Origin of the sequence: Streptomyces sp. CBMA291 (genome assembly GCF_014596525.1) — a bacterium.
GTDB lineage: Bacteria > Actinomycetota > Actinomycetes > Streptomycetales > Streptomycetaceae > Streptomyces.
In genome coordinates, this window is the sequence record NZ_MSJP01000072.1 from 1 (window position 1) to 40,859 (window position 40,859).

The 40,859-nt window shown below is 72.5% G+C and carries 37 protein-coding genes, 1 pseudogene and 1 riboswitch; of the genes and pseudogenes, 26 read left to right on the top strand and 12 right to left on the bottom strand.

Translation table 11 applies throughout. The features are described from left to right. Positions 1–107: 107 nt before the first annotated feature. Both BU197_RS17880 and BU197_RS17885 read right to left on the bottom strand, forming a co-directional pair. A complete protein-coding gene (locus BU197_RS17880; protein ID WP_223184098.1) occupies positions 108–2,423 on the bottom strand; it encodes a Tex family protein in 2,316 nt (771 codons plus the stop codon). A gap of 228 nt (positions 2,424–2,651) precedes the next feature. Then, positions 2,652–3,395 (bottom strand): enoyl-CoA hydratase/isomerase family protein, encoded by a 744-nt coding sequence (locus BU197_RS17885; RefSeq protein WP_188269288.1) that lies wholly within the window; start codon positions 3,393–3,395, stop codon positions 2,652–2,654. A 66-nt stretch (positions 3,396–3,461) separates the two neighbouring features. On the opposite strand from BU197_RS17885, the gene BU197_RS17890 reads away from it, so the two are divergent. Further along, positions 3,462–4,193, top strand: a complete 732-nt coding sequence (locus tag BU197_RS17890; protein WP_188269289.1) for an HdeD family acid-resistance protein — start codon at positions 3,462–3,464, stop codon at positions 4,191–4,193. Positions 4,194–4,355: 162 nt separating this feature from the next. Beyond that, complete coding sequence (locus BU197_RS17895; protein ID WP_317452198.1) at positions 4,356–4,874, top strand: ATP-binding protein; 519 nt, start codon at positions 4,356–4,358, stop codon at positions 4,872–4,874. On the opposite strand, the gene idi is transcribed toward BU197_RS17895, so the two are convergent. The 3 genes from idi to BU197_RS17910 all read right to left on the bottom strand — a co-directional run bounded on the left by idi (position 4,840) and on the right by BU197_RS17910 (position 7,299). After that, a complete protein-coding gene (gene idi / locus BU197_RS17900; protein ID WP_411158499.1) occupies positions 4,840–5,460 on the bottom strand; it encodes an isopentenyl-diphosphate Delta-isomerase in 621 nt (206 codons plus the stop codon). The two genes, BU197_RS17895 and idi, sit on opposite strands and share 35 nt — an antisense overlap. Before the next feature lie 149 nt (positions 5,461–5,609). After that, on the bottom strand, positions 5,610–6,164 hold the full coding sequence (locus BU197_RS17905) for a GNAT family N-acetyltransferase (RefSeq protein ID WP_188269291.1): 555 nt from the start codon (positions 6,162–6,164) through the stop codon (positions 5,610–5,612). A 193-nt stretch (positions 6,165–6,357) separates the two neighbouring features. Continuing rightward, positions 6,358–7,299 carry a cation diffusion facilitator family transporter gene (locus tag BU197_RS17910; RefSeq protein ID WP_188269292.1) on the bottom strand — a complete coding sequence of 314 codons (942 nt, stop codon included), beginning with the start codon at positions 7,297–7,299 and terminating at the stop codon, positions 6,358–6,360. Positions 7,300–7,714: 415 nt separating this feature from the next. Between BU197_RS17910 and BU197_RS17915 the strand changes: the two genes are divergently transcribed. From BU197_RS17915 to BU197_RS17995, 17 genes are all read left to right on the top strand, one after another. Beyond that, positions 7,715–9,499 (top strand): DUF5941 domain-containing protein, encoded by a 1,785-nt coding sequence (locus tag BU197_RS17915; RefSeq protein WP_188269320.1) that lies wholly within the window; start codon positions 7,715–7,717, stop codon positions 9,497–9,499. Beyond that, the gene (locus BU197_RS17920; protein ID WP_188269293.1) at positions 9,496–10,233 is read left to right on the top strand and encodes a sugar phosphate nucleotidyltransferase; all 738 of its coding nucleotides are present in this window, start codon (positions 9,496–9,498) and stop codon (positions 10,231–10,233) included. Before BU197_RS17915 ends, BU197_RS17920 begins: the two co-directional genes overlap by 4 nt. Beyond that, positions 10,221–11,282 (top strand): iron-containing alcohol dehydrogenase family protein, encoded by a 1,062-nt coding sequence (locus BU197_RS17925; RefSeq protein ID WP_188269294.1) that lies wholly within the window; start codon positions 10,221–10,223, stop codon positions 11,280–11,282. The genes BU197_RS17920 and BU197_RS17925 overlap by 13 nt, the downstream gene beginning before the upstream one ends. Continuing rightward, positions 11,260–12,039 (top strand): CDP-alcohol phosphatidyltransferase family protein, encoded by a 780-nt coding sequence (locus tag BU197_RS17930; protein WP_188269295.1) that lies wholly within the window; start codon positions 11,260–11,262, stop codon positions 12,037–12,039. Before BU197_RS17925 ends, BU197_RS17930 begins: the two co-directional genes overlap by 23 nt. Positions 12,040–12,086: 47 nt before the next feature. Further along, positions 12,087–12,932, top strand: a complete 846-nt coding sequence (locus BU197_RS17935; RefSeq protein ID WP_188269321.1) for a glycosyltransferase family 2 protein — start codon at positions 12,087–12,089, stop codon at positions 12,930–12,932. Between the two features lie 49 nt (positions 12,933–12,981). Further along, positions 12,982–13,911, top strand: coding sequence for an ABC transporter permease (locus BU197_RS17940; RefSeq protein WP_188269296.1), 930 nt, complete (start codon positions 12,982–12,984; stop codon positions 13,909–13,911). Next, positions 13,904–14,689 (top strand): ABC transporter ATP-binding protein, encoded by a 786-nt coding sequence (locus BU197_RS17945; RefSeq protein ID WP_188269297.1) that lies wholly within the window; start codon positions 13,904–13,906, stop codon positions 14,687–14,689. The genes BU197_RS17940 and BU197_RS17945 overlap by 8 nt, the downstream gene beginning before the upstream one ends. A gap of 637 nt (positions 14,690–15,326) precedes the next feature. Further along, positions 15,327–16,238 carry a squalene synthase HpnC gene (gene hpnC / locus BU197_RS17950; protein ID WP_188269298.1) on the top strand — a complete coding sequence of 304 codons (912 nt, stop codon included), beginning with the start codon at positions 15,327–15,329 and terminating at the stop codon, positions 16,236–16,238. Then, complete coding sequence (hpnD, locus tag BU197_RS17955) at positions 16,235–17,185, top strand: presqualene diphosphate synthase HpnD (protein WP_188269299.1); 951 nt, start codon at positions 16,235–16,237, stop codon at positions 17,183–17,185. Before hpnC ends, hpnD begins: the two co-directional genes overlap by 4 nt. A gap of 112 nt (positions 17,186–17,297) precedes the next feature. Then, positions 17,298–18,698 carry a hydroxysqualene dehydroxylase HpnE gene (gene hpnE, locus BU197_RS17960; RefSeq protein ID WP_188269300.1) on the top strand — a complete coding sequence of 467 codons (1,401 nt, stop codon included), beginning with the start codon at positions 17,298–17,300 and terminating at the stop codon, positions 18,696–18,698. Beyond that, on the top strand, positions 18,695–19,795 hold the full coding sequence (locus BU197_RS17965) for a polyprenyl synthetase family protein (protein WP_188269301.1): 1,101 nt from the start codon (positions 18,695–18,697) through the stop codon (positions 19,793–19,795). The genes hpnE and BU197_RS17965 overlap by 4 nt, the downstream gene beginning before the upstream one ends. Before the next feature lie 108 nt (positions 19,796–19,903). After that, the gene (shc, locus tag BU197_RS17970; protein WP_188269302.1) at positions 19,904–21,892 is read left to right on the top strand and encodes a squalene--hopene cyclase; all 1,989 of its coding nucleotides are present in this window, start codon (positions 19,904–19,906) and stop codon (positions 21,890–21,892) included. A gap of 203 nt (positions 21,893–22,095) precedes the next feature. After that, positions 22,096–22,731: a 1-hydroxy-2-methyl-2-butenyl 4-diphosphate reductase gene (locus BU197_RS17975; RefSeq protein ID WP_188269322.1), complete on the top strand. Its 636-nt coding sequence runs from the start codon at positions 22,096–22,098 to the stop codon at positions 22,729–22,731. A gap of 7 nt (positions 22,732–22,738) precedes the next feature. After that, positions 22,739–23,761, top strand: coding sequence for an adenosyl-hopene transferase HpnH (hpnH, locus tag BU197_RS17980; protein WP_188269303.1), 1,023 nt, complete (start codon positions 22,739–22,741; stop codon positions 23,759–23,761). Between the two features lie 7 nt (positions 23,762–23,768). After that, entirely contained in the window at positions 23,769–25,154 is a 1,386-nt protein-coding gene (locus tag BU197_RS17985; protein WP_188269304.1) for an aspartate aminotransferase family protein, read from the top strand. 74 nt (positions 25,155–25,228) lie between these two features. Then, complete coding sequence (locus BU197_RS17990; protein ID WP_188269305.1) at positions 25,229–25,858, top strand: helix-turn-helix domain-containing protein; 630 nt, start codon at positions 25,229–25,231, stop codon at positions 25,856–25,858. 33 nt (positions 25,859–25,891) lie between these two features. Next, the gene (locus tag BU197_RS17995; protein WP_188269306.1) at positions 25,892–26,044 is read left to right on the top strand and encodes a DUF6126 family protein; all 153 of its coding nucleotides are present in this window, start codon (positions 25,892–25,894) and stop codon (positions 26,042–26,044) included. 133 nt (positions 26,045–26,177) lie between these two features. Here BU197_RS17995 and BU197_RS18000 read toward each other — a convergent pair whose 3' ends face one another. After that, positions 26,178–26,999: a tyrosine-protein phosphatase gene (locus tag BU197_RS18000; protein WP_188269307.1), complete on the bottom strand. Its 822-nt coding sequence runs from the start codon at positions 26,997–26,999 to the stop codon at positions 26,178–26,180. 392 nt (positions 27,000–27,391) lie between these two features. Continuing rightward, a riboswitch (cyclic di-AMP (ydaO/yuaA leader) is annotated at positions 27,392–27,547 on the top strand. Between the two features lie 4 nt (positions 27,548–27,551). Here BU197_RS18000 and BU197_RS18005 point away from each other — a divergent pair. After that, positions 27,552–28,604 (top strand): M23 family metallopeptidase, encoded by a 1,053-nt coding sequence (locus tag BU197_RS18005; RefSeq protein WP_188269308.1) that lies wholly within the window; start codon positions 27,552–27,554, stop codon positions 28,602–28,604. Between the two features lie 153 nt (positions 28,605–28,757). After that, positions 28,758–29,552, top strand: coding sequence for an SGNH/GDSL hydrolase family protein (locus BU197_RS18010; protein ID WP_188269309.1), 795 nt, complete (start codon positions 28,758–28,760; stop codon positions 29,550–29,552). On the opposite strand, the gene BU197_RS18015 is transcribed toward BU197_RS18010, so the two are convergent. From BU197_RS18015 to BU197_RS18035, 5 genes and pseudogenes are all read right to left on the bottom strand, one after another. Further along, the gene (locus tag BU197_RS18015; RefSeq protein WP_188269310.1) at positions 29,539–30,399 is read right to left on the bottom strand and encodes an STM4011 family radical SAM protein; all 861 of its coding nucleotides are present in this window, start codon (positions 30,397–30,399) and stop codon (positions 29,539–29,541) included. The two genes, BU197_RS18010 and BU197_RS18015, sit on opposite strands and share 14 nt — an antisense overlap. Before the next feature lie 9 nt (positions 30,400–30,408). Continuing rightward, positions 30,409–31,755, bottom strand: coding sequence for an STM4012 family radical SAM protein (locus BU197_RS18020; protein ID WP_188269311.1), 1,347 nt, complete (start codon positions 31,753–31,755; stop codon positions 30,409–30,411). Beyond that, the gene (locus BU197_RS18025) at positions 31,752–32,573 is read right to left on the bottom strand and encodes an STM4013/SEN3800 family hydrolase (RefSeq protein ID WP_188269323.1); all 822 of its coding nucleotides are present in this window, start codon (positions 32,571–32,573) and stop codon (positions 31,752–31,754) included. The genes BU197_RS18020 and BU197_RS18025 overlap by 4 nt, the downstream gene beginning before the upstream one ends. A gap of 364 nt (positions 32,574–32,937) precedes the next feature. After that, positions 32,938–34,024, bottom strand: a pseudogene (locus BU197_RS18030) (STM4014 family protein); the annotation flags it as partial. Further along, entirely contained in the window at positions 34,021–34,977 is a 957-nt protein-coding gene (locus tag BU197_RS18035) for an STM4015 family protein (RefSeq protein WP_188269312.1), read from the bottom strand. The gene BU197_RS18035 and the pseudogene BU197_RS18030, both read right to left, overlap by 4 nt. A gap of 169 nt (positions 34,978–35,146) precedes the next feature. Between BU197_RS18035 and BU197_RS18040 the strand changes: the two genes are divergently transcribed. The 3 genes from BU197_RS18040 (at position 35,147) to BU197_RS18050 (ending at position 37,568) form a co-directional block, all read left to right on the top strand. Further along, on the top strand, positions 35,147–35,473 hold the full coding sequence (locus BU197_RS18040; protein WP_188269313.1) for a hypothetical protein: 327 nt from the start codon (positions 35,147–35,149) through the stop codon (positions 35,471–35,473). Between the two features lie 27 nt (positions 35,474–35,500). After that, the gene (locus tag BU197_RS18045) at positions 35,501–36,508 is read left to right on the top strand and encodes a DUF6745 domain-containing protein (protein ID WP_188269314.1); all 1,008 of its coding nucleotides are present in this window, start codon (positions 35,501–35,503) and stop codon (positions 36,506–36,508) included. A 289-nt stretch (positions 36,509–36,797) separates the two neighbouring features. Continuing rightward, positions 36,798–37,568, top strand: coding sequence for an SIMPL domain-containing protein (locus BU197_RS18050; protein ID WP_188269315.1), 771 nt, complete (start codon positions 36,798–36,800; stop codon positions 37,566–37,568). 71 nt (positions 37,569–37,639) lie between these two features. Here the strand turns inward: BU197_RS18050 and BU197_RS18055 are convergent, their stop codons facing one another. Next, complete coding sequence (locus tag BU197_RS18055; RefSeq protein ID WP_188269316.1) at positions 37,640–38,251, bottom strand: TetR/AcrR family transcriptional regulator; 612 nt, start codon at positions 38,249–38,251, stop codon at positions 37,640–37,642. A 379-nt stretch (positions 38,252–38,630) separates the two neighbouring features. Between BU197_RS18055 and BU197_RS18060 the strand changes: the two genes are divergently transcribed. Together BU197_RS18060 and BU197_RS18065 are read left to right on the top strand one after the other, a co-directional pair. Continuing rightward, the gene (locus tag BU197_RS18060; protein WP_317452197.1) at positions 38,631–39,836 is read left to right on the top strand and encodes an MBL fold metallo-hydrolase; all 1,206 of its coding nucleotides are present in this window, start codon (positions 38,631–38,633) and stop codon (positions 39,834–39,836) included. Positions 39,837–40,417: 581 nt separating this feature from the next. Beyond that, a complete protein-coding gene (locus tag BU197_RS18065) occupies positions 40,418–40,774 on the top strand; it encodes a hypothetical protein (protein WP_188269318.1) in 357 nt (118 codons plus the stop codon). Positions 40,775–40,859: the final 85 nt, after the last annotated feature.

Here is a 40,859-nt window from a genome sequence, read left to right on the forward strand (position 1 = left end):
GCCACCGTCCCCGCCGCCCTGCCGCTGCTGCGGCGGTCGGCCGCCCCGCTCGCGCCGGGCCCCGCCCTCGGCCGCCTCGGCGCCGGCCTGGTCGTCGAGGCGCAAGGTCAGCGAGATCCGCTTCCGTCCCCGCCGCCCTGCCGCTGCTGCGGCGGTCGGCCGCCCCGCTCGCGCCGGGCCCCGCCCTCGGCCGCCTCGGCGCCGGCCTGGTCGTCGAGGCGCAAGGTCAGCGAGATCCGCTTGCGCGGGATGTCCACGTCGAGCACCTTCACCTTGACGACGTCACCGGGCTTCACCACGTCCCGGGGGTCCTTGACGAAGGTCTTCGACATCGCCGACACGTGCACCAGACCGTCCTGGTGCACACCGACGTCCACGAACGCGCCGAAGGCCGCCACATTGGTGACGACGCCCTCCAGGACCATGCCGGACGCCAGGTCGCCGATCTTCTCGACCCCGTCCTTGAAGGTCGCCGTCCGGAACGCCGGTCGCGGGTCGCGCCCCGGCTTCTCCAGCTCGCGCAGGATGTCGCTCACCGTCGGCAGACCGAACGTCTCGTCGACGAAGTCGTCGGCCCGCAGCGAGCGCAGCCGCCCGGTGTCGCCGATGAGCGCCGCGACCTCGCCGCCCGTCGCCTTCACCATCCGGCGCACCACCGGGTAGGCCTCCGGGTGCACCGACGAGGCGTCGAGCGGGTCGTCGCCGCCCCGGATGCGCAGGAAGCCCGCGCACTGCTCGTACGCCTTCGGGCCCAGCCGGGACACGTCCTTGAGCGACCGGCGCGAGCGGAAGGGGCCGTTGGCGTCCCGGTGCGCGACGATGTTCTCCGCGAGCCCGGAGCTGATGCCCGAGACCCGCGAAAGCAGCGGCGCCGAGGCGGTGTTGACGTCCACGCCGACACCGTTCACACAGTCCTCGACGACCGCGTCGAGCGAGCGCGAGAGCTTCACCTCGGCCAGGTCGTGCTGGTACTGGCCGACGCCGATGGACTTCGGGTCGATCTTCACCAGCTCGGCCAGCGGGTCCTGGAGCCGCCGGGCGATGGAGACCGCGCCGCGCAACGACACGTCCAGGTCCGGGAGTTCCTGCGAGGCGAACGCGGAGGCGGAGTAGACCGACGCGCCCGCCTCCGACACCATCACCTTGGTCAGCTTCAACTCGGGGTGCTTCGCGAGGAGTTCACCCGCGAGCTTGTCGGTCTCGCGGGACGCGGTGCCGTTGCCGATCGCGACCAGCTCGACCGCGTGCTCCTTCGCGAGGCGTGCCAGCCGCTCCAGGGCCTGGTCCCACTTGTTGGCCGGGACGTGCGGGTAAATCGTGTCGGTGGCCACGACCTTGCCGGTCGCGTCGACCACCGCGACCTTCACACCGGTACGGAAACCGGGGTCGAGGCCCAGCGTCGCCCGGGTGCCCGCGGGCGCGGCGAGCAGGAGATCGCGCAGGTTCGCCGCGAAGACCCGGACCGCCTCGTCCTCGGCCGCCGTCCGCAGCCGCAGCCGCAGATCGATCCCCAGATGCACCTGGATACGGGTCCGCCAGGCCCAGCGGACGGTGTCCTGGAGCCACTTGTCACCGGGGCGCCCCCGGTCGGCGACGCCGAAGCGGTGCGCGACGATCCCCTCGTACGAGGAGGGGCCGGGGGTCTGCGAGGGCTCCTCCGGCTCCAGGTCGAGGCTGAGCACGTCCTCCTTCTCGCCGCGCAGCATGGCGAGCACCCGGTGCGAGGGCAGCGCGGTGAAGGGCTCGGTGAAGTCGAAGTAGTCGGCGAACTTCGCCCCCGCCTCCTCCTGGCCCTCGCGCACCTTCGCCACCAGCCGGCCCCGGCCCCACATGCGCTCGCGCAGCTCGCCGATGAGGTCGGCGTCCTCGGAGAACGTCTCGGCGAGGATCGCCCGCGCGCCCTCCAGAGCCGCCGGGGCATCCGCGACACCCTTGTCCGCGTCCACGAAGGCGGCGGCGGCCGCCGCCGGGTCCACCGAAGGGTCGGAGAGCAGCCCCTCGGCCAGCGGCGCGAGCCCGGCCTCCCGTGCGATCTGGGCCTTCGTCCGGCGCTTGGGCTTGAAGGGCAGATAGATGTCCTCCAGGCGCGCCTTGGTGTCGGCGCCCCGGATCGCGGCTTCGAGCGGCTCGGTCAGCTTGCCCTGCTCGCGTACCGAGTCGAGGATCGCCGACCGGCGGTCCTCCAGCTCGCGCAGGTACCGCAGCCGCTCCTCCAGGGTGCGCAGCTGCGCGTCGTCGAGCGTCTCGGTCGCCTCCTTGCGGTAGCGCGCGATGAACGGCACGGTCGAACCGCCGTCGAGCAGCTCGACGGCCGCCTTCACCTGTCGCTCGCGTACGCCGAGCTCCTCGGCGATCCTTGCTTCGATGGACGTGGTCACGGTGTCCCGACTCGCCTTCTCGTGCCTCAAGCTTGCGAAGTGCATTCTGCCGGGTCGCTCACCCGGACGCGGCAACCGGCCCGTCCCGCGCGCGTCCCCGGCCGCCCCCGCCCGCCGGTCGCGGTGGGTGAGACCGGGGCGGCGACGGTCCCGGGGCCCCTCGCCCCGAGTGTCGAGGCGCACGTGGAGAGCCGTGTCGCCGCCTTCCGGGAACTGCCGGGAACCTCCCGGAACTGCCGGGAACCTTGGGGAACCGTCCGTCAGGGCCGGTTCTCAGCTCCCGTACGTGAAGCGGGGCGCGCGCCGTTCGAGGAAGGCGGCTATTCCCTCGGCGGTGTCGCCGCTGCCGTGTGCCTGCTCCTCCCAGTGGGCGTCCCGGTCCAGGCGTCCATCGGCGAACTCCTTGGCCGCCGACTGGGTCAGCAGCGAACGGGAGGCCAGGATCCGGGTGAACTCGGCGACCCGCCCGTCCAGTTCGCCCGCCGGGTGGAGCTCGTCCACGAGACCGGTCCGCAGCGCCCGTTCCCCGTCGATCAGTTCGCCGGAGAACAGCAGGTACTTGGCGGTGGAGGGGCCCACGAGGGCGGTCAGCCTGCGGGTGGCGGAGGAGGGGTAGACGATGCCGAGCTTCGACGGGGTGACCCCGAAGCGGGCGTCCTCCTCGGCGAACCGCAGGTCGCAGGCGGCCGCGAGCTGACTGCCGCCGCCCACGCAGAAGCCCCGGACGGCCGCCAGGGTCGGCCGGGGGAAGGCGGCCAGCGCCTCCTCGGCGCGTACGGCGAGCGTCCGCTGTTCGTCGCCGGGCTCCCGGAGCGCCGAGATGTCGGCCCCGGCGCAGAAGGTGTCGCCCTCGCCGGTCAGGACGAGGACCCGGACGGCGGGGTCGGCGGCGAGCCGGTCGAGGACGCCGGGGAGCGCGCGCCACATGCCGGCGCTCATCGCGTTGCGCTTGGCGGGGTTGGCGATGACGACGGTGGCGATCCCGTCCTTGACGCTGTCCTTCAGCTGCGGCTCCATGGGCCGGATGCTATCCGCCGGGTCCGAACGTACGATCAGGAAGGGGCCGTCCCGAGGAGGCACCGCATGGCCGAGGACGCCCGTGGGAGATCCGGGGGCCGGGACCGTGCTGGGGGGACGGCCGGTGAGGGCAGGCGGCTCAGCCGTGCCTTCGGGCGGCTCGCGGTACTGGGTGCCGTACTGGTGCTCTGCGGGCTCGTCGGTCTGGTCTACACGGGCCTGGCCACCCTCACCTCGATGCTGCTCTTCGGCTGGCTGCTGCTGATCGGCGGCGTGGTGGGCCTGCTCCAGGCCGTCCAGTGGCGGGGGACCGGGTCCTTCTGGCCCGCGGCGGTGGTCGCCGCCCTGAACCTCGCCGCCGGAGTGGTGGTGATCCGGCATCCGGAGGGCTCGGCGGAGGCCCTGACGATGTTCGCGGCCCTGCTCTTCCTGGCCGGTGGCGTCTTCCGCCTCGTGGGCGGTGTGGTGGCGCGGGGGCCGCAGTTCGGCTGGACCCTGCTCCAAGGCGTGTTCGGCCTGCTGCTCGGGCTGCTGGTGCTGTTCGACTGGCCGCACAGCAGCCGGTACGTCCTCGGGCTCTTCTTCTCGCTGGCGCTGCTCTTCGACGGCCTCGGCCTGATCGCGATGGGGGTGGGCGGCCGGAGGATCGTGGGGATGGTGACGCCACCGCCACCGACCCTGGAGCCGGAGCCGTCTCGGGAGCCCGGCGACCCGCCCCGGGGCTCCGCACCGGGCCGGGGGCCCGACCAGGACCGGGAGCCGCTCGCGGACCCGTCCCGGCACCCCCGCCAGGAATGACAGAAAGCGCAGCCGAACAGTCGTACAACTGACACGGGCATACTCCACTGATCAGAAGGCAGCCGATAAGTATCGACTTCTGGTCAGTAGCTGGGCCTGCCGCCGCCCATTGCCAAGACTCGATCCGTGGCGAGAATCGAGTACGAGGACGGGTACCGGACCGTGGGCGACCACGCGGGCACCCCCGCCCGGCAACCGTTCCGCGAAGGAGTCTGGCGCTTCACCGCTGCGGCGGTCGACGTCTCCGTCCCCCAGGCCCGGCACGCCGTACGCGACCTTCTGGTCCGCCAGGGCGTACCGCTGTACGAGGAGACCATGGACGGCCTGCTGCTGATCGTCTCCGAGCTGGTCACCAACGCCGTACGGCACGCGGCGCTGCTCTCCCCGCAGATAGCGGTGGAGGTGGCTGTCGGCCCCGGGTGGATCAGGGTCTCCGTGGAGGACGACCATCCGTACCGGCCCAAGGCGGTGGAGGCGGGCCACGGGCAGACCGGCGGCCGGGGGCTGCTGCTCGTCCGGGAGATCGCCCGGGAGGCCGGCGGCATGTGCGACGTCGAGCACACCGCGAGTGGCGGGAAGATCATCTGGGCGGCGCTGCCCCTGGCTCCGATGGCACCGGGGCCGGGGGCGGCGTCACCGTCCGAGGTCACCAGCCCCCGGACGGACCCGTCAGTTCCCTGATGGCAGGGCGCGCCGCGTCGAGCACGGTCATGAACCAGGCGGAGAACGGCACGGCGGCGTGCCGCTCGGCCAGCTCCGCGGGGGTCACGAAGACGGTGTCCTCGATCTCCTCCGGGTCCGGGTCCGGCTCGGCCTGCACGAGGCCGACGAAGAGGTGGTTGAACTCCTGCTCCACCAGGCCCGAGGCCGGGTCCGGGTGGTTGTAGCGGACCGTGCCGGCCTCCGCGAGCAGCGTCGGCGAGACGCCCAGCTCCTCGAAGGTGCGCCGGGCCGCCGCCGCGAACGGCGCCTCGCCCGGGTAGGGGTGACCACAGCAGGTGTTCGACCAGACACCGGGGGAGTGGTACTTGCCGAGCGCGCGGCGCTGGAGCAGCAGGCGGCCCGACTCGTCGAAGAGGAAGACGGAGAAGGCGCGGTGCAGCTGTCCGGGCGCCTGGTGGGCGGCGAGCTTCTCCGCCGTACCGATGGTCGTCCCGTCCTCGTCGACCAGTTCGAGCATGATCGGCGCAGGGGCTCCGGGCGTCTGGACACCGTTCGACGCGATCTCGGGGGAGATCTGTACCGCGGTGGCTGGTGTGGTCGGCATACCCATCCTTCGCTTCGGTCCTCCACCCCGGCGGGGCGGCCTCAGTCTGCCGTACAAAACCGGCTTGTCCGTACTTCGTCGGCCGGACGTGGCCGCTCCCGCCGCACTGGAGTACATCCGGCGCGGCGGGCCCGGGGCGGCTGGGGGAGTCACTCCACCCCGAAAGGTCCCGGATAGGCGATCCTGCCGGGCGGAACGGGCGCCGAATCGTCGAGGACCAGCGCCATCATCGCCTCGTCCGGCACCTCGAAACCTGGCTTGATTCCGTATGCGGACGCACGTACGAACCCGAACCGGGGGTAGTACTCCGGATGGCCCAGTACGAGCACGAGCCGTTCGCCGCGCAGCCGGGCCGCGTCGAGCACCGCCCGGACGACGGCCTGCCCGGCCCCCGTGCGCTGGTGTCCAGGGGTCACCGAGACCGGGGCCAGGGCCGCCGCGGGGGCTCCGTCGACCCGGCAGCGGGTGAGCAGGGCGTGCGCGGCGATCGAACCGTCGGGGGCCTCGGCCACGTACGAGAGGCCCGGCAGCCAGGCCTCGGGATCCTGGCGGAGGGCGTCGACGAGATCGGCCTCGGCGGTCGACCCGAAGGCGGCGGCCACCACCCGGCGCACCTCCGCGGCCTCGCCGTCCCGCTCGGGGCGGGCGGTCCAGCGCGGGGTGGCGGGGTCGGGGGACGTGTGGTGCCGGGCGTTGTCGGACAACAGGGGGAACCTTTGATGAGGAGGTCCCGGCCGACGACGTGACGTACCGGTGGGAACCGGGATCAGGTCAGCCGGAGACCCGGAGGTCGAGGAAGGGCCGGGTGGCGCCGCTCGGGGCGGCCTCCATGGCGACGGTCATCGGACTCGACCCCTCTCCCGCACGTCCAGGTGAGGCAAGCCTAACAGCCCGTGCTCACAGACAGAGCTTGGCCTCGTGTTCCGCGTGCCCCACCGGCTCCAGCTGGAAGGTGCAGTGCTCCACGTCGAAGTGGGAGCCCAGGCAGCCCTGGAGCGCGTGCAGCATCTTCTCGTGTCCCACCGCGTCCAGCGCGTCCTGGTCCACCACCACGTGCGCCGAGAGCACCGGCATCCCCGAGGTGATCGTCCAGGCGTGCAGATCGTGGACGTCCTCGACGCCGGGCAGGGCCAGGATGTGGGCCCGTACCTCCGCCATGTCCACGCCCTTGGGGGCCGACTCCAGGAGGACGTCCAGCGTCTCCCGCAGCAGCTTGACCGTACGCGGGACGATCATCAGACCGATCACGATCGAGGCGATCGGGTCCGCGTACTGCCACCCCGTGGCCAGGATGACCGCCGCCGCGACGATCACGGTGACCGAGCCCAGGGCGTCCGCCAGTACCTCCAGATACGCCCCGCGCACATTGAGGCTCTCCTTCTGGCCCCGCATGAGCAGCGAAAGGGAGATCACGTTCGCGACCAGACCGACCGCCGCGAAGGCGATCGCGAGCCCGCCCTTGGTCTCCGCCGGTTCCACGAACCGCTGGATCGCCTCGAACAGCACATAGCCGCCGACCACCAGAAGCATCAGACAGTTGGCGAGCGCCGCCAGGATCTCGGCCCGCGCGAAGCCGAACGTACGGTTGCCCGAAGGCGGCCGGTTCGCGAAGTGGATGGCGAGCAGCGCCATCCCGAGCCCGAGCGCGTCGGTCGCCATATGGGCCGCGTCCGCGATCAGCGCGAGCGAGTCGGCGACCAGACCGCCGACGATCTCGATCACCATCACGGAGAGTGTGATGCCGAGCGCGATCCGCAGCCGGCTCCGGTAGGCGGCTCCCGCCGTCCCGGTCGGCGGCGGTCCGCCGTGGCCGTGCCCGTGGTCGTGTCCAGCCCCCATCGCGTGCCTCCCGGTCCGTACGGTCGCAACTGCCCCGATGGGCAAGTGAACTACGGGAGGGGGGTATGTGCAACACGGTACTGAACACCGTTGTCATATGCTCTGACCTGCGGTGATGTCTTCGGAGCCCAGAGTGGGGGAGAGGTCGGGCCACGGGTGTGCGCGAGCGGGCGCGACCGGTGTTCGCGGGCCGGACGGCCGATCGCCGATGATGATCTCCGCAGGGCGCGGAGCATCGTTGCGGACACGGGTGGGCCGAGGGGAGTCCTGCCCGCGAAGCCTCGGTGAACTCGCGCTTCTGTTCATCCGATAGCCTCAGCCGACGTGTAGCCGCCCGGTGCCGGGCCGCACCGCCGTGCCCGGGGCCGCCATGGGTTCCGTCGGCCCCTCCATCAGCTCCAAGGAGTGAGTTCGTCTGTCGACCGCCATCCTCACCGGCCCCCCGGCACCCGGCTCCTCGCTCGACGGAGACCTGCGGTCGCTCGGCTTCGACGTCAAGACGGCCGCCGGTGCCGCCGAGGCGGCCACCCTGCTGGCCGCCGTCCCCGCCGGTGAACGCGTCGCCCTCGTCGACGCCCGGTTCGTCGGCCACCAGCACGCCCTGAGGCTCGCCCTCACCGACCCCCGGTTCCCCGCCGCCGCCGCACCCGGCGCGCTCACCGCGCAGCCCGGGGCCCGCCCCGCGCTCACCCGCGCCCTGAGCGCCGCCGACGGCACCGACGACCTCACCGGCACCCTCGCCGACGCCCTCGACGCCGACGGCGTCGCCGTGCACCGGCCCCCGCTCGGCACCCTCGTCGCCACCGTCCCCACCGACGCCGAGGCCCGACACCAGGCCCGCGCCGCCGTCGCCGCCGTCGACGACGAGGCCGTACGCCTCCGCTCCGCCGTCAAGGCGCACGACGGCTTCTTCACCACCTTCTTCATCAGCCCGTACTCGCGCTACATCGCCCGCTGGTGCGCCCGCCGGGGGCTGACCCCCAACCAGGTCACCACCGCCTCCCTGCTCACCGCCCTGGTCGCGGCGGGCTGCGCGGCGACCGGCGAGCGCACCGGCTACATCGCCGCGGGCGTCCTGCTCCTCGTCTCCTTCGTCCTCGACTGCACCGACGGGCAGCTCGCCCGCTACGCGCTCAAGTACTCGACGATGGGCGCCTGGCTCGACGCCACCTTCGACCGCGCCAAGGAGTACGCCTTCTACGCGGGACTCGCCCTCGGCGCCGCCCGTGACGGCGACGACGTCTGGGCCCTGGCGCTCGGCGCGATGATCCTGATGACCTGCCGGCACGTGGTGGACTTCGCGTTCAACGAGGCCAACCACGACGCCACCGCGAACACCAGCCCCACCGCCGCCCTCTCCGGCAGGCTCGACAGCCTCGGCTGGACCGTCTGGGCGCGCCGCATGATCATCCTGCCGATCGGCGAGCGCTGGGCGATGATCGCCGTCCTCACCGCCGTCACCAGCCCCCGGATCGTCTTCTGGGCGCTGATCGTCGGCTGCGCCTTCGGCGCCTGCTACACCACGGCGGGCCGCGTCCTGCGCTCCCTGACCCGCAAGGCGAAGCGCACCGACCGCGCCGCCCAGGCCCTGGCCGACCTCGCGGACTCCGGCCCGCTGGCCGCGTTCACGGGCCGGTTCTTCGGCCGCGCCGGGCTGTCCATGATCCCCGGGGTCGTCGGCGCGCTCGTCGCCGCCGGCGTCCTGCTCCCCGCGGTCCTCGGCCGCCCCTTCGGGGACACGACGACCATCGTCGCCGCGTGCCTGTACGTGCTGTTCGCCGGCTCCGCCGTCGTCCGCCCCCTCAAGGGCGCCCTCGACTGGCTCGTCCCGCCGATCTTCCGCGCCGCCGAGTACACCACCGTCCTCGTGCTCGCCGCCCGCTCCGACGCCCCGGGCGCGCTCCCGGCGGCGTTCGGGCTGGTCGCGGCGGTCGCCTACCATCACTACGACACGGTGTACCGCATTCGCGGAGGCACCGGCGCGCCGCCCGCCTGGCTGGTGCGCGTCACCGGCGGACACGAGGGGCGCACGCTCCTGGTGACCGTCCTCGCCGCCCTGCTGGCGGACCGCGGTGACGACTTCACCCTGGCCCTGACCGCCCTGGCGGTGGCCGTGGCGCTCGTGGTGCTCGTGGAGTCCATCCGTTTCTGGGTCTCCTCCGGAGCACCCGCCGTTCACGACGAAGGAGAAACAGCATGATCGGCCTCGTACTGGCAGCCGGTGCCGGACGGCGACTGCGCCCCTACACCGACACGCTCCCGAAGGCCCTCGTGCCTGTCGACGGGGACACCACGATCCTCGACCTCACGCTGAAGAACTTCGCCGAGATCGGCCTCACCGAGGTCGCGATCGTCGTCGGCTACCGCAAGGAGGCCGTCTACGACCGCAAGGACGCCCTGGAGGCCGAGTACGGCCTCAAGATCACCCTGGTCGACAACGACAAGGCCGAGGAGTGGAACAACGCCTACTCCCTGTGGTGCGCCCGTGACGTCCTCAAGCGCGGTGTCATCCTCGCCAACGGCGACACCGTCCACCCGGTCTCCGTCGAGAAGACCCTGCTCGCCGCCCGCGGCGAGGGCAAGAAGATCATCCTCGCCCTCGACACGGTGAAGCACCTCGCCGACGAGGAGATGAAGGTCATCACCGCCGAGGGCAAGGGCGTCCAGCGCATCACCAAGCTGATGGACCCGGCCACCGCCACCGGCGAGTACATCGGCGTCACCCTGATCGAGGCCGAGGCCGCCGAGGAGCTGGCCGACGCCCTCAAGGCCACCTTCGAGCGCGACCCCGACCTGTACTACGAGGACGGCTACCAGGAGCTGGTCAACCGCGGCTTCACCGTCGACGTCGAGCCCATCGGCGACATCAAGTGGGTCGAGATCGACAACCACGACGACCTCGCGAAGGGCCGTGAGATCGCGTGCCAGTACTGACCCGGCTGATCCCCTCGCCGGTCGTCGTCGACATCCGCAGGGGAGCGCTGGACGACCTGTCCGCGCTCCTCGCCGACCAGCGGATCTCCAGCAACGGCAAGATCGCCGTCGCCATCAGCGGCGGCTCCGGCCTCAAGCTGCGCGACCACTTCGCCCCCGAGCTGCCCGGCGCCGACTGGTACCCGGTCTCCGGCGGGACCATCGACGAGGCCGTGAAGCTCGCCGACGCCATGCGCGGCAAGCGGTACGACGCCGTGGTCGCCCTCGGCGGCGGCAAGATCATCGACGTGTCCAAGTACGCGGCGGCCCGGGTCGGGCTGCCGCTGGTGGCCATCGCCACCAACCTGTCGCACGACGGGATCTGCTCCCCGATCTCGACCCTGGACAACGACAACGGCCGCGGCTCCTACGGGGTGCCCACCCCGATCGCCCTCGTCATCGACCTGGACGTCATCCGGGAGGCCCCGGTCCGCTTCGTGCGCTCCGGCATCGGCGACGCGATCTCCAACCTCTCCGCCATCGCGGACTGGGAGCTGTCGCACCGCGAGACCGGCGAGCCCATCGACGGCCTCGCTGCCGCCATGGCCCGCAGCGCGGGCGAGGCCGTGCTCCGCCACCCCGGCGGCGTCGGTGACGACGACTTCCTCGTCACCCTCTCCGAAGGCCTGGTGATGTCCGGCATCGCCATGACGATCAGCGGCGACAGCCGCCCCTCCTCGGGCGCCTGCCACGAGATCAGCCACGCCTTCGACCTGCTCTACCCGACCCGCGCCGCCAGCCACGGCGAGCAGTGCGGCCTCGGAGCGGCCTTCGCCATGCACCTGCGCGGCGCCCGCGACGGCTCCGCGCTGATGGTCGAGACCCTGCGCCGGCACGGACTTCCCGTCCTGCCGGAGGAGATGGGCTTCACCGTGGACGAGTTCGTCCGGGCGGTCTCCTTCGCCCCGCAGACCCGGCCGGGCCGCTTCACCATCCTCGAACACCTCGACCTGTCCGACGACGAGATCAGGGACGCGTACGCCGACTATGCCAAAGCCATCCGTAGCTGAGCTGCGCCCGGTCGTCCACCCGCCGGGTGTGAAGGACCGGCGCAGTGGAGAGCACTGGGGCGGTCGCCTCTACATGCGGGAGATCTCGATCCGGATCACCCGCCGGCTCGTCGGCACCAGGATCACGCCGAACCAGCTGACGTACGTGATGACCCTCGCGGGCGTCCTCGCGGCCCCGGCGCTCCTCGTCCCCGGCATCCCCGGGGCCGTGCTCGGCGCGCTCATGGTCCAGCTCTACCTGCTGCTCGACTGCGTCGACGGCGAGGTCGCCCGCTGGAAGAAGCAGTTCTCCCTCGCCGGCGTGTACCTGGACCGGGTCGGCGCCTACCTGTGCGACGCCGCCGTGCTCGTCGGCTTCGGCCTGCGCGCCGCCGACCTGTGGGGCTCCGGCCGGATCGACTGGCTGTGGGCCTTCCTCGGCACGCTCGCCGCGCTCGGCGCCATCCTGATCAAGGCGGAGACCGACCTCGTCGGCGTCGCCCGGCACCAGGGCGGACTGCCGCCGGTCAAGGAGTCGGCCTCCGAGCCGCGCTCCTCCGGCATGGCGCTGGCCCGCCGGGCCGCCGGGGCGCTCAAGTTCCACCGGCTGGTCCTCGGCATCGAGGCCTCGCTGCTCATCGTGGTCCTGGCGATCGTGGACCAGATCCGCGGCGACCTGTTCCTCTCCCGGCTCGGCGTCGCCGTCCTCGCCGGGATCGCCCTCCTCCAGACCGTGCTCCACCTGGTGTCGATCATGGTCTCCAGCAGGCTGAAGTGAGGACGGCCGTGAGTAATCCGCTCAAGGTGGGCGCCGTCGTCATCACGATGGGCAACCGCCCCGACGACCTGCGCGCGCTGATCGACTCGGTCGCCAAGCAGGAGGGCGACCCGGTCGAGGTCGTCGTCGTCGGGCAGGGCACCCCGGTCACCGGGGTGCCCGGCTGGGTCCGCACGGTCGACCTCCCCGAGAACGTCGGCATCCCCGCCGGCCGCAACGTCGGCATCGAGGCCTTCGGCCCCGGCGGCACCGACGTCGACGTCCTGCTCTTCCTCGACGACGACGGACTGCTCGCGCACTCCGACACCGCCGAGCTGGTCCGGCAGGCCTTCACCGCCGATCCGCGCCTGGGCATCGTCACCTTCCGGATCGCCGACCCGGAGACCGGGGAGACCCAGCGGCGGCACGTGCCGAGGCTGCGCGCCTCCGACCCGATGCGCTCCTCCCGGGTGACCACCTTCCTCGGCGGCGCCAACGCCGTCCGCACCAAAGTCTTCGCCGAAGTCGGCGGTCTGCCGGACGAGTTCTTCTACGCGCACGAGGAAACCGACCTCGCCTGGCGCGCGCTCGACGCCGACTGGATGATCGACTACCGTTCCGACATGGTGCTGTTGCACCCCACCACAGCACCCTCCCGGCACGCCTCGTACCACTTCAACGTGGCCCGCAACCGAGTCTGGCTGGCCCGCCGCAATCTGCCCGCGCCCCTGGTGCCGGTGTATCTCGGCGTCTGGCTTCTGCTCACCCTGGCCCGTCGGCCCTCGCTTCCCGCGCTCAAGGCGTGGTTCGGCGGATTCCGCGCCGGCTGGACGACCCCCTGCGGACCGCGCCGCCCCATGAGGTGGCGTACGGTGTGGCGGCTGACCCGGCTGGGTCGCCCCCCGGTCGTCTGACATCGTGGTACCGACGTGCCGCGCATCTTGAACACGAAAGTTTCGACTTGTGAGTGACACACACCAGGGCGGGGCGGTCGCGACGAGCGCGCCCCCGTCCGTCGACGAGGGCCTGACCCCCGCCGCGCTGGCCGCGAAGTACGGCCTCTCGGTCAGCGGCGCCCGGCCCGGACTGTTCGAGTACGTCCGTGAGCTGTGGAGCCGACGCCACTTCATCCTGGCCTTCTCCTCGGCGAAGCTGACGGCCCAGTACAGCCAGGCGAAGCTGGGCCAGGTGTGGCAGGTGGCGACGCCGCTGCTCAACGCCCTGGTCTACTACCTGATCTTCGGGCTCATCCTGGGTGCCGGACGCGGTATGGCGAAGGACGTCTACATCCCGTTCCTCGTCACCGGCATCTTCGTGTTCACCTTCACCCAGAGTTCGGTCATGGCCGGCGTCCGGGCGATCTCGGGCAACCTCGGTCTGGTCCGGGCCCTGCACTTCCCCCGGGCCACGCTGCCGATCTCGTTCTCCCTCCAGCAGCTCCAGCAGCTGCTGTTCTCGATGATCGTGCTGGTGGCGGTCGCGATCTCGTTCGGCAGCTACCCCTCGCTCCGCTGGCTGCTGCTGATCCCCGCGCTGTTCTTCCAGTTCGTGTTCAACGTGGGTCTCGCGATGATCGTGGCCAGGATGGGCGCCAAGACGCCCGACCTCGCCCAGCTCATGCCGTTCATCATGCGGACGTGGATGTACGCGTCCGGCGTGATGTTCTCGATCCCCGCCATGCTCGCCGACAAGCCCGCGTGGATCGCCGACGTCCTGATGTACAACCCGGCGGCGGTCTACATGGACCTCATCCGCTACTCCCTCATCGAGGGATACGGCGCGTCGAACCTGCCGTCGCACGTCTGGCTGACCGCCCTCGGCTGGGCCGTGGTTTTCGGCATCGGCGGCTTCGTCTACTTCTGGAAGGCCGAGGAGAGGTACGGCCGTGGCTGACACGAACCGGTCCAGCGTCCCCACCGTCATCTGCGACGACGTCCACATCGTCTACCGCGTCAACGCCGGTGGCGGCGGCAAGGGCAGCGCCACCGCGGCCCTCAGCCGCATCCTCGGCCGGGGCAAGGCGGAGGTCACCCGGGGCGTCCGCAAGGTGCACGCGGTGCGCGGTGTCACCTTCACCGCCTACCGGGGCGAGGCCATCGGCCTCATCGGCTCCAACGGCTCGGGCAAGTCCACCCTGCTCCGCGCCATCGCCGGGCTGCTGCCCACCGAGAGCGGCAAGGTCTACACCGACGGCCAGCCCTCGCTCCTCGGCGTCAACGCGGCCCTGATGAACGACCTCACCGGCGAGCGCAACGTGATCCTCGGCGGCCTCGCCATGGGCATGAGCCGCGAGGAGGTGCGCTCGCGGTACGAGGGGATCGTCGACTTCTCCGGCATCAACGAGAAGGGCGACTTCATCAGCCTGCCCATGCGGACGTACTCCTCCGGCATGGGCGCCCGGCTCCGCTTCGCCATCGCCGCCGCCAAGAACCACGACGTCCTCCTCATCGACGAGGCGCTCGCGACCGGTGACCGCAAGTTCCAGATCCGCTCCGAGGAGCGGATCCGCGAGCTGCGCAAGGAGGCCGGCACGGTCTTCCTGGTGAGCCACAGCAACAAGTCCATCCGGGACACCTGCGACCGGGTGCTCTGGCTGGAGAAGGGCCAGCTCCTCATGGACGGGCCCACGGACGAGGTGCTCAAGGCGTACGAGCGGGAGACCGCCCGCTGACGGCCGCCCGCACTCCGCACCGCCTCCGCCCCCGCCGCTCCGGTGGGGGCGGTCCGCGTTTCCGGTGGGACGGGGGCGGTCCGCGTCGCCGACGACGGGGGCCGGGCGGCGGGGACGGTCGGGGATGGGCGGGGCGGCGGGGACGACCCGGTCGGGTGGCAGGGAGGGGACGGCCACCCGACTCCGGTCGGGGCGAAGTGACCGGGCCGCTGGAAGGGCCGGATTCGGACAGCACCCCGCCGTCTCCGGAGCCGTAACGTGACTGACCGTGCACGGACGGTCACCCCATCCGTACCGGCCTCCCTCCGCACCCGATCCCCATCCGCGATGCCTCCAGTGAACTCCCTTGCGTAAAAGGCGAGTTGAGGCCGCCCCCGATCCCTCCGCCGTTCGCCCGCCACCCGGGAACACCGACGGTCGTCGTACAACGTAAGCTGGACCGGTCTGTTTCGCGGCAAGTAGGGCGATACCCCACGGCCATCGAGCGCCGGGTGTGGCGGCGCTCTGTGCAGGGGTCGGCGGCGTGTCCGAAATAGGATGGATTGGATCGGCAGTGTAGAACGGGAGACGTGACGGTCATGACGCAGAATCTCCAGCTCCACGAGGGTGTCGCCGTCCCTCCGTCGGGCTGTGACCTGTGACGGACACCCGGCAGGCGCGCCCCGACGCCTCCGCGCGCGCCACACTCGGCAAGGCCGCGGACGAGAACTTCCCCGTGGCCCCCTTCTTCCTGCCCCGCGCCTGGCGCGACGACCTCATGGCCGTCTACGGCTTCGCCCGGCTCGTCGACGACATCGGCGACGGCGACCTCGCCCCCGGCGGCGCCGACGCCCGCCACCTCGGTCTCGCCCCCGAGACCGCCGGTGACCGGCTCGCCTTCCTCGACGCCTTCGAGGAGGACCTCCACCGCGTCTTCGACGGCACCCCCCGCCACCCCCTGCTGCGCGGCCTCCAGCCGACCGTACGGCGCCACGGGCTCACCCCCGCCCCCTTCCTCGGCCTCGTCGCCGCCAACCGCCAGGACCAGCGGGTCCGCCGCTACGAGACGTACGACGACCTCCTCGCGTACTGCGAACTGTCCGCCAACCCGGTCGGCCGACTCGTCCTCGCCATCACCGGCACCGACACCCCCGAGCGGATCCGCCGCTCCGACGAGATCTGCACCGCGCTCCAGATCGTCGAACACCTCCAGGACGTCGCCGAAGACCTCGGCAACGACCGGATCTACCTCCCCGCCGAGGACCTCGACCGCTTCCGCGTCACCGAACGCGACCTCGCCGAGCCCACCGCCGGAGCCTCCGTGCGCGCCCTGATCGCCTTCGAGGCCCAGCGCGCCCGCGATCTGCTCCACGCCGGAAGCCCGCTCGTCGCCAGCGTCCACGGCCGACTCCGGCTGCTCCTCGCCGGATTCACCGCCGGCGGCCTCGCGGCGCTCGACGCGATCACCGACGCCGGATACGACGTCCTCGCCGGGGCGCCGAAGTCCACCAAGCCGAGCCTGATGCGCCAGGCCGGAGCGGTCCTGCTCCGCGCGCGGAAAGAGGGGTGAGCGCGACCGTGGAGGCACAGCCCCAGCAGTCCGCACCGGTACAGGCCGCCTACAGCTACTGCGAGGCGGTCACCGGCCAGCAGGCGCGCAACTTCGCCTACGGCATCCGGCTGCTGCCGACCGAGAAGCGCCAGGCGATGTCCGCCCTCTATGCCTTCTCCCGGCGCGTCGACGACATCGGTGACGGCCCCCTGCCGCCCGAGGTCAAGCGGGAACGCCTGGAGGCCACCCGCGCCCTCCTCGACCGCGTCCGCGCCGACAAGGTCGACGAGGACGACACCGACCCCGTGGCCGTCGCCCTCGCCGACTCGGCCCGCCGCTTCCCGATCCCGCTCGGCGGTCTCGACGAACTCATCGACGGCGTCCTCATGGACGTGCGCGGCGCGACCTACGAGACCTGGGACGACCTCAAGGTCTACTGCCGCTGCGTCGCCGGAGCCATCGGCCGGCTCTCCCTCGGCGTCTTCGGCACCGCGCCCGGCGCCCAGGGAGCCGACCGCGCACCCGAGTACGCCGACACCCTCGGCCTCGCGCTCCAACTCACCAACATCCTCAGGGACGTACGCGAGGACGCGGGCAACGGGCGCACCTACCTGCCCGCCGACGACCTCGCCAAGTTCGGCTGCGGCGACGGCTTCGCCGACGACACCCCGCCCATCGGCGCCGACTTCGCCGGACTCGTCCACTTCGAAGTGCGGCGCGCCCGTGCCCTGTTCGCCGAGGGCTACCGGCTGCTGCCCATGCTCGACCGGCGCAGCGGCGCCTGCGTCGCCGCCATGGCGGGCATCTACCGCAGGCTCCTCGACCGGATCGAGCGCGACCCCGAGGCGGTGCTGCGCGGCCGCGTCTCGCTGCCGGGCCGCGAGAAGGCGTACGTCGCGGTGCGCGGCCTCTCCGGCCTCGACACCCGGCACATCGCCCGGCGCACCGTCAGGAGGCGGGCCTGATGAGCCCGTACGCTTCGCTCCACCGGGCAACCCCGCCCGCCTCCCCGGCGTCCCCGTACCCGGCGGACCGGACCGCGCCCCGCCCGCCCGAGACCACCCGAACGGAGACCGCGTGACCCACGACGCGACCGAGCGGAACGACCGGCAGCCCCGGGCCGTCGTCATCGGCGGCGGCATCGCCGGTGTCACCACCGCGCTCCGGCTCGCCGAGGCGGGACTCGGCGTCACCCTCGTCGAAGGGCGGCCCCGGCTCGGCGGCCTCGTCTTCTCCTTCCGGCGCGGCGACCTCACCGTCGACAACGGCCAGCACGTCTACCTGCGTTGCTGCACCGCCTACCGGTGGTTCCTCGACCGGCTCGACAGCGCCCGGCTCGCCCCGCTCCAGGACCGGCTCGACGTGCCCGTCCTCGACGTCGCACACCCCCGGGGCCCCCGCCTCGGCCGGATCAGCCGCGACAACCTGCCGGTGCCGCTGCACCTCGCGCGCAGCCTCGCCGGCTACCCGCACCTCTCCCTCGCCGAGCGCGCCTCGGTGGGCCGGGCCGCACTCGCCCTGAAGAAGCTCGACCCCGCCGATCCGGCCCTCGACGGCATCGACTTCGGCACCTGGCTCGGGCGGTACGGGCAGTCCTCGCGGGCCATCGAGGCGCTGTGGGACCTGGTCGGCATCCCCACCCTCAACGCCCCCGCGCCACAGGCCTCGATGGGGCTCGCCGCGATGGTCTTCAAGACCGGTCTGCTCTCCGAGCCCGGCGCCGCCGACATCGGCTGGGCCCACGTCCCCCTCGGCGACGTCCACGACACCCGGGCCGCCAAGGAGCTGGACGCGCTCGGCGTCCGCACCGCGCTGCGCACCAAGGCCGAGCGGATCTCCCGTACCGACGACGGGCGTTGGGCCGTCGAGGTGCCCGGCGAGACCATCGAGGCGGACACCGTCGTCCTCGCCGTACCCCAGCGGGAGACCCACGGGCTGCTGCCCGAAGGCGCCCTCGACGACCCCGACCGGCTTCTCGACATCGACACCGCCCCCATCCTCAACCTGCACGTGGTCTACGACCGCAAGGTGCTGAAGCGGCCCTTCTTCACCGCCCTCGGCTCTCCCGTGCAATGGGTCTTCGACCGCACCGAGTCCTCCGGTCTCACCGGCGGCGGCCAGTACCTCGCCGTCTCCCAGTCGGCCGCCGGGGACGAGATCGACGAGCCCGTCGCCGCCCTGCGCGCGAAGTACCTCCCCGAGATGGAGCGGCTGCTGCCCGCCGCCCGGGGCGCGGGTGTCCGCGACTTCTTCGTCACCAGGGAGCGGACGGCCACGTTCGCCCCGACCCCGGGCGTCGGCCGGCTCCGCCCCGGCGCCCGTACCCGGGCCCCGGGGCTGTACCTGGCCGGGGCCTGGACCGCCACCGGCTGGCCCGCGACCATGGAGGGTGCGGTGCGCAGCGGTCTCAGCGCCGCGGGCGCCGCTCTCTCCGCCCTCGGCCGCCGCCATGACCATCCGCTACAGGAGGCGGCATGAGTGTGAGTACCGGAACAAGAGGAGAGACCGTGCCGACTGTGCCGCCGGAGAATCCGGCCGTCGACACCGCGGACGTGACCGCACTGCTGGAGCGGGGACGGACCCTGTCCACCCCCGTACTGCGGGCGGCCGTCGACCGCCTCGCGCCGCCCATGGACACCGTGGCCGCCTACCACTTCGGCTGGATCGACGCCCAGGGCAACCCCGCCGACGGCGACGGCGGCAAGGCCGTCCGCCCCGCGCTCGCCCTGCTGTCGGCCGAGGCCGCGGGCGCCGCGCCCGAGGTCGGCGTCCCCGGCGCCGTCGCCGTGGAACTCGTCCACAACTTCTCGCTGCTCCACGACGACCTGATGGACGGCGACGAGCAGCGGCGCCACCGCGACACCGTATGGAAGGTGCACGGGCCCGCGCAGGCCATCCTCGTCGGCGACGCGCTCTTCGCGCTCGCCAACGAACTGCTCCTGGAGATCGGCACCGTCGAGGCGGGCCGGGCCACCCGGCGCCTCACCACCGCCACCCGCAAGCTCATCGACGGGCAGGCCCAGGACATCTCGTACGAGCACCGCGAGCGGGTCACCGTCGAGGAGTGCCTGGAGATGGAGGGCAACAAGACGGGCGCCCTGCTCGCCTGCGCCGTCTCCATCGGCGCCGTCCTCGGCGGCGCCGACGACCGCACCGCCGACAAGCTGGAGGAGTACGGCTACCACCTCGGCCTCGCCTTCCAGGCCGTCGACGACCTCCTCGGCATCTGGGGCGACCCCGAGGCCACCGGCAAGCAGACCTGGAGCGACCTGCGCCAGCGCAAGAAGTCCCTGCCGGTCGTCGCCGCCCTCGCGGCCGGCGGCCCGGCCTCCGAGCGGCTCGGGGAACTCCTCGCCGCGGACGCCAAGTCCAGCGACTTCGACAGCTTCTCCGAGGAGGAGTTCGCCGCCCGCGCCGCCCTCATCGAGGAGGCCGGAGGACGCGAGTGGACCTCCCAGGAGGCCCGCCGCCAGCACGCCGTCGCGATCGAGGCCCTGAACGAGGTGGACATGCCCGCCCGGGTGCGGGCACAGCTCGTCGCGCTCGCCGACTTCGTCGTCGTACGGAAGAGATGATCACCATCACCCTGATATGAGTGCGCGGTCGCCGGCCGGCGCCCCCTGGCGCCGGCCGACGGCAGACCCGTGAAAGCAGAAGAATTCGACTGCCGCAAAGGGGAAGCCATGACAGCGACGACCGACGGAAGCGCCGGGGCCGTGAGCCCCCGGGCGGCCTCGGCCAGCACCGCCACGCACCGCACCGACGCCTCCGCGTCCGGGCCCGAGGCCACCGCCGTCCGGGCCCTGGAACGGGGCGTCACGCATCTGCTCGACCGTCAGGACCCGGCGGGCTGGTGGAAGGGCGACCTGGAGACCAACGTCACCATGGACGCCGAAGACCTGCTCCTCCGCCGGTTCCTGGGCATCCTCGACCCGGACACCACCCGCGCCGCCGCCCTCCACGTCCGCCGCCTCCAGCGCGAGGACGGAGCCTGGGCCACCTTCCACGGCGGGCCAGGCGAACTCTCCGCCACCGTCGAGGCCTACGTGGCCCTGCGACTCGCCGGAGACCCGCCCGAGGCCCCCCACATGGCCCGCGCGTCCGGCTGGGTCCGCGCCCGCGGCGGCATCGCGGCCACCAGGGTCTTCACCCGGATCTGGCTCGCCCTCTTCGGCTGGTGGCGCTGGGAGGACCTGCCCGAACTCCCCCCGGAACTGCTCTTCCTGCCCAAGTGGTTCCCGCTCAACATCTACGACTTCGGCTGCTGGGCCCGGCAGACCATCGTGCCGCTCACCATCGTCTCCGCCAAGCGCCCGGTCCGCCCCGCGCCCTTCCCGCTCGACGAGCTGCACACCGACCCCGCCCGCCCGAACCCGCCCCGCCCGCCCGCCCCCGCCACCGGCTGGGACGGGCTCTTCCAACAGCTCGACAAGGCGCTGCACGCCTACCGCCGGGTGGCCCCCCGCCTCCTGCGCCGCACGGCCATGAACCGCGCCGCCCGCTGGATCGTCGAGCGCCAGGAGAACGACGGCTGCTGGGGCGGGATCCAGCCCCCCGCCGTCTACTCGATCATCGCCCTCCACCTCCTCGGCTACGACCTGGGGCATCCCGTCATGCGGGCCGGACTCGCCTCCCTCGACCGGTTCGCCGTCCCGGGCGAGGACGGCTCACGGATGATCGAGGCCTGTCAGTCGCCCGTCTGGGACACCTGCCTGGCCGTCATCGCCCTCGCCGACGCGGGGCTCGCCCCCGACCACCCGGCCCTGGTGAAGGCCGTCGACTGGATGCTGGAGGAGGAGATCACCCGCACCGGCGACTGGGCCGTCCGCAGGCCCGGACTCGCCCCGGGCGGCTGGGCGTTCGAGTTCCACAACGACACCTATCCCGACATCGACGACACCGCGGAGGTGCTGCTCGCGCTGCGCCGGGTCGACCACCCCGACCCCGACCGCGTCTCGGCGTCCATCGCCCGAGGCGTCCGCTGGACCCTCGGCATGCAGTCCCGCAACGGCGCCTGGGCGGCCTTCGACGCCGACAACACCAGCGCCTTCCCGAACAAGCTGCCGTTCTGCGACTTCGGCGAGGTCATCGACCCGCCCTCCGCCGACGTCACCGCCCATGTGGTGGAGATGCTCGCCCACGAGGGCAAGGCCGACGACCCGCGCGCCCGCCGGGGCGTCGAATGGCTGCTCGCCGAACAGGAGCCCAACGGTTCCTGGTTCGGCCGCTGGGGCGTCAACTACGTCTACGGCACCGGCTCGGTCCTCCCCGCGCTCACCGCCGCCGGACTGCCCGTCACCCACCCGGCGATCCGCCGGGCCGTCGGCTGGCTCGGCACCGTCCAGAACGAGGACGGCGGCTGGGGCGAGGACCTGCGCTCGTACCGCGAGACGGCATGGGCGGGGCGCGGCGCCTCCACCGCCTCCCAGACCGCCTGGGCGCTGATCGCCCTCCTCGCCGCCGGGGAGCGGGAGTCCGAGGCCGTCCGGCGGGGCGTCGCCTGGCTCGCCGCCACCCAGCGGGAGGACGGCTCCTGGGACGAGCCGTACTTCACCGGCACCGGCTTCCCCTGGGACTTCTCCATCAACTACCACCTCTACCGGCAGGTCTTCCCGGTCACGGCACTCGGCCGGTACGTGCACGGGGAGCCCTCGCCCGGCGGGAAGCACTGATGCGGCGCGAGCCGGGGCCGGACTCCGGGCCCGACCCTGGTGCTGGTGCTGGTGCTGGTGCTGGTGCTGGTGCTGGTGCCGGTGCCGGTGCCGGTGCCGGTCCGGATCCGGGTCTCGGTCCCGATCCGGGTCTCGGTCCCGGACCCGGGCAGGAACCCGGAGCCGTTCTCGGATCCGGGGCCCGTCCCGGTGCCCCGTCCCCGCTGCTGATCGCCTGCGCCCTCGGCATCGAGCAGCTCGCCCTGCGCAGCGGCGACCGGGGCGGCGCCCCCGGCCCGGTCACCGTGCTCCGCACCGGCATGGGCCCCGACCGCGCCCGTACGGCCGTGTCCCGGGCTCTGCGTACGGAAGGCGGCGGGGAGGCCGCCGTCATCGCCGCGGGCTTCTGCGCCGGGCTCGCCCCCGGGATGCACCCGGGGGACCTGGTGGTCGCCGACGAGACCCGGGGCCCGGACGGAACCACCCTCTGCACCGATCCGGACCTCCTGGTGAAAGCCCTGGTCAGGGCGGTTCCGGGGCGGGCCGTCCACCTCGGGCCGCTGACCGGCTCCGACCATGTGGTGCGCGGACCCGAGCGGGCCGCGCTGCGGGCCGGAGGCGCGATCGCCGTCGACATGGAGTCCGCCGCGACCCTCGGGACCGCCCGCGCGATCGAGGGGCCCCGGGGCGGGGCCGGAGTCCGCCCGGTTGCGGCCGTCCGGGTGGTCGTGGACGCTCCGGAACATGAACTGGTCAGGATCGGCACCGTGCGCGGGGGAATATCGGCCTTCCGCGTCCTGCGTGCCGTCCTTCCCGCATTCTTCGAATGGCACCGTTCTTCACTGCTCCCCAGGAGGTGAACGAGTTATGGCCATGCCGCTCCGCCAGTCCGTCCGCGTCGGGACCTACCTCTTCGAACAGAAGCTCCGCAAGCGGGACAAGTTCCCCCTCATCGTCGAGCTGGAGCCGCTGTTCGCCTGCAACCTCAAATGCGAGGGCTGCGGCAAGATCCAGCACCCGGCGGGTGTCCTCAAGCAGCGCATGCCGGTCGCCCAGGCCGTCGGTGCGGTCCTGGAGTCCGGCGCCCCCATGGTCTCCATCGCGGGCGGCGAACCCCTGATGCACCCTCAGATCGACGAGATCGTGCGCCAGTTGGTGGCCCGCAGGAAGTACGTCTTCCTCTGCACCAACGCGATGCTGCTCCGCAAGAAGCTGGAGAAGTTCACCCCCTCGCCGTACTTCGCCTTCGCCGTGCACATCGACGGTCTGCGCGAGCGGCACGACGAGTCCGTCGCCAAGGAAGGCGTGTTCGACGAGGCGGTGGCGGCCATCAAGGAGGCCAAGCGGCGCGGCTTCCGGGTCACCACCAATTCCACCTTCTTCAACACCGACACCCCGCAGACGATCATCGAGGTCCTCAATTACCTCAATGACGACCTCCAGGTCGACGAAATGATGATCTCGCCCGCCTATGCGTACGAGAAGGCACCCGACCAGGAGCACTTCCTCGGCGTCGAGCAGACCAGGGAACTCTTCAGGAAGGCCTTCGCCGGAGGGAACAGGCGCCGCTGGCGGCTCAACCACTCGCCGCTCTTCCTGGACTTCCTCGAAGGAAAAGCGGACTTCCCGTGCACCGCCTGGGCCATTCCCAACTATTCGCTCTTCGGCTGGCAGCGCCCCTGCTACCTCATGAGCGACGGCTACGTCCCCACGTACCGCGAACTCGTCGAGGAGACCGACTGGGACGCCTACGGCCGGGGCAAGGACCCGCGCTGCGCCAACTGCATGGCGCACTGCGGCTACGAGCCCACCGCCGTCCTCGCCACCATGGGCTCCCTCAAGGAATCCCTGCGCGCGGTCCGGGAGACCGTCTCGGGGAACAACGGGTGAGTGCCTCGTGAAAGACGAGTTCGACCTGCGGACCCTGCTCGCCGAGCGCGGCGGCGAGCGCTACGAACTCCACGCCCGCCACCTCAACCACCAGCTGCCGCGCATGCTCCACACCATCGGCTTCGACAAGGTCTACGAACGGGCCGAGGGCGCCCACTTCTGGGACGCCGACGGGGTCGACCACCTCGACATGCTCGCCGGGTTCGGCGTGATGGGCCTGGGACGGCACCACCCCGTCGTCCGCAAGGCCCTCCACGACGTCCTCGACGCCGGACTCGCCGACCTCACCCGCTTCGACTGCCCGCCGCTGCCGGGACTGCTCGCCGAACGGCTCCTCGCCCACAGCCCCCACCTCGACCGGGTCTTCTTCGGCAACAGCGGCACGGAGGCGGTCGAGACCGCCCTCAAATTCGCCCGGTACGCCACCGGGCGCCCCAGGATCGTCTACTGCTCCCACGCCTTCCACGGGCTCACCACCGGCTCGCTCTCCGTCAACGGCGAGCAGGGCTTCCGGGACGGCTTCGCCCCGCTCCTGCCCGACACGGCGATCGGGCTCGGCGACCTCGACGCCCTGGAACGGGAACTGCGCGAGGGCGACGTGGCCGCCTTCGTCGTCGAGCCCATCCAGGGCAAGGGCGTCCACGCCACCCCGCCGGGCTTCCTGCGGGCGGCCCAGGAGCTGCTGCACCGGCACGGCGCCCTGCTCGTCGCCGACGAGGTGCAGACCGGCCTCGGCAGGACCGGCGACTTCTACGCCTATCAGCACGAGGAGGGCGTGGAACCGGATCTGGTCTGTGTCGCCAAGGCGCTCTCCGGCGGCTACGTGCCGATCGGCGCCACCCTCGGCAAGGACTGGATCTTCAAGAAGGTCTACTCCTCGATGGACCGCGTCCTGGTCCACTCCGCGAGCTTCGGATCGAACGCCCAGGCCATGGCCGCCGGGCTCGCCGTCCTCTCGGTCATGGAGAACGAGGGCACGGTCGCCCACGCGCGCCGGATCGGCGGCCTGCTCGCCGGACGGCTCAGGGAGCTGGTGCCCCGCTACGAGCTGCTGCACGAGATCCGCGGGCGCGGTCTGATGATCGGGATCGAGTTCGGGCGGCCGTCCTCGCTGGGACTGCGCGGTCGCTGGACGATGCTCCAGGCGGCCCGCAAGGGCCTCTTCGCCCAGATGGTCGTCGTCCCGCTGCTCCAGCGGCACCACATCCTCACCCAGGTCTCCGGGGACCAGCTCGAAGTGATCAAGCTGATCCCGCCGCTGGTCGTCGACGAGGCGGACGTCGACCGGTTCGTCACCGCCTTCACCGCGGTCATGGACGACGCCCACGGTGGCGGCGGACTGCTGTGGGACTTCGGAAAGACGCTGGTCAAGCAGGCGGTCGCACAGCGCTGAGCGGCCCGAGCCGTGCGTTTTGCCTCTGGGGCAAGAAACTTGCCTCAGAGGCATAATCCTGGCGGAATGGAGGCATGGACCACGTCCACGGGGACCAAGCCCCGGACCCTGCCGTTCCCGACGCCCTGCCGGACGTCGCCCCCCAGCTGCGCGCCCTGCGCCGCCGCCGGGGACTCACCCTGGAGGCCGCAGCCCAACGGGCCGGTCTCTCGCCCGCCCATCTCTCACGCCTGGAGACGGGGAACCGGCAGCCCTCGCTGCCCATGCTGCTCGCCCTCTCCCGTATCTACGGTACGACGGTGTCCGAGCTGCTGGGGGAGGCGCCCCCCGAGCGGGACCCCGTGGTCCGCGCCGGGCGCTCCGAGCCCGTCGAGGCGGACGGCTGGATCTACCGGCAGGCGGGCGGCGCCGGACGCGCCCTCCAGTGCCTGCGGGTGCACGTGCCCTATGCCACCCGCGCCGACATCGTGCGGGTCCACCCCGGCGAGGAATGGATCCATGTCCTGGAAGGACGGGTCCGGCTGGCCCTCGGCGAGACCGTGCACGTCCTCGATCCCGGGGACAGCGCGCACTTCGACTCGCTGACCCCGCACCGCATCGGCGCCGCCACCTCCGGCGGCGCGGAGGTGCTCTTCGTCCACACTCTGATGCAGAGTCCCGTCGCCGAGCTGTGTCTCGGCGACGGAGCCCTGCACCGGCGCTGATCCCGCGTGATCCTTCCCAAGGAAAGGCTCGACATGTCTGAGAAGTCCGCATCGGTCACCGGCGAGGAGCGCGGTGAAGGCAAGTTCCCCAAGGGCCTCGTGCTTCGCCTCTTCGCCTATCTGATCGCAGGCCACGTCTTCGCCGGCTTCCTCTACCTGCTCTTCGAGATGGGCGGACAGAAGTAGGCCCGCTCGGGGCCCGGGCACGGGCCGGAGCGAACCCGCCCGGAGCTGATACGGGGGCAGGGGCGGGCCCGCTCGGGCCTCATACGGGGACAGCGGCGGGCCCGCTCGGGCCTCAGTGGCGGGGCTGGTCCGCTCAGACCTCCGTGAGCAGCTGTTCCCGCAGGCGCTCCCGGGTCTCCGGGGCCAGCTCCAGGCCCTCGGCGAGATAGGACTCCACCGAGCCCCAGGTCTCCTCGATCGTCTCGAAGGCGCCCCTGAGGTACTCCACCCGCGCGTCGAACAGCGGGCTCAGCAGCTCCATCACCTCGGGCGACATCGCGTCGGGGGCGGTGGAGCTGCGGCTCACCTTGTAGCGGCGGTGCGGGGCGTTCGACTTCACGTAGTCGGCCTCGATCGCCTCCCGCTCGACGCCGAGGGCGAGCAGCGTGACGGCTATCGAGAGCCCGGCGCGGTCCTTGCCCGCCGCGCAGTGCATCAGGGCGGGGACGCTGTCCTTCGCGAGCGCGTGCAGGACTCGGCTGTGCTCGGCCGTCCGCTGGACCACCATCGCGCGGTACGAGGACGTCATCCGGGCGGCGCCCTTGCCCTCGCCCAGGATCTCGCGCAACTGGCCGATGTCCCCCTCGCGGACCAGCTTCCAGAACTCCTTGCCGTCGGCCGGGTCGTTGAGCGGTATGTTCACGTTCCGCACGCCCGGCAGCTCGACGTCGGCCCCCTCCAGCTTCAGATCGGCCCGGTTGCGGAAGTCGAAGACCGTGTGCAGCCCCAGCGAGGAGAGGAAGGCGGCGTCCGCCTCGGTCGCGTGGGCGAGATGGCCGCTGCGGAAGAGACGCCCGGCGCGCACCGCGCGTCCGCCCGTCGTCGGCAGACCGCCCACGTCCCGGAAGTTGCGGACCTGGGCCAGCGCGGGCTCGTTCGCTTCGACGGGCGGGACCTGCGGCAGCTGCTGCGTCACGGATGCTCCTGTGGGTCGACGTTCGGGGAATCGGCGCGGGGCCGGTGTAGGAGGCAATCTTCCAGGCGGTGCGCCCGGGGCACAGCCCCTGGAGAGGAATGGGGGATCTGTCCGTATTGCGGCTTTGTTTGTAACGCGCCCTGATTACGGGCGAGATGCTTTTCGGCGCGTGAGCAGCGTCATAGAAGTGACGGATCGTGGCCGGGAGCGCGGCTCGACTTCCGTACGGAAAAAGGAAATCGAAGAAACGTCAGCCACGGAGGGTGACCGGAAATTCGGCATGTACGGACGGGCGGGCGAAGAACTGAAAAGCCATCGGTTTTGCCGGGGCGAATCGCTCGTCTAGCGTCACCGTCAATCCGGTCGGACCGCCGAATCCTGCCACCGTCCGGAATTCCCACTCATCCCATGCGTGGCAGGAGCGGGGGACCCAGGAAGTACGCCGGTCCCGCGATACAGGACGGCTCGGGGTGAAGCCGCGCGCGAGCGCGGCCGGACAGCTCCCGTCCGAACCCGACAGCTCACCTCGCAGGCGCCGGAGAGGAATTCGCCATGCCCGCGAAGGGTAAGCACCGCCGTCCCAGGATCAACCCCCTCACCCGGGGCATCGCCGCCGCCGGCACGGGAGGCGCCGTCGTCGCGCTCCCGCTTCTCGGCGCCACCGGGGCCCACGCCGCCGAGCAGTCCGCCCCGGCCACCGTCCCCGCGCAGGTCGTCACCGTCGCCGCCCAGGCGAAGACCCACGCCACCGCCGGGACCGCGCCGACGACGTACTCCGTCGTCCCGGGCGACTACCTCTCGAAGATCGCCGCCGAGCACCACCTCACCGGTGGCTGGCAGAAGCTCTACGCCGACAACCGCCGGATCGTCGGCGAGAACCCCTCGCTCATCCTGCCCGGTATGAAGCTCACCCTCGGCGCGAAGAGCACGGCCCCCGCCACCCCGAAGAGCGCGACTGCGAAGAGCGGGCACCCGAAGAGCGCCGCGCAGCCGAGCGCGCCTTCGAAGAGCAAGCCCTCGAAGAGCGCCGCCGAGACCACCGCTCCCCAGGGCTCCGGCGACAGCGCCCGCGCCTCCCGGGGCTCCGAGCGCCCCGCGACCACGGTCACCACCCCGGAATCCGGCTCCTCCGTCCAGTCCTCCGGCTCCTCGGCCTCTTCCTCGGCCGGATCTTCCTCGGCCGGTTCCGCGGTCTCCTCCGGCTGGGTCACCCCCGTCAGCGGCGGCGGCTTCTCCACCCCGTACCGCGCCTCCGGCTCCATGTGGTCCTCCGGCTACCACACCGGTGTCGACTTCATCGCCTCCTCCGGCACCACCGTCCGCGCCGTCGGCGCCGGTACGGTCGTCTCGGCGGGCTGGAGCGGCGCCTACGGCAACGAGATCGTCATCCAGCACGCCGACGGCGCCTACTCCCAGTACGCCCACCTCTCCTCGCTGTCCGTCTCCGCAGGGCAGAGCGTCGCGGGCGGCCGGCAGATCGGGCTCTCCGGCTCCACCGGCAATTCCACCGGACCCCACCTGCACTTCGAGATCCGCACCTCGCCGAACTACGGCTCCGACGTCGACCCGCTGGCCTACCTGCGCGGCCACGGCGTCTCCGTCTGACCCGCACCACTCCCCGGAGGCCCGGCACCCTCACGTGCCGGGCCTCCGGCGTATTCCGGCTTGGCAGAGTCTTTATCGGTGGCATATGTCACCCGGCGTCAACCCCTCCTTACGGTCGCGTAGGTCACATCCGAGAGGGAAGGATGTGCTCCCGTGGCAGACGATTCGAGATCAACAGACAACACCGCATTCGGGTCGTACGCGGCGATCGGTGACAGCTTCACCGAGGGCGTCGGCGACCCCGGGCCCGACGGGACCTACGTCGGCTGGGCGGACCGCTTCGCGGTGCTGCTCGCCGACCAGCTGCCGGAGCACGACTCGTTCCGCTACGCCAACCTGGCCGTACGCGGACGGCTCCTCGACCAGATCGTCGCGGAACAGGTCCCCCGGGCGAAGGAACTCGCCCCCGACCTGGTGACCTTCTGCGCGGGCGGCAACGACATCATCCGCCCCGGCACGGACCCCGACGACGTCGCCGAGCGCTTCGAGCGCGCCGTCGCCGACCTGACCTCCGCCGTCGGCACCGTCATGGTGACCACCGGCTTCGACACCCGCGACATGCCCGTGCTCAAGCACCTGCGCGGCAAGATCGCCACGTACACCGCCCATGTCCGGGCCATCGCCGACCGCTACGACTGCCCGGTCCTCGACCTGTGGTCCCTGCGGTCCGTGCAGGACCGGCGCGCCTGGGACGACGACCGGCTGCACCTCTCGCCGGAGGGCCACACCCGGGTCGCGCTGCGCGCCGCCCAGGTCCTCGGGCTGCCGGTCCCCGCCGAACCGGACCAGGCGTGGCCGCCGGTCCCCCCGCGCGGCACGCTCGAAGTGCGCCGCGACGACATCCACTGGGCGAAGGAGTACCTCGTGCCGTGGATCGGGCGGCGGCTGCGGGGCGAAAGCTCCGGCGACCACGTGGAGGCCAAGCGCCCGGACCTCATGCCCCTGTGACGTGCGGCGCGGCGGGTATCCGCTCCAGGACCCCGCCCGCGAACACGTCGTACAGCGGCAACGTCTCCAGATGGACGTAGCCGATGTGGCAGTCGCAGACGGCGAGGGGACAGACGCGGGGGCGCAGGGCGGCGCGGTACGAACCGTCGTACAGGTTCCCCAGCTCCGTCTTGACGAAGTGGCAGCGCCGCACGGTTCCCTCGCCGTCCACCGAGATCACCGACTCGCCGGTCCGGCAGGGCAGCCCGCCCGAGCGGTGCGGATGCCTGCTGTACGGGAAGAGCGGGTCGATCCGAGTCCACTCGGCCGCCTCCGCGTCGGTGTAGACGTGCCCCTCCGCCGCGTTCACCCACAGGTAGACGTGCGGCGGCAGCGCCTCGCGCAGCCGTCGCGCGTGCTCCAGGTGCTCGCCGATCCCGACCACCCCCACACTGAACCGGATGCCCCGCTCCGCCAGCTCACCGCACTTGCCGAGGAACCGTTCGTACGGCGTCTGCCCCGGGTGGTACGTGCACCAGAGCGCCACGCTGTCCCGGTCCGCCTCGGCCAGCCAGTCGGTCCGGCAGCTCAGATTGGTCTGGATCGCGACCCGCTCGACCTGCGGAAGCCGGGACAGATCGACGAGCGCCCGCCGGTACCAGGAGCGGACGAGGCCCTCGCCCCACGGCGTGAACAGCACCCGAAGCCGGTCGTCGGTCCGGTCGGCGACCCAGCCGGTGAACCGTTCGAGCGCGGCGCGGTCGGCGCGCAGCTGTTCCGTGCTGTCCCGGCGCTTGGCGAAGGGGCAGTAGGGGCAGTCGAAGTCGCAGGAGGCGAGCGGCCCCCGGTAGAGCAGCGTCAGATCCACGGCCGCCCCCTACTTCGGCTCGTACGCGGCCATCGCGGCCCGTACGGCGGGGGAGAACAGCTCGGGACCGAGCCCGTCCGAGTGCGCGAGGCCCTCCGGCGACAGCCGCAGCAGCCCCTCCGGCGCCTGCGCGTCCAGCCAGCCGAGTGCCTCGAACCGGGCCAGCTCCCCGGCGAAGTCCGTGAACGGCGAGGACCCGAACCGCTCCTCGTACTCCGCCACCGGCATCCCCGCCGCCTGGAGCAGCGACTGGAGCAGATGGCGGCGGCGGGCCTCCCCGGCGTCCACCCACCGGCCCACCACGGCCCGCGAGAAGTCCGCCGTCTCCGTGTAGGCGTCGATGATCGAGCGTATCTCCCGCATCTCCACCGCGTAGTCGAAGGAGTAGTGCAGCTCCGAGGTGTACGAGCGGGCCCCGCAGCCCAGACCGATCATCCCGTCCGTCTGGCAGGCGTGGTCGTCGGGACCGAGCGGCGGTGCGTCGGCCCGCCGGAACATGCGCATCGACACCTGCTCGTACCCCCGCGCGAGCAGATGGTCCCGGCCGTACCGGTACAGGCGCAGCCGGTGCGCGTCCCACTCCAGGTCGGCGGCCCGCCGCTCGGCCGCCGAGAGCCGGCCGAGACCGGTGAGCGGCCGCACGTACAGCGGATAGAGGTACAGCTCCTCGGGTCGCCAGGACAGGGCCGCGTCCAGCGAGGAGCGCCAGGTCCGCTCCGTCTGGCCGTCGATTCCGTAGATCAGGTCGATGTTGAGGACCGGCACCCCGGTGTCCCGGATGCGGCCGAGCGCCGCCTCGACGTCGGCGCGGTGCTGCGGCCGGACCGCCGCCCGTGCCTCCGCCTCCACGAAGCTCTGCACCCCGATGCTGAGCCGGGTCGCGCCCCGCTCGGCGAGGACCCCGAGCCGGTCGGCGGTCGCCGTCGACGGCGAGGTCTCCACGGAGAGCGGCACCGCCCGCAGGTCCACCCCCGTCCGCTGCTCGGCGATGTCGCAGAGCCGCTCCAGCTCGGCGGCGGTGAGGAAGGTCGGCGTGCCGCCGCCGAAGGCGGCCGTGGCGAACCGCACCGGGTCCCGGTCCCCGAGGGCCTCGCGCACGGCGGCGGCCTGCCGGTCGAGGGCGTCGAGATAGCGGGTGGTCAGCTCGTCCGGGGCGCCGATGCGGGTGAACAGATTGCAGAACCCGCAGCGGACCTCGCAGAACGGTATGTGCGCGTAGAGCGAGAGCGCGTCCTTCGGCTCGTCCGCCCAGAGCGCGGCCAGCGAGGGCGCGGGCTCGGGAAGCGGCCGGTACGCCGTCTTGTGCGGGTACGCGTACACGTAACTCCGGTACGGCCGGAGGGTGCCGTCGCTCATGCCGAGGCCTCCTGACCGGGACCCGCCAGCTCGAACTGCGCGTAGGGGACGGTCCAGACGACCTCGTGCCCCAGCCGGTGACCGGTGTACCCGTCCTCTCCGTACGCCGTGCCGTGGTCGGAGCAGACGATCGCGAAGCACGGACGGCGGCCGCTCATCGCGGCGAAGAGCCGGCCGATGTGCCGGTCGACGTATTCGAGGGCCGCCGCGTGCGTGGCCCGGGAATCGCCTGCCTCGCGGGTCGCGCCCGGCAGATGGAACCAGTTGGGCTGGTGCAGCGCGGACACGTTGACGAAGAGGAAGAGCCGCTGTTCGGGCGGCAGGGCGGCGACGACCTCCTCGGCGCACGCCACCTGGGACTCGAAGGAGGTCGGCGAGGCGACGCCGAAGGACGGCTCCCAGTGGCTCTCCTGGAACAGCCCGGGGAGCACACCGCCGAGCGGCGGCTGCTTGTTGAAGAAACCGACCCCGCCGACGCACACCGTCCGGTAGCCCGCGCCCGCGAGGGCGGAGACGAAGTCGGGGGTGTCGTGCACCCAGGTGCCCCCCGCGGTCGACTCGCTGCCCGCGAACCGCGCCGCGAACAGCCGGGGATGCGGCCCCTGCCCTGTCGGCGTCGGCAGGAAACCGGCGAAGATCGCCTGGTGGGAGGCGTAGGTGAAGCTGCCGGGCGCGTGGCGCCGTTCCCAGGCCCCGCCGGGCAGATGACGCGCCAGGTGCGGGATGCGCCCCTCGGCGGCCAGCTCCGCCGCCACGTCGTACCGGAGCGTGTCGAGGGTGACCAGGAGCAGATCGTGGCTTCCGACGATCGCGTTCATGTCGGGCTGGTTCACGTGGTGCTCGTTCCTGTGGTGCGGGTGCGCGACCCCGTCGCAACGTGCGACGGAAGGCCGGTGGGGGTGCCGGGGTCCGGAGTCTTGTGCGGCGGGTGGTCGGTGGGGGTGCTGCGGTCCGGAGCCTCGTACGGAGGGTGGTCGCTGGGGGCGACGGGTCCCGGAGCCTCGTATGGCTGACGGCCGGTCGGGGTGCTGCGGTCCGGAGCCGCGTGCGGTGGGAGGCCGGTGGGGGCGCTGGGGTGTGGAAGGCCGGTGGGGGCGCCGGGGTCCTGCGTCTCTCGCGGTGGACGGGCGCTGCGGTCGCCGGGTCCCGGAGTCTCGCGCGCCAGGCGGTGGTCCGGGAACTGGGCGGCGATCTGCGCCCCGTACGTGTCGAGGCCCTCGGCGCCGCTGCCGGGCAGCCCCGTGAGATGGGGCAGCAGGTCGCCGAAGGCGTTGACCTCGCCGACGGCGAAGCGGCGCCAGCCCGCGCCCGGCAGCAGGTCCACGCCCACGCACCGGGTGCCGGGGAAGGCGGCGGCGGCCCGCTCGCAGACCCCGAGCGCGTCCTCCCACCGCCCGCCGGCCGCCTCGATCGCGGCGCGCGCCGCCGCCAGATCGCCCCGGGCACCGCCCAAGTGCAGATTGGTCATGGGGGAGCGGCTGGTGCGGACCACGGCGTGGGTGGCCCGCCCGTCGACGACGACCACGCGCAGATCGGCGGCCCGGCCGTCCTGCGCGGCCTTGGGCAGCCAGCGCTCGACATGCAGTCCGTCGGGGGCGAGGGCGTCGACGATCGCGGCGATCTCCTCCTCCCGCGCGTACCGCCGGACCCGCAGCGAGTTGAAGAGCCGCCCGCCGGGCCCGCGCTCCACCGAGGTGGTGGCCTGGAAACGGCCCGCGCCATTCGTCTCCAGGGCGAGCACGCCCGAGGCGGACGAACCGTGCGCGGGCTTCACGAACACCCGGCGCAGACCGGACCGGGCGGTCAGCTCCCTGACGTCCGCCCAGCCGCGCACCGCCGGAGCGCCCGGCCCCGAGGTCGGCGACTCGGGCACCGGCACCCCGGCCGTGTCCAGCAGGCCGTGGCCCAGGCGCTTGTCGAAGAGGACCGCCAGCTCGGCGGGATCGTCCACGAGCGAGGCGCCCGAGGCGGCCACGGTCCGGCCGAGGTCCGCCGCCGCGGCGATGAACCGCTCGTACCACCGTCCGGTGCCCTCGACCCGTGACGGGTCGTCGACCCCGCGCAGCAGCCGGTCGGCCTCCGGGTCCTCGCCGGGCGAGTCCAGACGGACGATCTCGCCCGCCGCGAACCGGGCGGTGCCGCGCAGCACCTCGGGCCAGGACACCGCCCGCGCCTCGGGCAGCCCGGCGGCACGCAGCGCGTCCTGGAAGAACGCGACACGACGGCCCGCCGGATCGCCGACGACCACGAGGCACGGGCGGGCACTCATTCGGCGACCGCGACGTACCGGAAGACCTCGTCGTCGTCTTCCTCGGGCTTCTCCGCGTCGCCCAGTTCGACCGTCACACCGTGCGGTTCGAGGGCGGCGAGCACCCGCAGGCGGACGGCGTCCGAGAGGTAGTGGTGGGACAGGTCGAGATGGGAGAGGTGGGTCAGCGGCTGCCCGTCGAGCAAGGCGGTCGCGCCTTCGTCGGTGAGCACGCCCATGGAGAGGTCGAGCCGGTCGAGCCGGGCCACCACGGGGGCACCCGCCACGGCGGCGGCCACGGCGTCCTGGATCACGCTGTTGCGCAGGGCGAGGCGGCGCAGGGCCGGGAAGGACGAGCCGTCGAGCACCGGAGCCAGGTCCTCGGGCGTGCTGTCGCCGCCGTACTCGTCGGTGCCGAGCCACAGCTCCAGGTCCTGGAGGGCGGGCAGGTCGCTGCCCACGATCCCGCGCACCACCTCGGCGGGCAGCCCGCCCGTCTCCACCGTCAGGGCCTCCAGACCGGTGTGCCGGACCGAGGGGAAGGCCAGATCGGTCCCGCCGCGCACGCCGAGCCTCCGCAGCCTCGGGTAGGCGGCGAGCAGCGGCGTCACGTCGGACTGCACGATCCACGAGATCTCGCAGTCCTCGAAGGTCATGTCGCCGACGAAGACCGCCTCCAGGGCGGAAAGCCGGTTGTTGCCGCCGATCAGGGCCGTCAACACGCCCGCCGACGAGGTCTCGTACGCCTCCTCCCAGCAGCCGACCACCAGTGCCCGCACCCGGCTCGCGTCCACCGTCCGCAGGAAGCGCTCGAAGCGCGGCACCCACTGCTCGTCCCCGGACTCCCCGTAGGTGGGTGCGGAGATCCGCCAGGCGACGGCGTCCGCCGCGGGCAGCTCCACGCGCGCCTTCTCGTCCGGGAAATCGAACACGGGCAGACCGTGGAATTCCTTCAGGTGGTGGCCAATGGTCATGACTGTGCTCCCGGGCGACGGACGACGTGGATCGACTGACTTCCGAGATTTCTACCAAGCGCCACTGACAACGCCCGCCGCCGGGTCGGTCCGCGACCGATTGTCAGTGCCGGGCCCTAGCGTCGTTCCCGTGTTCGGCCGCACGGTGCCGGACGGGGAGGGGAAAGCCATGTACCGGCAGGGAGACGTGCTGATCGCGCCCGTCGACGAGACGGCCGTTCCGGAGCGCGCCAGGAGCGCCCCTGGCGAACCGAGGGACGCCCGGGGCCGGTTGGTCCTCGCGCTCGGCGAGGTCACCGGACATGCCCACGCGATCCCCGGCCCCGGCCGGCTCGTCACGGAGCCGGGGCCCTTCGGCCCGCTCCTGCTCGAACTGCCCGAGGGCGGCCGGATCGTGCACGAGGAGCACGCGCCGATAGCGCTGCCCAAGGGCTGGTACCGGGTGGTGCGCCAGCGGGAGTACGTGCCCGGCGCGTACCGGATCGTCGCGGACTGACCGAACGGAAGGCTGGGGGAGACCGAAATGAACCACATCACCGCACAGGACACATGGCGGGCCGTCGCCGCGGCCACCGGCCCCGCCGACCGCGCCGCCGCAGAGGCGGGCGTCCGGCTCGCCTACCGCTCGGCGGGCCTCGCCGGGCCGGAGCGCTTCCACTGGGTGGACTCGCCGCTCGCGGCCGTCACGCTCGTGCCGACCCTCGGAGACCGGGGCCGTTCCGTACGGGACGAGGTGCGCACCCGGCCCTGGGCCGAGGAGCGGCGCCGTCTCCACGACGCGCTGGGCCCGGCGGGCTGGGCCGCCCACTGGCGCACCACCGGGGCCGTCCTCTGGGACCTCACCCGGATGCTCGCCGACCGGATACGGGCCGGGGTGACGGACGGCCTGGAGCGGGCCGACGGCGCGGGCGATCCCCGGCTGGTGCTGCTCGACGCGGTGCTCGGCCAGCACGACGCCGCCTGGCTCGCCGCCTTCGACGGGCACGGCGACCGGCTCGCGGGCCTCGCCGCCGTCGCCGAGCACGCGGGCTGGTGGTGGCCCTACGAGAACGTCGCCGTGCTCTGCGAGCGCCCCGTCGCCCTGCACCGGGACGAGGCCGGGCGCCTGGACCGGGGCGACGGACCCGCGCTCGCCTTCGCCGACGGCTTCGCCCTGCACGCCTGGCGCGGCATGCCGGTGCCCGCCGGATTCCTCGCCGGACTCGCGGACCTGACCCCCGAGCGGATAAGGGAGGAGGAGAACGCCGAACTGCGGCGCGTGATGCTGGAGTACTTCGGCTACGACCGCTATCTCACCGCCTCCGGCGCCCGGCACGAGCACCGCGACGGGACCGGCGTCCTCTGGCGGATCGAGCTGGCCGACGACGAGGACGTGGTGATGGTCGAGGTCGTCAACTCCACACCGGAACCGGACGGCAGCCACCGCACGTACTGGCTCCGGGTGCCGCCCGCGACCAGGACCGCGCGAGAGGGCGTGGCCTGGACCTTCGGCCTGCACCCCGACGCCTACCGGCCGCTCGTCGAGACCTGAGCATCGGACAGGCATCCGGCTGGTACGCGAAAGAGGTGAAGGGAGCCGCCCTCAGGTGTGGCGTACGGGTGGCGGCGGTGACGGGCTGCTGGGATGTGCCCGCCGGATGCCCCGGCACCCCACCTGCCGAGGCCCCGGCACCCACCTGCCGGAGCCCCGGCAGCCACCCGCCACGGCCCCGGCTCCGCACCCGCCGGGCCCGGCCCGCACCTGCCGGGCCCGGCGCCATCCGCCGGAGCCCGGACCCGTACCCGCCGGAGCCCGGCACCCACCCCTGAAGGGACCGCCCGTGACGATCCGACGGCCCAGCGCCGCCCGCGCCGCCCGACTGTTCGCCGCCACCGCCGTGCTCGGCGGCCTCCTCGTCGGCACCGCCGCACCCGCCCTGGCCGCACCGGAGCGGCCCGCCCCCCTCGCCCAGGACCGGAGGGGTGCACCGGCGACGGTCTCCGTCACCGGCAGCGGGCGGGCCGCCGCCGAGCCCGATCTGGCGGTCCTGTCCGTCGGCGTCGAGGCCACCCGGCCGACCGCGAAAGAGGCGATGGCCGCACAGAACAAGGCCGCGCAGGCCCTGCTCGACGCACTGCGCCGACAGGAGATCGCCGAGCGGGACATCCGTACCGACAGCCTCTCGCTCGCCCCCGTCTACACCCAGACCCCCGAAGGCGAGAGCAAGGTGACCGGCTACCGGGCCGGGCAGTCCTTCTCCGTGAAGGTCCGGGTCATCGACCGGACGGGCCAGGTCATCGAGGCCGTCGGCGACGCCACCGGGGAGGACGGCCGGATCTACGGGGTCACCTTCGACGTGTCCGACCCGGCGCCGCTGCGGGCACGGGCACGCGAGGCCGCCTACAAGGACGCGCACGACAAGGCGGCGCAGCACGCCCGGCTCAGCGGCAGGCGACTGGGCAGGCTGGTCTCGCTCAGCGAGGGCGAGCCGGTGCGCCCGCCCGCCGGTCTCCCCTCACCCGGGGGCGCCCCCGAGGCGCCGAGCGTGCCCCTGGCCCCCGGAGAGGTCGAGGAGCAGGTCACGGTCTCGGCGGTCTACGAACTGCTCTGAACGGACGGCGGGCCCGGGGCGAGCGGCGGGCCCGGGGCGAGCAGGCTCGGGGTGAGCGGCCCGTGCGGGTGCTACGCGGTGGCCTCGACCGGGGGCAGACCGAGTTCCCGGACGAGCGCGGCGTCCGCCCAGCGCAGCATCGTCCTCAGGGAGGGCCCGCCGGGATAGGCCGTCGTCTGCACCGCGAGGCCGTCGAGGAAGGCGGTGAGCCGCCAGGCCGCCGCCGTCGGATCCGCGCAGCGGAACTCCCCGGCGGCGGTGCCCTCGGCGATCACCCCGGCGAGCGCCCGCTTCCACTCCTGGTCGAGGTCGTGCGCGACCTGCCGGAGCGCGGGGTCGCGCAGCGAGGCCGCCCACCCCTCGATCCACAGCCGCCATCCCTTGGCCTGCCCGGTCGGGGCGTACCAGCGCACGGCGGCCCGCAGTCTTCGCACCGCCGTGGACCGGCGCCCGAGGATCCGCCGCAACTGGGCGAGATCGGCCTCCGCCGCATGAGCGAAGGCCGCGGCGACCAGCTGTTCCTTCGACGAGAAGTGGTACAGCACCAGGGCGTTGCTCACCCCGAGCGCGGCGGCCACGTCGGCGATCCGGACCGCCGCGACGCCCCGCACCTCGATCTGCTCGACGGCGGCCCGCAGCAGCTCCTCCCGCCGCTCGGCCACGCTCAACCGCACTCTCGCCACGCGGGCAGCCTACACAGCGCATGACGCGCTCATGATCACCTCGGGCGTTCCCGCCCGCTACCGCCCGCCGCCGGTCGTCGCCCCACGCGTGCCCGTCCCCGCACCCGTATCCCGTACCGGCAACCGGCAACTGTGTCCGTGCCGTGTGCGTACCCCGTACCGACAGCCCGTGCGCGTACCCCGTACCGACAGTCCCTATCCACGCCCCCGGTGCCAGGCTCGGTGCCGCCATAGTGTCCAGCCGTCACCGACGGCATCCGTTCCGCCACCACCGGTTCCACCACCAGCCCGTCCCCCCGGCGGCCCCGCCCGTGCTCGCCCCGGACCTTCGTCGGGTGATCGGCTCATAATGGAACGACCCCAGAGATCAGGAGATCCTGTGACCGGTACCGGCTCCGACCGTTCGCCACGGGCCAGGCTGCGCGCACTGCGCCCCGAGTCCTTCGGCGCGGAACCAGCGGGCGCCCGCCTCGCCCGTATCCGCCGCTCGCCGAACTACGCCGAAGGGATCTTCCAGAATCCCGAACAGGCCCATCGGGGGCCCTCGGGCTCCGCCGTCGAACTCGCCAAGGTCTACTTCGACAAGGAAGGACGCTCGCGCCGCGCCCCCACCGGCACGATCCCCGTCCATCCCACCACCGTCGCCGACCTGGCCCGCCCCCCGGCCACCGGACTGCGGCTGACCTGGATGGGCCACTCCGGCGTCCTCGCCGAGATCGACGGCCACCGGGTCCTCTTCGACCCCGTCTGGGGCGAGCGCTGCTCCCCGTTCCCCTTCGTGGGACCGAAGCGCCTCCACCCGGTGCCCGCGCCGCTCGCCGCGCTGGGCCCGGTCGACGTCGTCGTGATCTCGCACGACCACTACGACCACCTGGATCTGCCGACGATCAAGGAACTCGCCGCCACCGGCACGGTCTTCGCGGTGCCGCTCGGCGTCGGCGCGCACCTGGAACGCTGGGGCGTGCCCGCCTCCCGGCTGCGCGAACTGGACTGGAACGAGTCCACCGAGGTCGGCGGTCTGCTGCTCACCGCCACCCCCGCCCGGCACTTCTGCGGCAGAGGCGTACGCAACCGCCAGCTGACCCTCTGGGCCTCCTGGGTGGTCGCGGGACCGGAACACCGGATCTTCCACAGCGGCGACACCGGCTACTTCCCCGGTTTCAAGGAGATCGGCGCCGCCCACGGGCCCTTCGACGCCACCATGATCCAGATCGGCGCCTATTCGGAGTTCTGGACCGATATCCACATGACACCCGAGGAGGGCACGCAGGCTCATCTGGACCTCCAGGGCGGCGGTCCCGCCGGGGTGCTGCTGCCCATCCACTGGGGCACCTTCAACCTCGCCCCGCACCCATGGGCCGAGCCGGGGGAGTGGACGAGGGACGCGGCCGACGAGGCCGGTCAGGCGGTGGCGTTCCCCAAGCCCGGCGAACCGTTCGAGCCCGGGGGGCCACTGCCCTCCGACTCCTGGTGGCACGGCCTTTCGCGGCCCCTCGCCCACCCGTGGCGCGAGACCCGGCCGGTGGGGGTCCCCACCGAAGCCCTCACGCCCGATCTCGACCTCGCCGACGGACGTCCCACCTGAGGCGGACCGGCGACGGGCCGAGGGGAGTGGGGCAGCCCCGTCCGCTCGGCCGAGGGGAGCGAGCGGAGGGCTGAAGGCGGACCGTGACCTCCGGCCGCCACCTCGACGACGAACAGAACCGGCGGGTCGTTCACCGCCGACGACTGGTTCAAGTCCGGCGACCTGGCCTCCGCCCGGAACGGCATCCGGACCGTGACCGGCCGTGCCGACGCCGTCATCCCGCCGGGCGGGTGCCCGGAGCCACCGGCCGCCCCGGGGAAGCGACTTGCGGCGCGGCGGGCGGGGGCTCCCCTGTAAACCCTGTGCTCTGTAGGGGAATTGGCCGTGTGTCCCCCGGCCTCTCGCCGTCCATCCCGTCTGGCGGCTTCTGGCGTGGTGGCGTGCCACGCACGGAGGCGTCATGGTGCCGCCTTCCAGTCGATCCATGACTAACCACTCAAATGCAAGTGACCAGTTGCAGCAGAGATTTCTAACCTCTAAAGTCACTCGCGTTGGTTAGTTCTCTCGGCGGGTGCGGACTGGGCATGGCAGAACGCGTGCGCGTTCGTTCATACGAGAGGCGAGAGGGCGCCGTCCCCAGCGTGAGGACGGCGCAGACCGGCCGGATCGTCCGTCACTCGACCACCCGAATGCCGCTACTCCGCCACTCCGGCGGCCCTGGCGGCCTCGGTGGTCGATGGTCGGCCGTCGCGCGCGACCGGCGTCTCCCCGAGGGCGCCGTCGAGCTGATGCGCGGCACCGGCTCCTTCCGCATCGGCGTGCGGAAGAAGCGGGGCGGTCCCGAGCCGCTCTCCGCTGAGCGGACCGAGGCCATCGCGGCACTGTCCTACGGCGGTTCGGCGGCCGACTGCGCACAACCCGGACGCGGTGGATGGCGGTTGGTGGGCTGGGGTGTGGCTCCGTCTGTCGGCCGTCTCGCCGGTATCGGGTCGAAGTGACCGGCACGTGACTAGATGAGGACAGTCGAATGGCAGCAACTCCCAGTGATGTAGAGGTCGACGTGGTGCCTGGTGGTGGTGGGCG

Bases quoted from the DNA above. Each gene is read 5' to 3' on its own strand.
- BU197_RS17880 (WP_223184098.1), bottom strand. From the start codon at position 2,423: ATGCACTTCGCAAGCTTGAGGCACGAGAAGGCGAGTCGGGACACCGTG.
- BU197_RS17885 (WP_188269288.1), bottom strand. From the start codon at position 3,395: ATGGAGCCGCAGCTGAAGGACAGCGTCAAGGACGGGATCGCCACCGTC.
- BU197_RS17890 (WP_188269289.1), top strand. From the start codon at position 3,462: ATGGCCGAGGACGCCCGTGGGAGATCCGGGGGCCGGGACCGTGCTGGG.
- idi (WP_411158499.1), bottom strand. From the start codon at position 5,460: ATGCCGACCACACCAGCCACCGCGGTACAGATCTCCCCCGAGATCGCG.
- BU197_RS17910 (WP_188269292.1), bottom strand. From the start codon at position 7,299: ATGGGGGCTGGACACGACCACGGGCACGGCCACGGCGGACCGCCGCCG.
- BU197_RS17920 (WP_188269293.1), top strand. From the start codon at position 9,496: ATGATCGGCCTCGTACTGGCAGCCGGTGCCGGACGGCGACTGCGCCCC.
- BU197_RS17930 (WP_188269295.1), top strand. From the start codon at position 11,260: ATGCCAAAGCCATCCGTAGCTGAGCTGCGCCCGGTCGTCCACCCGCCG.
- BU197_RS17935 (WP_188269321.1), top strand. From the start codon at position 12,087: ATGGGCAACCGCCCCGACGACCTGCGCGCGCTGATCGACTCGGTCGCC.
- BU197_RS17965 (WP_188269301.1), top strand. From the start codon at position 18,695: ATGAGTGTGAGTACCGGAACAAGAGGAGAGACCGTGCCGACTGTGCCG.
- shc (WP_188269302.1), top strand. From the start codon at position 19,904: ATGACAGCGACGACCGACGGAAGCGCCGGGGCCGTGAGCCCCCGGGCG.
- hpnH (WP_188269303.1), top strand. From the start codon at position 22,739: ATGGCCATGCCGCTCCGCCAGTCCGTCCGCGTCGGGACCTACCTCTTC.
- BU197_RS17990 (WP_188269305.1), top strand. From the start codon at position 25,229: ATGGACCACGTCCACGGGGACCAAGCCCCGGACCCTGCCGTTCCCGAC.
- BU197_RS17995 (WP_188269306.1), top strand. From the start codon at position 25,892: ATGTCTGAGAAGTCCGCATCGGTCACCGGCGAGGAGCGCGGTGAAGGC.
- BU197_RS18005 (WP_188269308.1), top strand. From the start codon at position 27,552: ATGCCCGCGAAGGGTAAGCACCGCCGTCCCAGGATCAACCCCCTCACC.
- BU197_RS18020 (WP_188269311.1), bottom strand. From the start codon at position 31,755: ATGAGCGACGGCACCCTCCGGCCGTACCGGAGTTACGTGTACGCGTAC.
- BU197_RS18025 (WP_188269323.1), bottom strand. From the start codon at position 32,573: ATGAACGCGATCGTCGGAAGCCACGATCTGCTCCTGGTCACCCTCGAC.
- BU197_RS18035 (WP_188269312.1), bottom strand. From the start codon at position 34,977: ATGACCATTGGCCACCACCTGAAGGAATTCCACGGTCTGCCCGTGTTC.
- BU197_RS18040 (WP_188269313.1), top strand. From the start codon at position 35,147: ATGTACCGGCAGGGAGACGTGCTGATCGCGCCCGTCGACGAGACGGCC.
- BU197_RS18045 (WP_188269314.1), top strand. From the start codon at position 35,501: ATGAACCACATCACCGCACAGGACACATGGCGGGCCGTCGCCGCGGCC.